We start from the raw sequence: 51,782 nt of genomic DNA, 5'->3' as shown, positions 1-51,782 counted from the left end.
TAACTCATGCGTTTGCCCTGAATTCTTAAGCATATTAATAAAATGTTACGTTATATAGGGGATGTCAGAACACAATTGCAATCTAACACCCCCTATATTATATACATCTCTAGTTGAACAAAGTTTTTACTAATTTTCCATCACTTATAGATATTATTCCATCAGTATACATTTGTATAAAATTACCCGTATAAGCATATTCTTTTCCAGTAGCAACTTCTCTAACAACTCCCTTAAGATTATCATTTATATAAATCTTACCCTGCAAACTTACAAATATTGAATCTCTATCAACAGTTCCTTTTAAATCAATTGCTTGAAGAGTATTGCTACCTTCCTTTACAGTTCCATAATAAATCTTGGTAACTTTTTTATCTTGTGTTTCTCCAATGTATACATTATCATTATCATCTACAGCTATTAAAGATGGATTATTTACTCCATTTATCTTAAGTGGTTCGTCCTGACCTGTCATATATATTCCTTGATGATCCAAATCTTCATAAACGAGCTTATCTTCATGTGGAAGTACTTTTATTTTTCCCACCCTGTAAGCCATCGTATCTACCTTTTTTGCTTCTTTCATTATATTGATCCAATATAGGCGGCTCATTCCTCCACTGCCTGCTATTTTTACATATATAATATTAGTTAACGGTGAAGCCTGAATATCTTCTACCTCTGACTTTTTATTTTCATAACCTAATTCCTTACTATTCAATTCTTTAATATCCTCTTTAACATTTTTATCAACATCATAATATGCCAATTTAAAACTTGAACTTTGCTTTCCTGTTTCTTTTTCTGCTATAAGCATTCTATTTCTATCTGAAAGCCATTTATAATAAGAAACCTTTACTCCATCATCAAAATCTATTTTCTTTTCTTCTCCCGTTTTTGTATCAATAACTTTTAGCACATCTCCATCATAATAGGCTAAGTATCTCCCATTAAAGGATGCATTAATATTAGTTGCGTTATCAGGTACCTTGACCTCTACTTCTTGCTTCTTAGCTTCACTTTTTACTATTTTCTTTGTCTTTATAGATGTATCCGAAGTTAACACATATTTATCTATATAAAAAAGGCCTGCAAATTGTATTGTCAAAGATACAAGAATCCATAGAAAAATCCTTCTAAAAATCTTCATTCCTTACTCTCCTTATAAATAGTTATCTTGTGTGCCTCAACAATTATTTAACATAAATAGCTGATGGAACTGATCTTTCTCCTAAAGGATCACAAGGATTATTTATTACATCACCTTCATAATACATTGTTGAAGAAGAACCTCCATCTAGATTTGATGCATTCACCGCTCCATATTGAAGCATTATATTCTGAACATCTTTTAATGTTGCTCCTACACTTTTAGTTTGTCTTCCATCAATAACCAATAAAAGTATAGCCCCATCCTTTCTTTGACCAATAGCAGTTCTAGGGGCTATTCCCCAACCTCCATCTCCTGATTTTATAGTTCCTCTACCATTTACTACCAATGCAGGTCCAAATGAAATAGCTTCTGTAACTCCAAGTTCTTTAAGATCATCTAAAGTATGTGTTCCTACTAAAAGTGCACCACCTTTAGTTATAGCCACTGTTTCTCTTTCTTCATTTTCTTTTAAATCATTATATAGTATTTTACTATCACTCATAAGTATTCCGACAGGTTTTCCACCTGTTCCTGTCCATTTGCTATCACCAGATGAAGCATCTACGAATCCTCCACCATTAACTGCAGCTATTGCTCCATTATCTCTAGCTATTTGACTCGTTAATTCTCCCTCTACACCTAATTTTTTACTAGCACCAACTTTAATTCTAGTTGGATCATGTATTATTAACATATAACCTTTAAATTTTCTTTCATCGCTAATATCTTCTCTTTCAATACTATCGTCATGAGTATTTTGAAATTTTATAGGTGTATTGTCCTGTTGAACAGTTTCAACAACATTCTCACCTAAAATCTTATCTATTTCTTCCTGTGACAAAAATATTTTAGCTATATATTGATGGCTAAGAGTTGTCATAGCAGCTCCTACTATTGTCTTTTTTACATTTTGAAATGGTCCATGAAATACTATGAGAGGTGCAGTTATACCAGTAAAAACTATTTCAAATATCAAAAAACCCAAGATTAATTTCCAAATTGAACTTTTCTTTTTTACTTCGGTTTTTCTCTTTTTCATTCGTAAAACCTATCCTTTCTAAATTTAATACCTTACAACATTGTACAATAAATGATATATTTTTTAAATAGAAATAATTATAAATATGTCAAAAACTTTCTTCTAAAAAACAAAACATCCATAGAACCATAAATATGTATAGAATTATATCTATGGTTTTACGATGTTTCATTTAAGATTTTTGTTAGTCTAATTAAAGTTATTGGAATAAAATCGACATATAGTTTACTCATGGATTATTTTACAGCCGCTTAGAAGCTTCATACGCTAAAGGTGATCTTTCACATTCATCATATTTTAATGTTACTTGATAACATAGCGGACTGCCTTTCATTTTCTCAGATGCATAACAAAGTCCATTTGACCTTGAATCTAAGAAAGGATGATCTATTTGTTCTGGATCTCCTATCAATATGAGTTTTGTGCCAGTTCCAACTCTAGTTACTATAGATTTAACTTGTTTTGGGGTAAGATTTTGTGCCTCATCTATAATAACCCAGTTTTTAATAATAGATCTTCCTCTTAAATATGCTACTGCTTCTGTAGTTATAATTCTTCTGTCAAATAGCTCTTTTATTTTATCTGATAATTCTTTCTCATTTTTATATCTTTCCTTTTCATCGGAATCTACTAGTATTTCTAAGTTATCTAACACTGGTCTCATGAAAGGCGATATTTTCTCTTGTTCTGTTCCTGGTAGAAAACCTATATCTTCATCCATAGTGATATTAGGTCTGCAAACTAAAATTCTTCTAAACATTTCTTTTCCTTGATCTATAATTTTATCTAATCCTACTGCTAAAGAAAAAAGAGTTTTAGCTGTTCCCGCTGGTCCCTTTATTATTACCAATGGTGCTTTTTCTGCATCTGTATACAAAGCTTCAAGTATAAACCTTTGTCCAACATTTCTAGCATTGACTCCTAGCGGCACTTTATCTTTATAGTGTAATTGAACTATTTTATTTCCATCAAACTTTCCTAGTGCAGTTTGCTTTGGATTTTGAAGACAATGTATTATCATAAATTCATTACTGTATAAATTAGGTTTTAAATATTTATTAAGCTCTGATGAGTAATATAACAAATCACCTATATCCATAGACTTATTACGATAGAACTCCGATATATTCTCAGATGATGTATATACTTCTATCCTTCCTGTATACTGACTTTCATGCTCTGGAACAACTTTTTCATGAAAATCTTCTACTGATATATCAACCGTATCAGCTTTAATTCTCTCAAATATGTCTTTTGTTATTAAACAAACATTCTCACCCTGTTCCTTTAGACCTTTACATACCTGTATTATTCTGTTATCTGGTTTACTCTTATCCCAAGTTGGTGGAATTTGTACATCATGATGGTTCATCTCAACTCTAAGATTGCCACCACCGGGAAGTTCCACCCCCTTATTAAGTTTACCTTTCTTTCTTAAGCCATCTATCAATCTTGCTGAATGTCTTGCATTGGCTCCCAGGTCATTTTTATCTTTCTTAAAACTATCTAATTCCTCAAGTACGACTTCTGGTATAACCACATCATTATCTCCAAAAGTAAAAATCGCTCCTGGTGAGTACAGAATAACATTGGTATCTAAAACATAGGTCTTTTTCAAAATCATTCCTCCTTCCAGTCGGAAGACTCGGCAATTAAGATTACTAACTCTCTCTCGCTAATTGCTCGTTAAAGCCCATTTAGAGCTTCAGCTTCCTCTCTTCCATTACTACTATTATATTCAGCTAATCTAATAAATGTATTATATTTTATTAATTTAATATTTTTCTATAAAAAATAGCAGGCATCTAACCTGCTATTTTAAACTTTCATAAACCTTTTCCAAGTTTTCTTTCATACTTTGTAAATAATCTTTATTGTCTTCTTTAATAAAAAAGAAAGCTTTTTTGTCACAATACTTCATCACTCCTAACAATTACAATTTCATAAACAATTCCAAGAGTTGTTGCAAATAATTTGCATTTAGATATATAATAATATTGTATGTTTTTTTGTCAATTATATTTAATAGTTCTATTGTTTTGCAAATATATTATGTAATATAATAGTTATTATTTACAAATTTATGAAAAATATAAAATCGGAGGAAAACCCTTTATGCTTGAAATTAGAAACTTAACTTTTTCATATACAGGAAATGAACCATATATACTCAATAATGTAAATCTAAGCATTAGCGAAGGTAGCTATGTTTCTATACTGGGTGAAAACGGAAGCGCAAAAACCACATTATTAAAACTTATACTAAACTTACTTAAGCCTTGCGGCGGAACTATTAATATACATACCAATACAATAGGTTATGTTCCTCAAAGAGTTGAGAGCTTTAATTCTCAATTTCCAATTACTGTTTCTGAGATGCTAAAATGCCATATGAAAGTTTTGAAACTAAAAGAAAAGAATATAATTTCTAAAAGTCTTGACGCTGTTGGAATGGAAAACTTCAAAAATACTTTAATAGGTGACATGTCTGGAGGACAACAACAAAAAATATTTATTGCTCGTGCTTTAATGGGAAATCCTAAATTGTTAATACTTGATGAACCCTCTACTGGCATTGACATACAAAGTCAAAAAGAAATTTATAGTATAATTAAGCACTTGAATATACATTTAGGTATTACAGTTCTAGCCGTAGAACATAATCTTGATGCGGCCTTAAATTGTTCTACAGGTATTTGCATAATGGATAGCGGCTCTGCTAACTTATATACTATAGAAGAATACAAAAAAATTATAAGGGTTTCTTAAAACAACTAAAATAAAAGTTATTCTGGAGGAAAAAAATGCTACAATATGATTTTATGCAGAATGCAATTATTGCAGGAATTTTTATATCTATTTTATGCCCTGCAGTAGGTGCATTTTTAGTTCTTAAAAGGTATTCTATGATGGGTGATGCCTTGTCCCATGCATCACTTGCAGGAGTTGCTTTAGGATTAATTTTAGGATACAATCCCATAATTTGTGCTTTTATATTTACATCTATATGCGGACTACTAATTGAATATCTAAGAAACTACTATAAAAAATATGCTGAGCTAATACTAGTAATTATAATGACTTTAGCAATAGGTATAGCAATAACATTAATAAGTACTGGTAGGACTAATGCAAATGTTAACTCCTATCTATTTGGAAGTATATTAACTGTATCGCAAAACGAGCTTTTTACTGTTTTTGCTTTGAGTATAATATCTGTTATAACGCTTTCTGTACTTTACAATCAACTTCTATATATAACCTTTGATGAAAATGGAGCAAAAATTGCTGGTGTCAAGGTCAAACTTATAAACTATCTTTTTGCTTTATTAGTTGGCGCAACTGTTTCTGTTTCCATAAGAATAATGGGCATTCTTGTTATTTCATCTATGATAGCAATGCCTGTGGCTGCAGCACTGCAATTGCATAAAGGCTTTAAGGCAACGTTAGTATTTTCAATAATTTTTGGATTTATAGATATTATGTTTGGATTGTTCTTATCATATTTTATTAACAGTGCACCTGGAGGAACTATTGCTTTGACATCTGTGGCATTACTGCTTATAGTACTATTGTATAAAAAATCTATAGGATAGTTTTCAGTTTTATGATAATCGCAAAGAAGTCTCAACTTATTATTTAGCTGGGACTTCTCTATATTTTTTTATCTCTACAAAATAAGTATCAATATATAATGTTTAATGCATAATTAATTGTTTTATAGTATTTTTTATTACTAATGATGGTAATTCACCATCTAAAATTGAGTTAATTACCATATTCTTTGATGTATCATATTCAACGAATTTTTTCATAGCAAAATCAATATCATTATAAACTTTCCAGTATCCAGATAATAGACATTTTCTATAAGGGTATTCCATGAAGCAGATTACATCCTTTACTGGAAATCCTAGAAATATTCCCATTTCATGAGGACAAAAATATTTATATTTCTCTCCTAAAATCTCTAACATTTTTTCTATACTCAAGCTCCTATTGTAACCTAATTTCTCTAAAAATCTTATATTTTCCTCTTGATGAATAATTTCTGAAATAATCTTTTCATCATAAATAAATAAGGTCTTACTCCCAAATTGTTCTCTCATTTCATATATGCTCAATTCACATATGTCTATAAAATCCTTCCTATATCTTTTCCATAATAGATTTAAATTCCGCTCATAGTCATTTAGAGTTATTATACAAGCTGGTTTTCCACTTATCAATGTAGGTGCTATATGATATAATATAGCACCAAATAAATATTCTTTATCATCCATAGACCATATTTTATCTATATATTTTTCTAACAGTGACTTTTCCATTATTATCATCTACCTTCTAACATTGTTCTTTAGCTTTCCCTTTGTTAAAAGAAATTATTAATAACAATATACAAGAAATAAAATTTTAGTAAATAAGCTCTCTTTCTGTAATCTAGAAAGAGAGCTTTTCTTACGATTATTTATAGCTTTTTAATATACTTCTTTAACATTTCCTTAACGAATATATAGAGCGTTGGAACAGCATACATGAGTTCTCCTAATTTTTCAACTGACTCTCCCATATTAGGCATCAACTCAGACAGCCCTTCTCCAAACATTAGAGCACCTAATAATATTAATATAACTGTTAGTGCATTAAATATTATTTCTATACTAAATTTCAATGTACCCTTATATACAAAATACATTATGGCAATGGAAGCTGCAGCGCCTACTACTATACCTAGAGCAATATTTATAGCTGCTTCATTTATAAATGGCAGAGTAAAAATAGTTATTTCTAAACTTTCTCTAAATATTGTTAGAAATGATAGTATGAATAAACTTGCAGCTGTAATTTTCACATTTATATTACTATCAGCTTTAATCAGCAACGACTTGTTTTGTTTCCTAAGAAGAATTATACTGTACAGTATTAAAGCAGATAAAAATAGCATCATACAACCTTGAAACACATGTTGTGATGTTGTTTGAAGAGATTTAGCTTGATTAAATATAATTACCCCTGTTAAAATACTTGTAAGAACCCCTATTCCTGAACCTAAATATATATATTTCTTCAAGTCTCCTCTATCTATTTTAGCTAGATATACTAAAAGTGGCACAATAATCAACAGCATTTCAAAGCTTTCTCTAAAAGCAATAATCATAGTTGTAACCATTCTCTCACCCCCTAGTTTATCTATTTTTAAATAGTCTTTGATACATAATAAGCAGAAATAGTAAAATTGTTACCCAAAAACAAACTTATTTTTAAGCTAAAATCGTCCAATAATAAACTTTTTTAAAAATCAAAAATTTCTATATCTTTGCATACGTTATCATCAATTTCGTATTATTTAAAATTTCAGTATATTATGATATAATCTACTTTAAAACTTTAAGTTAATTTATACTCAAAATATTTAGGGGGTGAAAGCTATGCCGATAAAAATACAAGATAACTTGCCGGCAGTTGAAACTTTAAACAATGAAAATATATTTGTAATGACAGAAGATAGGGCCTTTCATCAGGATATACGTCCTTTGAGAATCGCTATATTAAATCTCATGCCTACTAAAATTACTACAGAAACCCAATTATTAAGACTTCTTGGAAATACTCCTCTTCAGGTTGAAATTGATTTGTTAAATCCTAAAACTCATGAATCGAAAAATACTTCTGAAGAGCATTTAATGACATTCTACAAAAACTTTGACGAAGTAAAGAGTCAAAAATTTGATGGATTAGTTATTACGGGTGCTCCTGTGGAAAATATGAAATTTGAAGAAGTTGATTATTGGGATGAGCTTAAAGAAATAATGAATTGGAGTACACATAACGTATATTCAACTTTGCACATATGTTGGGGCGCACAGGCTGGTTTATATTACCACTATAACATACCTAAATATGATCTAAGTGAGAAAATGTTTGGTGTATTTCCTCATAGAGCTACTAAAAAAAATATAAAATTATTAAGAGGCTTTGATGATGAATTTTATGTACCTCATTCAAGGCATACAGAAGTTCGAAAAGAGGATATAGAAAATAATAAAGACCTAACTTTATTAGCTGAATCAAACGAATCAGGCATATATATAGTTTCTGCAAAAGGCGGAAGACAAATCTTTGTCAGCGGACATTCGGAATATGATCCTCTAACCCTAAAATCAGAATATGATCGTGATGTAGCTAAGGGTCTCGATATTAAAGTTCCTAAAAACTATTATCCACAGGATGATCCTACAAAAGACCCAATGGTAAAATGGCGTTCCCATGCCAATCTATTGTTCTGCAATTGGCTCAACTACTATGTATACCAAGAAACACCATTTAACCTACATGAGATAGAATAGTGTAGCACTCTAATATTGATGTCGAATACCTATAAACACGGCCGAAAGTTGATCCACACTCCGGGATATGTTTCCAATCTTCGGCACTATAAAAACTTTTTATCAATCTAAAGCTTAGCATTTTGAAAATCTAAGAACCTTTGATTGTTTGAGCATAGCGAGTTATCAAAGGTTCTTAGTTTTTTCCAATATATTAGCTTTAGACTTATTAAAAGTATTTATCGTGCCGAAAGAACGTCAGTATACCCCGCAGGATAAATCGACTTTCGGCGGTTAAACTCTACACTAATCTTCTATTCCTTTTCTTGCTGGAACTCCCTGAGTGTAATAGTGTTTGATTTCTTTCATCTCTGTAACTAAGTCTGCTCTTTCTATAATTCTCTCATTAGCATATCTGCCTGTAAGAATTACCTCTGTTTTTTCAGCTTTTTTATCTAAAATTGCTAGAACTTCATCTACTGTAAAAAGTTCGTAAAATAAAGCAATATTTATTTCATCTAAAACTACAACATCATATTCTCCAGAAGTTAAAACTTCTTCTGCTCTTTTTAAACCTTCCGCAGCAACTTTTTTGTCTGCTTTTGTTGGGTTTCCTAATATGAAAACATCTCTACCAAACTGCTCCAAAGTGAAATTTGGTAAATATTTAGGCGCATCTAATTCGCTATATTTCATTCCCTTAGTAAATTGTCCAAAAAAGACCTTCTTGCCAGAACAAACTGCTCTAAGAGATAACCCTAATGCACAGGTGGTTTTTCCTTTTCCATTACCAGTATAAACTTGAATATATCCCTTTTCCATTATGATACCTTCTTTCCACATAATAATAAATATTTACTATATTTCAATAGAATTTAAAGTCTTCACTGAGTATACCTTACACTCTACTGCATTCTGAAAAAACTCTTTTGCATAATTAAGCTTTTCTTCATCTTCATATATAATTCCTAAAACATTACCACTATGAGCTCCCATTACACCAAGACCCTTTGTTCTATTCTTTATGTCTATTACTCTATCTAAGAAATCATAATAAAGCCTTTTTTGATTTCTCATAATGCTTTCAGTAGAAACATACGCTATCTTTTCTATGTTACTTTCACTTATGCCTTCTTCCAAGACAGGAATAAGATCATCTACATCGCTTAAAGGAACTAAATTCTTACTATTAAACTCTACTGTATCTACAACTCCATTTCCTTCAAAGGCTAGTATGTTATATTCGATATATTTTCCCATTTTCCTTCTATACAAACCTTTTTTGTAATCAAACAAAGTCATATCTTTAAATATTATGCTATCTGTAGGTTCTATTTTTATACATTGTTCCATAAGTTCTGTTTCATTAAATTCTTTGTTAAACATCTTTAGCAAACAATAATACACTCCACATAAGTCTGCGGTACTACTAGCCATTCCTTTCCCATAAGGTATTTTAGAATCTATTTCTATATCAATTGTATTATTATACTGATTGTAGCCCCATAGTTCTAAAATATTACTAAGAAAAGCAGAAGATTTTTTAATATTATGCCTTTTGTACACATTGTTGCTCTCAAAAATTTTTACTTTTGTATACACATCTACAGGACAGGATAATAATAAATCCTTATCACAAACCTTTCCCTGTAGTATTTCTCCAAAACTTCCTGGGTAATTTACTGTAAACTCCATAAATACAACACCCTTTTTACAACTTCATATTTTCTATTAAAGTATAAAGTTATCCGAAATATATTTAACCAAATCATCAGGGGTATAAAAAACATTTTTATACTCAACTGACTTTCTTCCTATTACAAATCCATATATATTGTTATCTATACAAGCCTTAAGTTTTCCTTCTGTACCACCTTCAACTCCACTGTCTTTAAGAAGCATTGCCTGTGCTTTATATTCATTAATAAAGGTACAGTTTAACTCATAACTTATTGGACCTTTAATTGCAATTATGTCTCCTGCGTCTAATCCTTTGTCAATGCATTCCTGCATGACCTTTACTGATGGTAATACTCTATGAATGATTCTATTATTTATCTTCATAGAAAGAATCTTATCTAGATTTCTACTTCCTGTAGTATTTAATATGTTTCCTTCAATATTTTTAAGTTTATCATAAAGATCATCATAATCTTTCACTTCTACAATTTTCTCTTCATTTTTAAACCTATCCACAGAAGATAATCTTTCATATCTAACATATTCTATATTAAGCTCTTCGCAAGCTTTAATAGCATTTTTACTTATTTCAACAGCATAGGGATGTGAAGCGTCCACTAACAAGTTCACACCCTTTTCTTTAAATAAGTTTACTAATCCTTTAAAATCTAAAGGATTAGTATTTAAGTACTCATACTTATAATTTTTCAAAATTTCTCCACCATATTCTGTTGCTGTAGACACCAAAATATCACTTGTATAATTATTTAAAAGTGAGAGAATTTTTCTTCCCTCTGAGGTTCCTAGAATTAATCCAATCATATTTTAATCACCAGCTTATATTATTCAGTCATTAAAGGATTGCCATCTATGCAGTCCTGAACATGCTGTACGTATATATCTTGATATGCTCTATTTTCACCTAAACCATGAAGATATACATTTGCTTTAATATCTTGTTCTTCTAACTGACTTTTCCAAGAATCTTCTTCATCTCCTGCCATATCATTTATAGCGTGATCTCCTGCTACAAGCATATAAGGCATCAAGGTAACTTCTCTTATATTTTTTTCTTTTAACTTTGGAATTATGTTATCTAGTGTCGGATATCCCTCAACTGTTCCAACATATACATTCTCTAATCCGTTATCAATTAACATGCATTGAAGTTGAGCATAGCACGCATTAGCATGATGTGTGGAACCGTGGCCCATTAATACTATCGCAGTATCTTCTCCTACATCTTTAATTTGATCTTTTAACGCTTCTATAGCTATATCATAGTCTTTTTCTCTATAAAGTATAGGTCTTCCTAATACTAACTTATCAAAGGAACCTACATACTTGTTGACTTGACGACCTATCTTATCATATTCATCTCCAGGCATGATGTGTAATGGTTGAACATATACTTCTGTAAATCCATCACTCTTCATCTTTTCTAACGCTTCCTCAACGTTATCGATGTGAATACCCATTTCATTTTTTAATTTCTTCATAATCATTCCAGAAGTAAAAGCTCTTCTTATTTCATAATCTGGAAAATACTCTTCTATTCTATTTTCTGTAGCTTCGATACAATTTTTAAAGGTTTCCATAATACTTGTTCCAAAACTTGCTACTAATATACCTTTTTTTGTTTCACTCATATATTTCACCTCATAGTTAAGCATTGATTTATCTATACATTATATCCTCTAGGTGTTATAAATTTTTCGTCCTTTATAAAGCTTCTACTATTTCCTATTATTACTATTGAGAACATATCAACTATACTGTCATCAAAAGTTTCTATAGTAAACAAAGTAGTTTCCTGACCTTCTCTTAGTGCATTCTTAACTACTGCTACAGGTGTATTTCCTGGCCTATGATTCTTTATAATGCTCATACATTCCTGTAAATATAAAGGTCTTCCATGGCTTTTAGGATTATAAAGAGAGATTATAAAATCTCCTTCTGCTGCTAACTCTACTCTCTTCTTTATAAGCTCATAAGGTGTCATAAGGTCACTTAGACTTATATTACAGTTATCGTGCATAAGAGGTGCTCCAACTACTGAAGCTGCCGCTGAAGAAGCTGTAACTCCTGGTATTACTTCTACATCTTCATCTTCTCTCATTTCTAAAATTAATCCTGCCATTCCATAAATACCAGCATCACCAGTACTTACTATGGATACTATTTTATCTTTAGCTAATTCTAAAGCCTGCTTGCATCTTTCTACCTCTCCACGCATACCTGTGGAAACTACAGGCTTATCCTTAATTAAAGGTTTTATAAATTCTATATACTTAGTATAGCCTACTATTATATCACTTTCCTCAATAGCTTTTATTGCTTTTAAAGTCATATGATCGAGTCCACCTGGACCGATACCTATAACATAAAGTTTACCCAAATTAACACATCCTTCTCTACATACATTTTAAAAGTTATTTAACTCCCCTATGCACAGTGTCATTCCATCAGCCTTTAGTTTTTCGGTTATTAAGTTTCCTTCTAATAACTCCACGCAAGGTTCACAGACAGCACGCACACCTATGGTTTTTTCTACAAAATCACTGCCTTTAAATTTTTCTTGAATCTTCTTTATTTCCTCTATGGAAAATATTTTTACTTCACAACCTAAATATTTACCCAGATTTAATATAGCTTCTTCATCTTTTTTTACTTCAACAGTACCAATGAATTTTACTGATCTTTTATCTATATTATATTCTCTTAGTATATTTTCTACTGTTTCCTTCATTTTTTCAGAATTGAAATCTTTTCTACATCCAATTCCAAGTACGACATCTTTTCTTATAAGCTTTAAAACATCTATTTGCTTATTATTAACGTTTAATTCACAAATATCAAAATTTAAGTTATGTGTAACATAAACTAATCCTTTTACATCATTATTACATTCTATATATCCTTTTGGCAAAGAAATTTTTGATTTTAAATCTATAAACCCTACTTTTTCTTTATCCACAAGTAACGCAGCAATTTTTTTTGCATCTTTTAGATTATCTATTACTAAGTCATTATTCTTAGCAACCATATCTGGTGCTTCAACACCTAAATTATCTGTAGCAGTAGTAATAACCGGTATACTATTTAAAATTTTTGATATTTGCATAGTTAATTCATTTGCACCACCTAAATGTCCACTTAAAAGACTTATTGCAAAATTGGCAGAACTATCTATTACCACTACTGCTGGGTCTTTATCCTTCGATTTTATATACTCTGCTATTGCTCTTACAGCTATTCCTGTTGAACTTATAAATATTATAGCTTTATAAGTTTCCATAAGTTGTTTAGCGATTTGTTTAAGATTAAACTCTTTTATTGTTTCTTTTGAATACAATTCTATATCGAAAATATTTCTAAGTTTTTCTGCAATAGCATCCCCAGACTTTGTAACGCTAATTACCGCTATCCTCATCTTTTCCCTTTCTAAACATATGAGTGAAGCTTTCATCATACAATAAACTCTTGTCATAATCGCAGTTTATGAAATCTCCAACTAATATTTGTGCAGTTTTGGTTATATTTTCTGCCTTAACCTTTTCTGCAATATCATCAAGAGTTCCTATAACATACTTTTGATCTCCCCAAGTTGCTCTCTGTATAACTGCTACAGGCACATTTCTTCCATATCCTTTTCTTAATTTAGCTACAACTTTATCTATCATACCAACGGATAAAAACAATGCCATAGAAGCTCCTATTCCTGCTAATCTTTCTAAATCTTCTTTTTCAGGTACAGGAGTTCTTCCTTCCATTCTTGTAAGTATAATTGTTTGACTTACATTTGGAAGGGTAAATTCTCTCTTTATTGCAGCAGCTGCTGCTGTAAATGAGCTTACACCTGGAACTACCTCATAAGGTATATCAAACTTTTCAAGCTCATCCATTTGCTCTTTTATTGCTCCGTATATAGCTGGATCTCCTGTATGAAGTCTTACTATCTTTTTGTTTTCTTTATAAGATTTTACTATTACATCAATAACCTGCTGTAATGTCATTGATGCAGAATCATGTATTTCTACATTTTCCTTGCAATATTCAAAGTGTTCTTTGCTTACCAATGAACCTGCAAATATTATAACATCTGCTTCCGATATTATTTTTCTACCTTTAACTGTTATTAAATCTGGATCTCCTGGGCCTGCTCCTATGAAATATACTACATTCTTCATATAAGTCTCTCCTTTTTATAATTTAATGCTTAATCTCTTTGTGCTAATATAAGTGACATATAATCTCTATTCTTTAATATTTCTTCTCTTTCTCTAATCACTGCTTGGCCTTCCCTATATGCTCTTTTTACATATACATATCTAAAGCCCTTTTCTTCAAGAGTATTTAGTACTTTTTCTTCAAGCTTATATAATTTCATTATAACAACAAACTTTTCATCCTTTATTTCATCAACCTGTGTTGCTGGCATTATTAATACTCTTTCATCGCCTATAACAATATTCTCTCCTGCTAAGCTTGCACTTGCACAGAAGGATGTAATTCCTGGCACTGTCTCTGTATTGTATCCCTGTTCCTTTATGTATTTTAAAAGATATATGTATGTACTATACACAAATGGATCTCCTATAGTTAAAAAAGCTACATCTTTTCCAGCCTTAAGCTTTTCTTCTATAGCCTGAAATGCTTTATATATTTTCTCTTCTTGCTCTGCTCCTCCCATTGGAAAGTGCTTTACAACAACCTCTTTATCTTCACTTATAAAATTCTTAGCTGTTTCTAGAGCTATACTGCTTCCACCTTCCTTAGCAGATGGAGCAACTACCACATCACACTTCTTTATAACATTCACAGCCTTTAAGGTCATAAGCTCTTCGTCTCCTGGACCAACTCCTATGCCATACAAAGTTCCTAATTTAACTGAATTGTTTTCCAAATGTTTCACATCCTTTTATGTATTTTTATTACTAAAGTTAACGTGTATAAAGTTTCAAATCAGAAAGTTAACTTATGCGCAGAGATGTATTTATATTCTTGAAGGCACATTTAAATACTTTTGTTATAATTCTTAGCGAAGTATTTTAGAAAATCTTAGGACTATTGATATATCTGAGGTACGAGTTTATCGATGGTTCTTAGATTTTCAAAATACTGAGCTTTAGAATTATCAAAAGGAGTTATGGTGCCGAAAGAATATAAATACATCTCGGAGTATGAGTTAACTTTCGGCCGTTGACCTTTATACCTTTTTCCCGGTTAAAATAAATATACTATTATTCGCTACCATCATATAGCTTTTTCCCTTGATTTTGTTTACTGAAACCTGAATACATTCAACTTCATACTTTAATTCTTTCAATGTATTCATAGCCTTATATAAGTTATCTAACGTGATGAAATTTAAAACCATATTACATCCATTCTTTAGTTTTAAATGATATTGTTTAATTATATCTTCTATATTACCGCCGCTTCCTCCAATGAATATAGCGTCAAACATTCCATCTATATTCTCTTGAACAGCTAGTGCTTCTCCTTCAACTACTTTTAGATTATTTATGTTAAACTTATTTTTATTTTTTTCTATAATCTCTAATGCTTCTTCTTCTTTTTCTATGGCAATCACTTCACCATTTGAACATATATTAGCTACTTGTATGCTCACAGAACCAGTTCCTGCTCCTATATCCAAAACCCTGTAATAATCTTCAAGTTGAAGTTTTGCTGTACTTAGCACCCTTACTTCTTCTTTAGTCATAGGACAGTTTCCTCTTATAAATTCTTCATCCTTTATATAGTTCATAAACTTCTTCTCCTCTATATTCCAAATACAGATTTTTAGCTTATATTTTACTACTTAGTTAGGTTTTCAACAACAACTACACACAAACCATCAAATTCTATTTTCTCTACCTCATCTGTAGTTCCACCTATGATCTTCTCATCTTCATAAGAAAGATTTTGACCAACATATATATTTGCCTCAATGTCTTTTTCCTTTAGGAGACTGCACATATATGAAGGTGAGTGTTTGCTGTCTGTTAACCATATTGAAATCCTATTTTCTCGCACTAATTCATAAAAGTTTTGCTCTCTTCCATGAAGACTTCCTAAAAAACTTCCCTGCCAACTCTTACCAAGCTTAGCCATCATATACTGAAAAGAACTTAACCCCGGAATTACTTCAATATCTCCACCATAATTTTTTTTCAAATAATCTGTTATTCCATAAAAAAGTGGATCTCCCGAAGCTGCAATACTTATACTTTCGTATTTGTCTGAATTAATAATATCAATAACTTCAGCAATCTTATTTACAACAATTTTATTTCCATCTATAAAATCCAGACTCTCCATTGCTCTCTTAAATCCTACAACCACATCACAGATTCTCATAGTATCCACAGCTTTAGGCATTATATAATCCTTACTACCCGGGCCTATTCCAACAATATAAACTTTCTTATCCATAGTAACTCTCAACTCCTTGCTTATAGCTGTAATTCGTAATGTAAAAATTTTGCGGCACAAAATTTTTATGAGAGGACAATTGACAGAGGACAGAGGACAGTGAAGGTAAGTTTTCTTCCTTACGTCTGAAAACTAATTTATTTCTTGTGGATTCGTTTCACTAAGGCGAAACATCATCGGTTTAATTAAGCATAGCTTAATTAAACCTTATTTACCGAAGGTAAAACTAAATTAAAGATTTTTCGTAGTGTAGCGGAGAAAAATCATCCTTCACTGTCCTCTGTCCATTGTCCTCTAAAAAATAACACATCGTATTATTTTCACTTTACAAATTAAAGTTGCTTATATGAATACACTTTATAAACTACTGTAAAGCACTCCCTTTTCCATAGAGTACATAATAACATCTGCTTCTATAGTGTTATAAGTAAACTGTTCTATCTTCTGCTTAACCTTAACTCCTATATTTTTATATAAATCCTCATATCCATTCCCAAGAAGCTTTACAGCTCCTTCAGTAGTTTCTTCATTATATACTTTTTGCACGAGTTCTTTACTTTCACCCATTAATGCCAGTTCTAAAGCTAAGGTTTCTAACCTCACATCACAAACTCTACTGTGAGTATTAAAACATCCTGAGGCAATCTTGCAAAGCTTTCCTATGTGACCAACTATTAATATCTTATTGATCTTCTTATCCATGCAGCAATTTAGAGCAAATCCAACATAGTTAGACATTATAACCATTTTGTTTTTATCTAATCCTAACTTATTTGCCATGTTTTCTCCCATGTTACCAAATAATAGAATGAGATCTTTACATCCTTGTGCTATCTTCTGGTTCATTTCAAGTTCTACAGATTTAATAAGTGCCTCTTCTGACATTGGCATTACTATTCCCGTAGTTCCAAGAATAGATATTCCGCCCTGTATATTAAGTCTTGGATTGAAAGTTTTTTTAGCTATCTCTTCGCCCTTTGGTACAAATATAGTTATTTCTATTCCTTTGTCCCCTGGCAATACTTCTTTTACTTCCTTCTCAATCATAGACCTTGGCACCGGATTTATAGCTGGCTCTCCTTTTTTTACATAGAGACCTTCGCTGCAAACTACACCTACTCCTTTACCTCCTTTTAAAGAATAACCAGATCCTTTTTTTTCAGCTCTTGCCCATATTTCTAATCCATGAGTGGCGTCTGGATCATCGCCTCCATCTTTTATAATACAGCACTCTACATAATTAGGCCCTTTTTCTATTTTTTCTACCGGAAGCATAAGTTCTATTCCTTTAGGAGTATCTATCCTTATTTTGCTTAACTCTCCGCCAAAATACAGCATAGAAGTAGCTGCCTTAGCTGCACCTGCCGCACAGGATCCTGTTGTATATCCACATCTTAATCTTTTTCCATCACAATTTACATACATGTCTAGCATATTTTCACCTTCCATCTCAAAGACAGGTTTTATTATCTAGTTATTATCATATACATAAGAGCATTTACAATTGCAGCCGCCATATTGCTTCCGCCTTTTCTTCCTCTTATAGTAATCATAGGAACCTGTAACTTTTCTATTTCTTCCTTTGACTCAGCTGCCCCTACAAATCCAACTGGAGCACCAACTATAAATTTAGGATTTGCTTTTCCTTCTAAAGTTAATTCTTTAAGTTTAAATAATGCTGTAGGTGCATTCCCAAATACGAAAAATTCCACACCTTCTTCTACGGCTTTTTCTACTGCAGCCATGGAACGAGTTATTCCTCTTTCCTTAGCTATTTCTGCTATATCTTCCCTAGACACAAAACATTCTACTTTACAATTGAGTTTTTTTAATGCTGCTTTATTTATTCCAGAAGCGGCCATATTAGTATCTGTATATATAGTTACACCTTTTTTTAACAATTCCAAAGCACTCTTTATAGCGTTCTCTCTAATATAAGTTATATTTTTGAGATCAAAATCTGCTGTAGTATGTATAACTCTCTTAATTATAAGAAGCTCATCCTCTGAAAAGTTATGTTCTCCCATTTCTTCACCGATTATTTCAAAACTCTTTTTTTCTATGTCCATAGGAACCTTAATGTAATCCATAATATCATTCTCCATTCTATCACTACTTCTTTTCTCTAATATCTACATAACACTCTTTATTTAAGGTAGCTTCTTCAAAGGTTGCCATGTTGTTCATAGCACACAATGCCGCTTCAATAATGCTGAAGGCTAAAGGACATCCACTTCCCTCTCCAAGTCTCATCCTTAAATTAAGCATTGGACTTAATCCAAGCTCTTCCATCATATATGCAGCACCTGGTTCTGCTGAAAGATGAGAAGGAAATATAAAGTCTTTAACATTGTTGTTCAACCTATATGCACATAATGCTGCAGCTGAAGATATAAATCCATCAATTACAATCGGAATCCTATTTTTAGCTGCTCCTAGGAAGCATCCACAAAGACCAGCTATATCTAGTCCGCCAACCTTTGCTAAAACATCTATGATATCATCTCTATCAGGACTGTTTATTTCTATAGCCTTCTGTACTACTCTTTTTTTATTTATCAGTTGTTCCTCAGTAAGACCTGAACCTTTCCCTACTACAACATCTGGAGAAATTCCTGATAACACGCTAAACACTGCTGCACTTGTAGTAGTATTACCAACTCCCATTTCTCCTGTACCTAGAAGATCATATCCTTCCTTTACCAAGTTATCTACAATATCTATTCCTACCTCTATAGCTTGAATTGCTTGTTCTCTTGTCATTGCAGGTTCTTTAGCAATATTATTGGTGCCATACATTATTTTTTTGTTTATTATCTTAGGATGATTAAAATCTTCCTTTACCCCAATATCAACAACAGTAATATCCGAATCTACATGTTTAGCTAAAATACATACACCTGTTATACCTTTTGTAAAGTTATTAGTAACTATTACTGTGGTATCTTGTGTATTGTTACTTATACCTTCTTCATAAACACCATTATCAGCACTCATTATTACTACAGTTTTCTTATTTATTTTATTATGAATTTTTCCTGTAATACCAGACACTTTTGCAGCTATTTCTTCTAATTCTCCTAAACTTCCTATTGGCTTAGTTAGATTATCCAGCCTATTCCATGCTTTTTGAATAGCTTCTTCATCTGCTGCTTTTATATGCTTCAATGTTTCTTCGAGTATAGCTCCCATGTTTTTTCCCCCTTTTACTTATCTTAACACCAACTAAATTTTACAATCTATCTAATAAATTCTTAACCATTTGTACATTTCCAAAGAAATGAACATGTCCATATGCTCCTAAGGTATTATTCTTTACATAACCGCAATTCCACATTTTTAAAGAACCATCATAAGTCTCTTTTGTTAAACTGTAAACTTTTTCATTTTCTAAATTGACATAAGATTTATGAAATTCATGACAGTTTACTTCTAATCCAACGGGCAAAATATTATTTTCTTTTTCAACCCTTAATCTTGCATATCCAAAATTCTGAAGTTTTTTTGTCATACATGTATTTCCATTAAAAAAGCCTACTGTTTCAAACATTTTTTTATTATCTACATCTTCTACAAACTTCGTAAGATACATCAATCCACCACATTCAGCATAACATCTTAATCCCTTTTCCAATCTCTCTTTTATACTAATAAGCATGGGTTTATTTAGACTTAGCTCTTCAATAAATACTTCTGGATATCCTCCACCGATATATAAAAAATCTATGTCTTCCGGTAATTCTTTATCTTTCAAAGGACTAAAATATACTACTTGTCCACATTCTTCTAAAAGCTCAATATTTTCTCTATAATAAAAACTAAAAGCTTTATCATACGGTATAGCAATTCTTAGTCCTCTATTTTCTATATGAAAGTTATCTTCATAACTTTCAGTCTCTTTAAAACATCCTATTAATGCTTCCACATCAACATGTTTTAATATTAATTCACTGCATAATTCTATTTTTTCATTTAAATCGCCTATTTCGCTGCTCTGAACAAGCCCTAAGTGTCTACTTTTCAAAGAAAGCTTTTCATTTTTAGGCACATACCCAAATACTTTAGTGTTACAATTTTTCTCGACTGCAGCTTTAAGCAAATTGTAATAACTTTCAGTAATACAATTAAATACAACTCCAATAATATTGTTATTTTCAAAATTTAATATTCCATTAATTTCGGCACATAACGTAGCGCTCTGCGCTTTTGGTGTTATGATAAGCAGTACTGGAAGATTTAAAACCTTAGCTACATGAGCAGTAGAATACATTGTATCTATTCCCTTACCATCATAAAATCCCATAACACCTTCTACTATACCTATATTACCTGTACCTCTGGAGAAAGAAGCTTTTATCCCATTTTCCCCCATAAGATACAAATCCAAGTTTCTTGAAGGTTTTCCTGTTATATGACTATGAAAAGCTGGATCAATGTAATCTGGGCCTACTTTATAGCCTTGAACATCAAAGCCTTTTTTCATAAGAGCTTTCATAATTCCTAGTGTTATCGTAGTTTTTCCTCCACCACTGCTATTTGAGGATATGACTATACTTTTCAAGTACTTCACCCCTTTATAAAAATTTTGCAGTACAAAATTTTTATAGAGGACAATTGACAGAAGACAGAGGACAGTGAAGGAAAGTTTTCTTCCTTACGTCAGAAAACTAATTTGTTTTTTTAGCTTGTTTTGATAATGCAAAACATCGTTAATTTATATAAATCAAAGATTTTTCGTAGTGAAACAGAGAAAAATCCTCCTTCACTGTCCTCTGTCAATTGTCCTCTGTCCTCTAAAAAAATACAAATCAAATGTCATAACCTTGCAATTTTATATTAAAACTTTCTCATCAAATCTACATACTTATCTATATGTTCTTCAGTATGTCTTGTACATAGGAACATAGCTTCAAACTGAGATGGTGCTAAGAACATTCCATTCTTTAACATATGCTTAAAGAATTTTCCGTATAATTCAGTATTAGAAGCTTTAGCTTCCTCATAATTAGTGACTTTGCTGCTTTCATTAAAGAACAATGTCATCATATTTACACGTCTATTTATAACTAATGGCAATCCTTTTTCCTTAGCAACTTCTTCTGCTCCCTTTTGAAGCATTTCACCAAGTTTATCCATTTTATCATAATATCCTGGATTGCTATAAAGCTTTTGAAGTTGTGCATAACCTGCTGCCATAACAATAGGATTTCCTGACATAGTACCTGCCTGATAAACTGGTCCAAGTGGTGTTAGCTGTTCCATTAAATCTCTTCTTCCACCGTATACACCGCATGGAAGTCCGCCACCCATTATTTTCGCATAAGTTTTTAGATCAGGCTTTACACCATAAAGACTTTCTGCTCCTTTATAAGCAACTCTAAAGCCAGTCATAACTTCGTCATATATTAAAATAGTTCCGTATTTTGTGCATATCTCTCTTAAATCTTCTAAGAACTTTTGGTCTGCTGGAATAACTCCCATATTTCCTGCTATAGGCTCTATAATAACTGCTGCTATATCTTCTCCTTGTTTTTCAAAAAGCTCTTTTACGCTATCAATATCGTTGTACTGAGCAATTAATGTATTTTCTATACTTCCTACTGGTACCCCTGGTGAACCTGGGATATTTGAAGTAAGTACTCCTGATCCTGCTGCTACTAGGAAGCCATCAAAATGTCCATGGTAACAACCAGCAAATTTAACTATTTTATCTCTCTTAGTACATCCTCTAGCAAGCTTGATAGCACTCATTGTAGCTTCAGTACCTGAGTTAACCATTCTAAGCATCTCAAAGTTATCTACAGTATTGCAGATAAATTTTGCGACCTTAAGTTCTAAATCTGTTGGAGCTCCAAAAGCTATTGCATTTTCTGCTGTATCTTTTATAGCTTTTACTACATCTTCATCACAGTGACCTAGTATCATCGGTCCCCAAGCACCTACGAAATCTATGTACTCATTGTCATCTTCATCGTAGATGTATGCTCCAGAACCTTTCTTGATTACAGGTGGATCTATATCTAATCCTACATAAGCTCTTACTGGGCTATTAACTCCACCAGGCATATATTTTTGTGATTCTTTAAATATATCTGAACTTCTCATTTTTCTCTCCTGTATTCCTTATTTATTCTTCTCTTAACCATCTACATGCATCCAAAGCATGATAAGTTATAATCATCTTTGCTCCAGCTCTCTTGATTGATGTAAGTAATTCTAAAACTATAGCCTTTTCATTTATAAGACCAGCTTGTGCAGCCGCTTTAACCATAGCATATTCACCACTTACGTTATAAGCAGCCATAGGTACATCATATCTATCTCTAGCAGCTCTTATTACATCAAGATAAGGAAGCGCTGGTTTAACCATTATTATATCTGCACCTTCATCTATATCATCTTCAATTTCAAGCATAGCTTCTCTAACATTTGAAGGATCCATTTGATAAGACTTTCTATCTCCAGATTTAGGAGCTGAATCAGCTGCTTCTCTAAATGGTCCATAGAATGCTGAGCAATATTTTGCACTGTATGCCATTATTGGTACGTTTTTGAATCCATTTTCATCAAGAGCTTCTCTTATAGCTAGTATTCTTCCATCCATCATATCAGATGGTGCTACCATATCAGCCCCTGCTTGTGCATGTGATAATGCTATTTTAGCTATGTACTCTAATGTTTCATCATTATCAACACCATGATCATGTAGTATTCCGCAATGACCATGGCTTGTATATTCACACATACAAACATCAGTTATTATATACATATCTGGGCATATCTTTTTTATTTTTTTTATAGCTTTTTGAACTATACCATTTTCTTCAAAAGCTGAAGTTGCACATTCATCTTTATAGCCTGGTAAACCAAATATTAATACACTTTTTACTCCAGCTTCTTTTATTTCAGCTATTGCACCTTCAAGCATATCTACTGAATAGTGATAATTATTTGGTAGTGATGATATTTCTTTTTTTATATTTTCTCCTTCAACTACAAAAATCGGGTAAATAAAATCTGATGGGTGAAGAAATGTTTCTCTAACCATTTCTCTTATAACTGGATTTTCTCTTAATCTTCTATGTCTTCTAAACATTTGTCATTACTCCTTTATGATTTATTTATTTTGAATTTATTATTCTTCAAGTAACTTATTAATAACTCCTTCTGTTGTATATTCATCAGAAACTGAATACTTTATTCCATTTTTGTCTAATTCTTTGCCAGTTATAGGTCCTATTGAAATAACATCCTTCTCTTTTATTGAATCTAACCCTACTAACTCAATCATATTTCTTACAGTAGAAGGACTTGTAAATATTACAGTGTCTGTATCCTCAAAACAGCTTTTATCAATTAATTTACCAGTTACTGTTTCATATGTATAACATTCATCTACCAAGCATCCTACTTCCTTTAATACCTCTGCAAGATAAGGTCTTGCTTGTTTTGATCTTGGCAAGAATATCTTATCTCCAGGTTTAACAAAATTCTTCATTTTATCAAACAAGCTCTCTGCTACAAATTTTTCTGCTACTATTTTAGGAATAATTCCCCTCTCCTTAAGTGCTTTTTCTGTAGCAGGTCCTATAGCTGCAAAAACTCCCTTTATATTTCTCACATCGTAGTTGTTATCAACTAACATATTAAAGAAGCTAGTTACTCCATTAACACTTGTAAAAATTATGTAATCATATTCTGGAAGCTTATCTAGGTATCCACACATGTTTTCTGATGTGAATTCTATTTTAATTGAGTTTATTTCTGTAACTTGAGCTCCTAAATCTATTAACTTTTCTCTCATCTCAGCAGACTGTTCTTTTGAGCGCGTGATACATATATTTCTTCCAAATAGAGGCTTTTTCTCATACCAATTTAATTCATCATTAAATTTAACTACATCGCCTACTACTATAATACATGGTGAATATAGACCTGCTTCTACTGCCTTTTCTTTTATGTCACTTAAAGTAGCTATTACTTTTCTCTGTTTGGCAGTAGTTCCTCTCATCACTACTCCACAAGGAGTATCCTTACTCATGCCATTCTTTATTAAATTTTCTGCTATCACTCCTAGGCTTTCGAAACCCATTAAGAATATAAGGGTTCCTCCAACATGTGCTGCAGCATTCCAATCTATGTTTAACTTTTCAGCACTTTTTCCTGTAAACACATGAAAACTTTGTGCTATTTTTCTATGAGTTACAGGTATTCCACCGTAATTTAAAACAGATATTGGAGAAGTGATTCCTGGTATAACTTCAAACTCTATATCATCTTCTATAAGTCTTAGTGCTTCTTCTCCACCTCTTCCAAATATGTAAGGGTCTCCACCTTTAATTCTACCTACTGTATGGCCTTCTTTAGCTAACTTGGCTAACATCTCATTTATTTCATCTTGTGTTTTATAATGACAACCTGGTTCTTTTCCACAATAATATATTTTACAATCATCATTTAAATATTTTAGTACACCTGTTCCTGATAATCTGTCGTACATTACTGCTGTACACTCTTTTAGTTTTCTAACAGCCTTTAAAGTTATTAATTCCTCATCTCCAGGACCTGCTCCAATAAGATAAACTTTACCCAATTCTAGTTCCCCCTATGCATTTAGTATTTTTTTAGCTAATTGTTCACCAAGTTCTTTGTAATTTTCTTTGTTACCACTTATATCTTTTTTAACTAATTTATCTCCTACTTGATATATTCCAATAATATTCATTAAACTTCCTGCAAGCTCTGCATAGGCTCCTATGGTCGAATGGCAATCTCCATTTAATGTTCTCATAAAGCTTCTTTCTGCTTCGACACATATTCTAGTTTCTTCACAGTCAAGCTTTTTAAATACATCTCCATTTATTCCATTCTTCTTTACTTCAATTCCTAAAGCCCCCTGACCTACTGCAGGGATTATACCATCAACAGCAAAGTAATCTGTAATTATATTTTCCATATCCAATCTTTTAAGGCCTGCAGCGGCAAGTATTATACCATCAAGATTTTCTCTTTCTATTTTATCTATTCTAGTTTGTACATTGCCCCTTATAGGTACTATTTCAAGATCTGGCCTTAACAATTTTACTTGTGCTGCTCTTCTATTGCTGCTTGTGCCAACCCTTGCTCCCTTTCTAAGTTCTGTGAAATGTATTCCATTCATGGCTACAAAAACATCTCTGACGTCTTCCCTTGCAGGAATTGCTGCTATCTCGAACATTTCTGGTACTTCAAAAGGTACATCTTTCATACTGTGAACAGCAGCATCTGCTTCATCTTCAAAAAGAGCCATTTCAATTTCCTTAACAAAAAGCCCTTTTCCTCCTATTTTATTTAATGCTACATCAAGTCTTTTGTCTCCAATTGTCTCTATTAAAAGTTTTTCACTTTCTACGTTGTATTCTTCCTTCAAAATTTTCATTATACTCTCTGTTTGAACTTGAGCTAATTTACTTCTACGTGTTGCAATTTTAAGCTTCAATATTTACCCCACCTTTTTATTTTGTTATTCCTTAAACAGTTCTACATCTGGATAAAACATTTTTAATATAAGTTCTCCTAACCCTATTTCATAAAAAAACAAGAAGTCATCAGAACATATAAATCCCATTATTTCATTCTTATTTTTTAGTTCTTTAGCCTTATTTCTAATTAAGGCTGTAAATGATATAAAATTATCATATTTTTCTAGTTTATCTTTTATTTTATTAGCTAAAAAAACTGAAGTTTTAGGGCTTATATCATTTGTATTGATTCCAAAGCTTGTGCTTTTAGTACTTCTTTGGCATGCCATGATACATAAACCTTCTTTTGGATTGGTGCAATCTATATATAACTTACTAAGCTCATCACAATCTTTTCTAACCTTTTTATTTACCTCTTCACAGTTAGTAGCAATCGCTATGATATGTTTGTCTTTTATATAAAGTTTTTTATATTCTTCCTTTATAAGCTTTAAATTAGAATAATGCTCTAGTTCCTCAAATTCTGGTAAAAATTCTTTTGAAACTACTGATACGCTGCTGCACCCTCTTTGAATAAAGGTTTTAGCTTTAATTAAAGCAGCTCTACCTCCACCTACTATAAGAAGATTAATTTTGTGAGATATTAGAGAAATCATTGTATGATCTATTCCACTACATAAAATATCCTCTTTATTATCTTCATACAATCATCTACACGCCCCTTCAATTGTTCCTCTTTTAATACATCTATAGCTCTGTTTACAAAAGCATCTGATGTACTTTTCAAAAGTGTTTCTGCTAACTTATCTGCATCCTTTGTATTCATTTTATTTTTAAAGGTTTTAAATCTATTTCTGTAAACTCTTTCTCCACATTTTTTTAATTCAACTATTTCTGAGGAAATATCCTGTATTTTTTGCCATTCAGTAAATTCACCAATATATTTATTTACGATAAACCTATTACCGTCCATTATTTCCTTTCTTCTTTTTCTATTTTCATCATCAATAGAACTCACTTTATCAATATCATATACCGACACATTGTTCATATCACTAACTTCTTCTTCAACATCCCTTGGTACTGCTAAATCAAATATAAGAAGAGATTTATTTTTAGGTAAATTACTCTTTCTTATCACGCAGTGGGGTGCCGATGTACATGATATTATGGAATGGACATCATCATAATAATTAATTCTATCGTCAAAGGATATAACTTTAACTCTTTTGTCTTCTATATCTACAACCTTAGGATTTCTAACCGCTATGTAAAGTGTTTCAAAGGAGCCTGATAAAATATATTTAGCTGTTAACTTACCAACTTCTCCAAATCCTAAAAGCATAAACCTACTAGCTCCATGCTTTCTACTTTCACTAACTGCTATCGATGAAGATGAGACAGGTATTTTATAAAGACTTGATTTTGTTCTAAATTCTTTTCCACAAGTTATAGCTGACTGAAAAAGTCTTTGCAAGTCTTTATTAATAGACTTAACTTTAAGTGCTGTTTCATAGGCATCCTTCACCTGACCTAAAATTTGATCTTCGCCTAGAATTAGAGATTGAAAACCACATACTACATCCATAATATGTCTTACAACTTTTTCTCCTTTATAATGAAAAGTATATCCGACTAAATCCTTACTCCAATTTAATGTCTCAAATATATTCATTATCATGCTTTCATCATAATTTTTAGAGTTGAAATATATTTCAGTTCTATTACAGGTGCTTATTATAACTACTTCATCACAAATTTTTTTCAAGTTTTCCAAATTATTTTCACATCGTTTTTGTATTATAGAAAACTTTTCTCTTATCTCTAATTTAACGTCACTTTTCAAACCTATAAGTTGTATCATTTTACCATCTCCATAAAATCTATCTTAATTAAATATTTACTAAATTTAAAATTTCTAAACATACGTTAACTTTTAATGCTGTTCTAGATTATGTGTTTCTTATTCTCCCATTAAAATACTTTCGCCTATCAATTCTCATAACATCTCTTTAAAGATTCAAGTCTTTCAAAGTTTCTATAAATATCTCGTTATGTCTTCGATTTTTAATTGCAAACCTTGTATAATTTTTATCTAAACCTTTAAAGTTATCACATTTTCTTATTACTATTCCTTGTTTTAAGCATAATTTGTATAATTCATCACAGTTTGTTTTTTTAAGCTTACATAGAACAAAATTGCCATATGTATCATACACCTTTTCAATAAAATCTATCTTCTTTAATTCAGAAAGCATAAATTCTCTTTCTGTTTCAATCCAATTTAAAGAGTTATTTATATATTCCTCATCTTTTAATGAATATTTTGCTGCCACCTCTGCAAAACAATTTACATTCCATGGATTTTGTTTTTCTTCTATTTTCTTTATTAGGTCTTTATCTGAGGTTACTCCATATCCAAATCTTATACCTGGCATAGCATAAAACTTAGTTAAGGCCTTTATTATAAATAAACATTTATATTTTTCTGTTTCTTTTAGCAAACTGCAGCCTCTTTTTCCTGTAAACTCGATAAAAGCTTCATCAATAATAATCTTCTTATTACTTTTTTCACAATAATCCATGATTTCTTTAAATTTATCTTTGTCTATTATAGTTCCATTAGGATTATTAGGATTTGCTATAATTAATGCATCTGATTCCTTTATCTTCAAAAATATGTCATCGTAATTATAACTCATATTTTCGTCTAAAAGTGAATAATTTATATCACACTTCCACTTTAAAGCACTTTTTTCATATTCGATAAAAGAAGGCACTATCAAAGAAACTCTCTTGAAGCAACTTACTGCCAAATCTATAACTTCTGCCGCCCCATTTCCTAAAACTATATTCTCTTCACTCATTTTTTGTTCTTCAAAATTCAAATCGCTTTCTCTGCTGCTTCTAAAATAATTCTTGCTAAATTCTATGTACTCTATAATATAATTCTTAAGGGTTCTATACTTTATATCCGGATACATTTCCATGTTCTCTAAGGCTTCACCTATGTGATTTTTAAAGCTTTCCGGAACACCAAGTGGATTTATATTAGAACTAAAATCAATTAGTTTCTTTCCCTTAAGAAGTCCCTCCGTATAAATGTCTCCTCCATGCTCCAACATCATCACTTCCTACAAATTTATTTTCACATTTACTAAATTAATTAAATTTTAGTTATTAAAACACTTAAGGCTAAGGCATATAAAATAATCATAAGGGCTTCTGCGCCATACATAAGCTTTATACATTCATCTATATGCTTAAAGCTTAACTCCACATTCTTATCTCCAATAGTAGGCTTGTATACAACTTCTCCAAAATAAACATTTGTACCTCCTAGCTGTATTCTCATAGCCCCTGCTGCAGCCCCTTCTGGATAAGCACAGTTAGGACTTTTGTGATTTTTTCTGTCTCTTATCATTATTCTAAAGCTTTCAACCGGACTTCCTTTTACTACAAAAGCAACTATGCAAATAAGTATTCCTGCAACTCTTGCTGGTATAAAGTTAAAAACATCGTCAACTTTTGCTGGAAAAAAACCAATATATCTATATTTCTCATTCATATATCCAAGCATTGAGTCCATTGTATTTATTCCTTTATACATCATAGCTAGAGGAGCTCCTCCAATAATTGCATAGAATAAAGGAGCTATTACTCCATCCGCAGCATTCTCTGCTACAGTCTCTACGTCTGCTCTTATTATTTCTTTATCGCTTAAACTTTTAGTATCCCTTCCAACTATATAAGAAAGTTTAACTCTAGCATCTTCCAAGTCATTATTTTTTAATGCATAATATACCTTTTTAGCTTCTCCACTCAAACATTTAGCCGCAAGTGTTGTCCATATTATGATTATATTCAGACAATGATACAGCCATATAACATGCTTAGCTGCAGTCAGTATTAGAAAAGGGATAGTAAAACTTATTAATGCAACTGTTATTACAATAAACCCACCAAACATCTTAATGCCAGCATTAGTTCTACATAACTTTCTTCCCTTTTTTTCTAAAAAGGATATAAACTTACCTATGTAAATAACTGGATGAGGAAACCAGTAAGGATCACCAATTATCCAATCTATCATTATAGCTATGACTATATCTATAAGGTTTGTCATAAGGAAAGATGTTAACAAAATAGCTCACCTCAAATTTTTTATTTCTTTAGACCCATTATTTCATAGATTTTATTAATATCTAGGTTTTGTCTAACAATATCTGCAAGTTTATCTAATTCTTTTTCTCTAAGACTTTCATAAGTATTTGATTTTTTAGTAGTCATTCCTTTTTGTTCTCTTATTTTATTTAGAATGTACTCTCTAAAATCTACTCCATCAAAAATTCCATGTATATAAGTTCCCATAATATTACCCTTTTTGTTTATGGCACCATCATCTATTAAAACCTTTTCACCATTTTTGTCGGTAATTCTAAATAGAGGTTTTGCATTTTCTCCATATTTACATATTCCCATATGGATTTCATATCCATAAACATTTAATTTTCTATTTTCCTTATCACTTTCATTTGTATGTATGCCAAAGCATTCTATACTTTCAGCATTTATTCTAGTAGTTATTTTTTCTTGTTCAAAGACAGTTTCTATGTCTAAAAGTCCCATACCTTCTGTTTCTTTTACATCTGTTTCTACTTCATAAGGATCTTGCAGCATTTTTCCAAGAATTTGATATCCTCCGCATATTCCAATAACTAGTCCAGTTTCACTATACTCTCTTATAACATTTTCCAAACCAGATTCTCTTATTCTGATTAAATCCTCAATAGTATTTTTGCTTCCTGGAATAATAACAAGGTCAGGATTTCCAAATTCCTCCGTACAAGTTACAAATCTTACTGAAACGTCCTCTTCACTTTTCAATGCATCCAAATCTGTAAAGTTTGATATATGAGGCAATTTGATTACGGCAATATCAATTGGTGCTGTAACTTTAGTATTAAATTCAACAGCTCCATCTTCATCCTCTAATGCCAAAGTGAAATGAGGAACTACACCAATGCACGGAACCTTTATAATATCTTCAAGCATAGTAAGTCCTGGTTTTAATATATCAACATCTCCTCTAAACTTATTTATTATTGTTCCTTTAACTCTGTTTTTCTCTTCTTCTGTAAATAAAAGCATAGTACCTGCAAGAGATGCAAAAACCCCTCCTTTATCTATATCTCCAGCTATGATTACAGGAGCATCTACTATTTCAGCCATTCCCATATTCACTATATCTCTATCTCTCAAGTTTATTTCCGCTGGACTTCCTGCACCCTCCATAACTATTATGTCAAAGCTTTTTTCCATATTTTCGAATTGCTCTTTCAACATATCCCTAAATTCTAATTTCATATTATGATATTCCATGGCTGTACTGTTGCCATAAACCTTGCCATTAACTATAATTTGACATTTTTTATCTGAGGTTGGTTTTAAAAGTATCGGATTCATATATGCTTCTGGTTGAAGTCCTGCGGCATAAGCTTGAAGTACTTGTGCTCTCCCCATTTCTTTACCATCCAAAGTTATATATGAATTTAAAGACATATTTTGAGATTTAAAAGGACAAACTGAGTATCCATCCTGCTTAAAAATTCTACATAAAGCTGTTACCAGTATGCTTTTTCCAACTGATGAACCAGTTCCTTGAATCATTATTTTTGCCATAACAATATATCCCCCTTCATATGTTACCAAAATTTAGTCTATAATTATTTGCCTTAAAATTTTTTATTATAAAAATTTAAGCAGTAAACTTGCAAAGTTTACTGCTTTTAACATAAAAAACCGGCTTACGCCGGAAGTAATCATATCAAAAGTACTTTCCCTCCGAAAGTTTATACTACTTATATTTAGGCAGGTCTCCTGGCTCATGAATCATCCTCCCCTTTGCCTTCCCCTCATAGAAAGTGGCATTTCAAAGGTTCGTCATCAATTACAGTAGCGGGGGCTGCTGTGGAATTTAACCACATTCCCTTTTCACCTTCTTTTAAAAAGGCACCTAAAAGTGTAATATTGATTTTAATTCTAGTTTATTATAGCCTCATATATATGTCAACAATATATATTCTTATTAGACAGCCATGTAAAGTTACAAAAATAAGTTGTTCAGCTTCTGATGCGTGTTTTCTTACTCTATTTAGTCTACATTAATGTTGTATTTTCATCATTTTATATTATTTTCTACCAAAAAACTATTATCGTTAATTACGACATCGTAATTATCATCTCGTATAATGATATGATTTTCTGAAAATACTAAAACCCTTTTAAAAATACCTTCTACATATTCAAAATCATGAGTTGAACAAATTATGGTTTTCCCACTAGCATTAAGCTTGATCATAAGTTCCCTTAAAAACTTTTTACCTTTTGGATCTATTGCATTCATTGGCTCGTCCAAAATTAAAACCTCAGGATTTAATGCAAGTACTGCTGCTATGGCAACTCTCTTTTTCTCTCCTCCACTTAAGTTATACGGCTCCCTATCTTTAAGGTCTTCAATATCTAATAGTCTTAAACAGTCACAGACTCTTTTATCTACTTCCTGTTCATCCATTCCCATTTGTCTTGGCCCGAAAGCTATTTCTTCATATACGTTTGAGCAAAACAGCTGTGCATCAGAGTTTTGAAATACGAAGCCAACTTTTTTATGAAACAGTTTACAAAAGCTGCTATTTTCTAGCTTTACTTTGTTAATTTCCTCATTGTTAAAAAAGTACTTTCCTTGGGTGGAAAATATTATTCCATTTAAAAGCTTTAAGAAAGTAGATTTACCACTTCCATTAGGACCTATTAATGCAACCGCTTCTCCCTCTTCAATATTAACATTTACATTTTTTAAAACTTCTACATCTTTGTATTTAAACCCTACATCTTTAATTTGAATCATAAAATCACATCCTAGCAAAATAAAAATATGACAATATAATAGTTAAGTTAGCTATACAGTATATTAAATCTTTAAAACTAAACTTGAATCTTCTATAAGCTGAGTATTCTCCTGTAAATCCTCTACATTCCATAGCAGAGTACATTTCGTCACCCATTTCCTTGGATTTTAAAAAAAGGTTCCCCATTATCTTAGTTATAGACGAGTATTTGTTAGCATTTTTACCAACAGATCTAATTCTTAAAGCATAAAACATTTCTAAGGAAAATTCACCCAGAATATATATATATTTTATTGTAATATCAAAAACCAGTATAAATACATCTGGTATAAAAAAAAGCTTTAATGCTCTGGTTATGTCGTGCCATTTTGTCGTATAAGATAGTATATTAACAATAATTATAGTTCCAATAACTTTTAAAATTAACAACATACTATTTCGTACATTTCCCATCATTATTGAGGGAATAAGCATAACTAAAGTGAAGATAGGAACGATTGCACTTATAGACAGAACCCTTTTTATATCTTCCACATCCAGTAAGCTTAAAATTAATAAAAAATAAACATCTGCTAAAAGTACATAGACAAAATTTTTCGACATGGATAAAAATATTATATTTAAAATTGTAAATATAAGTTTTACTGCACTATTAATACTATACATAAAGCTAGTGTTGATCTTAGAATTTCTTTTTATTAAAGATAAAACATGCAATATAGCAAATATGCTTTTGTCTATAAACCTATCCTTATCCTTTTGTGGTATATAATCATCCTTATTAAAGAGCCATTCTTCCATAATTTACACCTACACATCCTCTTATAATTGTGCCTAGTTTATTTTTAAATTAGTACATTGAAAATTTTTCAAAAATATAATAATTTCATAGAAGTATTTAAAAATAACCTCATGTTAAAAATATATCATAGACCAATATTTATTTCAATTAGTTTGTACTTTTGTTTAATGCATAAGTAGATTTTATGTCAACTTCGTGGATAATTAATACATATATGTAATTAAGTTTTAAAACTATATATTCTAGGAGGATTTTAAAGTTTTTCGTAGAATATATGTAAATAGCTAACAATTTATACTCATACGGGGGTGAGTAAGATGCTTGATTCGTGCCATTCCTCTTTTACTAAAAATAATAACAAAAATTTTTATATGAATTGCAATAGTGATATGTTTGAAAATATTATTGAATCCGTTCCTATTGGAATTGTGATTCTAGATAAAAATTATAAAATTATACTTTGGAACTCTATTCAAGAATCAATGACTGGTATAAAAAATAAGGATGTTATTGAAAAAAACTTTTTTGATGAATTTCCTAGTTTATTTTATAGTATAAATGATAGATTAAAAAATATATTTTTGTCTAATGAAACAATATTTTTAAATTACTTTCCTTTTTATACTGATAGTTCATATTATAAGATAAAATATTTTAATATTAAAATTAATGTTTTAAACAAACCGGATGGATTTCAAGGTATACTTTTTTCAGTAGAGGACTGTACCAAACTAGAAAGTATCGAAAGTAATTTACATGAGAATAAAGAAACACTAAGGGCTGTATTTGACTCTACTATAGAAGGAATTTTGGTTTTGGATAACCATGGGAACGTAATAAATTATAATAAACGTTTGAAAAAAATCATGGGATTTTCTGGTGATCCAATTGACAAGGAAGAGTTACTTGATCTTATTCTAAATGGAATAGAAAAACCAGAACTTACAAAAGATAAAATTAATATCATTCTAAAAGCTAAGAAAAAATTTTTTAATATACTTGAACTTAAAAACGGTAAACTAATTGAATGTTTATCTAATCCTCTAGTAAAAAACAATTTGATAATTGGACGTATATATAGTTTTCGAGATATAACCAAGCAAAAATCAGATGAGAAATTATTAAAAGAAAGTGAAAATTATTACAGAAAACTTATAGAACTACTTCCTGTTAGTATTTTTCTACACTCAGATGATAAAATAATTTTTGCAAATAAAGCTACTGTAAAGTTATTAGGTTTTAGTTCTACATCTGAACTTTTAGGTAAGAATTTATTTGATTTTATTAGTCCTGATTTTCATGAAATAGCCAAAAACAGGGCTAAACTAGTACAAAAATATAAGCAATTTGCTCCTTTAATTGAGGAAAAGCTTGTGAAAAAAGATGGGTCTATTGTAACTGTACAAGTGGTTAGCGGAATTTTCCCTTATAAAGGAATTATGGCTTCGCTTGCAGTGGTTCAGGATATAAGTGAAAGCAAAAGAGCCGCTTTATTGCAGGAAAAAATCAGAGAAAATGATAGACTTCTTAGAGAAGCAAGGGAATTTGATAAACTTAAAACAGAATTTTTTGCAAATATTTCTCACGAACTAAGAACTCCGCTGAATGTGATTTTGAGCGCTCTTCAGCTGCTAAATCCTTCCAGTAATATAGAGTTAACAGAAGAAAAATCGGTAATATATTTGAATACAATGAAGCAAAACTGTTTTAGATTACTAAGGCTTGTTAGTAATCTAATTGATATAACAAAAATGGACTCTGGCTACTTTGAAATACATCCTTCAAATCATAACATAGTAAGAGTAGTAGAGGATATTACTATGTCAGTAGCTGAGTATATTGAGAATAAATCTATAAGTCTTATATTTGACACTGATGTTGAAGAGAGATTTATTTCGTGTGATCCTGATAAAATAGAAAGAATTATGCTAAATCTTATATCAAACTCTGTTAAGTTTACCAATCCTGGTGGACAGATTTTCGTGAATATTAAAGATAGCAAGGATAAGATAAAAATATCTGTAAAAGATACTGGAATTGGTATTCCAGAAAATAAACTTTCTATGATATTTGAAAGATTTAGGCAGGTAGATAAGTCTCTTACACGAAATCATGAAGGGAGCGGCATAGGTCTATCCTTAGTCAAATCTTTAGTCGAGCTTCATGGTGGTAAAATTTCTGTAGAAAGTATCTATGGAAAAGGAACTGAATTTACAATAGAACTGCCAGTAGTTCTTACCGATGATTGCATTACAGATGTTGAAAATATAAGTACACCAGAAGATTATGTTGAAAGAATAAACATAGAGTTTTCTGATATATACTCATAAAGAATGGGAATCCAAATTGGATTCCCTATAAATTTTATTTGAGAATATATATACAAACGTAAGTATAACTACCAAGGTTATCAATATTGAAATTATGCTGCACATTATAATTAACATTTTTACCATCTAAATCATCTCAGGATAAAGGCTAAATATTATTTAATCCACCAAACATATACCAAGGACCTATTCCTAGTGCAGTTCCATTTTTCTGTTCTTCTAGTAAAAAGTCCCTTATGTTTTTCTCTGAAACTAATATTACTTCTATTTCCTCTTCTGATTCTAATTGCTGCACTGGATTTTTATTTCCTTCTAAATTTTCATCTACTTGTATATTTACTAACCGAACAGTATCTGAAATCAATGCTGCATTAGAATATAGCTCGGGGCTAATATTTTTTATAGTCCCTATGTATCCAGTTTCCTCTTTCAGTTCTCTTAAGGCCTCTTCTTCTAAGCTTTCTTCTTCTATTAAACCTGCCGGAAAACCTAATATATAATTATTTATCGCCGGTCTATATTGTTTTATGAATACATATCTATTAGATGGAATAAGTTTAGCTGCAATAACTACAGTTTTACTAGTATTAGTTCTTTCTATACTCTCCCATCTTACTTCCTCTCCATTTTTCGCCTTATATAATGTTTCCTTTAATGATATCCATTTGCCTTTGTATAAAATTCTTTCTTTTATATCTTTCAATTATGTACCTCCATTAATTATAAGAATCCAAAGTTTAAATTTCAAAATTCACTATGTAACTAAAATAACTATTTTATCCTATAATATTTAAAATTTTGTTCAATTAGTATTCACTAAAATTATAGCATAATACTCGACTAAAAAAAGTACTCTCCTATCCTATAAATCAATTTTATAAAATTTAAAGAAGCTGTTACATTTATAGATAAACCAGACACTTAACTTATACTCCGGGCGATGTTTCCAATCTTCAGCATGATAAAAACTTTTTATAGTGATGAATCTTGGAAACATGTCTCGGAGTGTAAATCTACTTTCTGCAGTAGATACATATAAATTCAACAGCCTCTTTAACATTATATAATAAGTATTTATGAGCTTGATGATGCCGCTGCAGCAGAACATGCTGCACATGCTGTGATCACAGCAGCCTGTTCTTGTGCAATTATAATAGCTGTAATACTATTTGCTAAAGCTACTTCAATTACACCTTTTTTCATTTCATCCACATAAAAATCAGAAACTAAATTAGCTGAAAGTATAGTTCTTGTAGACTTCTCCAAACTTAACATTCCATGTCCTTTTTGTTCATAAATGTAATCACTAACTTCTTTTATGTATCTAACCATTTGATCTTCATCTGATGAGATAAGAGTTAAGACTCCCAAGGTTGCCAATCCACTATTTTTAGGCTTACATTTTTCATCTATAAGTTTATTATATAATCTATTTGCCTTTAAGCATTTTTCTTCAACAGCTTCCTCTCCTAAGGCCATAATATGAGATAAATTTTGCAGGTCATTACCTTTCCAAAATCCTTCTTTATTTAAAGCATTATAACACTCTTCCACTTTTTCCATAGTTCCTTGTACATCTAAATCTGTAGTAGCTAACACCGCTGCAAAAACATAATCATCTTTAGAAGTTAACCAAAAATGATTTTCTTTCATCTTATCATAGAATTCATTCATTCTCCGAATTTTGCAATTCCATTGTTCTCTAGGTACAGACTTTACTATTGTATAGCTTGCTAATGGTAAATATGTACTCTTTTTAAAACCTTCTTGTCTCATTTTTTCATGAACTTCTAGCATGTTTTTAAAAAAGCTTTTATAATCTTCTTCAAGACACAAAAGGGTAGCTATGATTAATTCATTAGTTCCCCTACAGTCAGATGTCCATCCTGTTTCTTCTTTTATATATTTCTTTATCTCTTTAATCCTATCTATATCTACTTTTTTACCTCTTGTCGCATGCATCATAGCACAAAAGTGTTTTAACAATCCCATATCCCATATAAAATTCCTTTTAAGTTCATTATAATTTTCAACCATTAAATCAACTTTTAACTTCAATTCTGAATTCATAATATTTTCCTCCACCCTCATAAACTAATTTATTCTTATACTTACTTTTGATATTATTTTATTTTCTTGATATATTTATATTTTAAAATAAAATACACAAAAAAACTAAAGAAAAACTTAAGAAAATCTTAAGTTTTCTATATTGTAGACTAAGTAGTATTGTGAAGACTTCTAAATTACTAAGTCTAAAACATTCTTATTCAACTATTCATTATATCTAACTCTATCTATTACTGATTCTTTTCTCAGGAACCTTTCCCCAATATAAGTTATAATACCCTGAATACATATAAATGCTGCCGAAACTAATATTATAGGTACAAATGGTATTTTATATCCGCTGCTTCTCATAAAATCCATATTTAAATAAAGTATATAGGACACCAGAACTCCTAAAACAACTGATACTATTATACTTATACCACAATAATAAAGCCCTTCTATTTGCAGCAACTTTCTAAGTTGAGTCTTTGATAGTCCTACAGCCTCCATCATTCCAAATTCTTTTTTTCTTGTCATTATGCTTGTAAACATAGTATTTATGGAATTTAAAATTCCTATTAGACCTATGATGGATATTAAACTAACAACTGCAAGACCCATACCCTTATATTCTAAGTCTTGTTTTTGTTTATATTCTTTTCTATCAAAAAAGATAGCATTATCATTCCCCTTTAGTATACTTTCCAAACTCTTTTTTACACTGTTGTAACTGTCATTATTAATGTCAATGCACAGCTTTCCTATTCTATCATCCTTAAGTATCCTAGAATAAGAAGCTTCGTGAGTTATAAATTGGGGTCCTCCAGCAGTATAACCAAGCCATCTGGTATTATAACTAACTATAGCTGCTATAGTAAATTCCCTTTTTATTGACTTATTTTCCAATACAACCTTATCTCCAACTTTCAACGGATTTCCAGAAGTATGATTTTCTCCATTGTAATTTACCATAATAACTTCATCTTTGTTTTTTAAACTTTCTTTAGAAATTTCTCCCTGTAAAAGATTTCTTTTTAGTTCATCCAGCATAGAGTCTTCAAAGCCAAAAAAGTTACAATTTATTTCAGAGAATTCTGGCATATCATCTCTTTTAACTTCATTACATTTCTTTAAAATTCTTATATCTGATGTAAAAAGCTCCTTTTGCTTAAGTATATCTACTTTTTCAATTCCTTTTATTTTTTTCACCTTGCTTAATGTCTCTTTATTTAGAGGGTCGCTTCCATCATCCCTGCCGCGAAGAGTTAACCAAGATGCTGTCAACTCAAAATCGCTGCTTATGTGATTATCTTGCTTATTTTTTATGCTAGAAAACATTGAAAAAAATACTATAAATAATATACCCGTTAGAGACATGGATATAATAGTTACAATAGTCCTTTTTTTACTTCTCCAAAGATTTAAGTAAGCTAACCTTCTTATAGCGGTAGTGCCCTTTGCTTTTCTTTCTTTTTTTCCCCCACTTAACTCTACACTACTATACCTTATTGCTTCAATAGGAGATACCTTAGAAGCAATTTTACTTGGCTTTCTAAGGGATATTGCTACTGTAACTAAACTTACAAAAGCAGATAAAATAACTATATATGGTGAAGTTTCTAGTGTTAACTTTACAGTTAAAGGAATCAAAGGTATTATGAATAAGCTTAAAAGATGTCCTAAAATAATGCCTCCAGGAATTCCTATAAAAGATAATATTAATCCTTCTCTGAATATAACCCTTCTTATCTGTTTCTTAGTTGTTCCTAAAGCTGCCAAGAGTCCAAACTGAGTTATTCTCTCCTTGATGGAAATATAAAAAATATTGTATATCACAAGTACTGTTGCAAGTACTACTATAACTCCTGCAATACCAGCAGGTATAAGAACATCTTTAGATAATCCAAGGGCATTTATATACATTTTATTTACACTTATATTTTTGTCACCAAGCCCTATATTATGTCCTATCTCATAAGCAGTATCTGAAATGTTTCTGCCTTTTACTTTTGCACTTGCTTGAATAAATCTTTGCTCTGGCTTAACATTTTTAAAAATGTAATCCTTAGAAACTATAGCCATTGCTTTATATAGCTCTGTTCTCATAAGCTCGCTATCATCTAAAATGCCACAAACTACAAAATCACCTTTACCTTCATAGGAATATGCCTTCATGTCTTGGCTATAGGAAAGGGTAACTTTTTCTCCTATTTTAGGTTTAACCCCCATTTTTTCCAGCATCCATTTAGGCATAGCTATATCCTGTTCTTTTTCAGGCCACTTTCCTTCCTTCAATCTAAAATAATCAGTGGTGTCTCCTGCTGATTCATCTATATAACACATTTCAATAGAATAAGGCTTATACTGATTATTAAAACCCAGACCTATATATTCATTTACTGAAGTAAGCTTTTTGTTGTTTTTCAGTATCTCAACCTGCTTTTCGCTGACATTCGCATACTCTACGTGTAAATCACCAGTTTGAGCTACAATTTGTTTTATCTCCATTTGCTGAAGACTGTAAGATAAAATACATATTGTGCTTATTAAACAAGTTGACAGCATTATAGCTATAATAACAAGTATATTTTTTAACTTATGTACTTTTAAATTTTTTCTTGAAAGGTTTGATAAACTATTCATTTCTCAAGCCTCCCACTATTTTTCCATCCTCTATTCTTATTACTCTATCAGCCATTTGAGCTATCTTATCATTATGAGTTATCATAACTAAAGTTTGATGATATTTTTTTACAGACAGCTTAAGTAAGTTCATTACCTCCTGTCCAGTTTTAGAATCGAGATTTCCTGTAGGTTCATCTGCTAAAATAATAGAGGGCTTTGTAGATAAGGCTCTTGCTATTGCAACCCTCTGCTGTTGTCCTCCTGATAATGCATTGGTAAGCATATTTCTCTTATCATAAATACCTAAGGTTTCCATTAGTTCTTTTATATAATCTTCGTTTACATCCTTTTCATCTAATCCTATAGGAAACACAACATTCTCCCATATATTTAATACTGGAATCAAATTAAAAGATTGAAAAACAAATCCTATTTTTCTTCTTCTAAATATGGCAAGCTTATCATCCTTCATGGAATAGATATCCTTATCATCAATAAACACCTTACCATCCGTTGGTCTGTCTAATCCCCCAAGCAAATGTAGAAGTGTACTTTTCCCTGAACCAGAAGTTCCCACAATGGCAGTGAACTCTCCTTCTTCAATACTTATGTTAATCCCATCTAAAGCTTTTACTAAATTTTCTTCCTTTCCATAATACTTTTTTAATGAATCTGTTTTTAATATCTCCATAATAACTAATTTTCCTCCTTAAGTGCTATTCAATTCTATAGCTAAAGGATACTATTTTATTCTTTCATTTTGCTTTCAACTTTGATAACAGTTTTGTAAGAAATTAATTATTTGGATACAATTAATCTTATAGCAGCCTATAACTTTACCATTAAGTTATAATTTAAAATAAGTACTAGACTGCTTAAGTATTAACTACAACTATAACTGCTAAAAATGCAACTATACAAATTGTTCCCATTAGTGCAATAACATTAAGAATTTTATTTGTTTTAAAATCTGATTTGAATAATCTACGAATAACAATATAAATTGCGATTCCAATAATTCCTCCAAAAGTATTTCCTATAAGGTCAGTTATATCAGATGCTCCTATTGAAAATATGAACTGCATTACCTCATAGAATAAACTCACACCTGCTATCGGAAGAACTTTTTTTAAGAAAGACCAGTTACTTTTAGACATACTAACATAAAGTCCAAAAGGCACAAATACAAGTATATTTTCATATATCTCAGAAAATTCAATCCTGTTATTTACTATTACCGATTCATGGAATGGAATTAAGTTAATGCTTCGTAAATGATCTAATTTTTGAATTGAAAATTGCATTTTAAATAGTATAATCCAAGTTAATATCCCCAAATACACTATAAGTAAGCCTGTTGTTAATAATTGTTGTTTTGTTTCTTTGTTTTTCATATGTAACCCCCGTATCCTTTTTTATAAAGATTGCTATTTATCTTCTATACAACATTATAAAATAGTTTTCTTAATTTTTTATAAATTAAATATAAAGAAAGTATAAAGGGTATCATTCCATTATTGTAATTTATCTCCAACATTCACAACAATTTTGTAAGAAAAGGCTAAAAGTTGTCCATTGATCTTTTTCAGATTTTACTGTTATACATCCTCCTTGCTCCTCTAATATCTTTCTTGTAAGATACAGTCCTACTCCAGAGCCTTCAGACTCTTGTACTATTTTTGAATTTCCCCTATAAAATCTTTTAAATATATTGTTAACTTCCTCCCCATCTATTCCTATACCATTATCTTCTATATCAAGCCTTACATAAGACTCCATTTTGTTTACGGATATTTTTATATATCCACCTACCTCTGTATACTTAATTGCATTCTCTATAACATTGATAATTGCTTCTTTTGTCCACTTATGATCATAAATAATAAAAATACTATCTTCACTTTCAAAGCTTATATCAATATCTTTTTTTGAAGCCTTTAGATACACCTCATTAACAGCCTCACATATAGTTTCTTTAATATCTCCTTTTTCTTTTTTTAAATTAATCATACCTGCTTCTAATCGTGATAACTTAACTAAAGAGCCTGTTAACCATTCTAACTTATTTATATCCGCTCTGCTTCTATTTAAAAATTCTATTCTTTCATTCTCTTCAATATTTTCTTCTAACAAAAGAGAATTAAACATCTTTATAGATGCTAGTGGAGTTTTTAACTGATGTGATATATCTGTTATTAAAGATTTGATGTTCTCTTTCTCTTTTTCTAAAGCCTCAAAACTGATTTTAAGCCTTCTTATCATCTGTTCAAATTGTATAGAAATTCTTGATAGAATACCTTCTGTATCGCCAAGCATGTTTACTGAATAATCTCCAGCCATTACTTTGTCTATGTTTTTCGAAAAATATTCCAATCTTTCTCCAAGATACTTACTTCCTCTTAAAAACAAAACAATATTTAATAGCATTATTACAAAAGCTCCCACTATCGTACAAGCCATAAACATATAAAAACTGCCTTTAAAAATATCATCTTCAAAGGCTTTTGTATTTATATCATATCCGTATTTTAATAAGGTTTTATTCCCAATTTCTAAATATTTTTCATCATTTTTATTTATTACTGTCTTTACAATTTCTAATTCTCTTTCTGGATAAATGCTTACTAATTTGCCCACTACCTCTTGATTTAATTTAATTTGCTCCCTATGTACTTGCTCCAAAAGGTAGTACTGGGAAATTAATAAAATAGACCACATAAGAAGCAAACTAATTAATAGGAAAGTAAACATCTTTTTAAATAAAGGTTCTTTCTTTATATAATCAATCATTTTACACACCTTTCTGCCCATACATAACCTATGCCTCTTACTGTTCTTATATATTTAGGATTCGATGGATCTTCCTCAATTTTTTCTCTAAGTCTTCTTATGTTAACAGCCACAGTGTTAGAATCCACAAAGTCTCCATCTAAGTCCCACAACTCGCTTAAAAGCTGCTCCCTCTTAATTATTTGACTTCCATTTACCATTAAATATTTCAATAACTGTAATTCCTTCTTGCTTAATATTATCTCTCTCCCATTTTTCAACACCATCATTTCTTGTGGACAAAAGCTTATATCTCCTGAAATAATTTTTTCAGAAGATTTATTTTCACTGCTTCTTCTAAGAAATGCATTTACCTTTGACATCAATATCATAAAACTGAAGGGCTTGGTTATATAATCATCTGCTCCCATATCTAATCCTGTAACTATGTCCACTTCTTCATCACAAGCAGTTAAAAATATGATAAATACATCACTAATCTTTCTTATTTCTCTGCAAAAGTCTAGTCCACTTCCATCTGGGAGTCCTATGTCTAATATAACTAAGTCTATATTCATACTATTAAATATTTCTCTTGCTTCCATTAAGCTTTTAGCTGAAAAAACTGACATTTCTTCCTTTTCTAATTTAAAAGAAATTCCCCTATTTAAAGATTCGTCATTTTCTACTAATAAAATACTTTTCATCAACTGCACCTGCTCACTTATGTTTATTTTAATAATCCAATATATGAATTTATTATCTTTAGCCGCTTTTATAACTTTTCGCTATAAACTTATTTATTTCCTTCATATTTAGATCAAGATTATAATAACAATGAAAAAATCAGAGAATGCTTAAATTTTATAAAATTTAAAGGGCAAATTTAAAACTAATTAAAATTTTAAATTTGCCCTTTTGATACTTAATCTTTTCTTGTAAGCTGATTTTTTTTATTTAAAAGCCTTAAATTAAACTCCAAACACTTTTTATAAGAATAGTAACAAAAGCCCATTCCAAGAAGTTCTGCTGATACTAAAATTGGCATTAATGATATCGTTGAAATTTTTATATTTTGAAATAGGTAATAATAAAGGGATGGAGTGCACGAGATAACTCCAATTATTATAAATACTGACATAAAAGCTAGCTTTACATCTTTTTGTTTTATGGCAAATATATACATAAAAACAAGCCTTGAAATTGTTCCAATAATCGCCCCAAGCACAGAGGAGATAACTAAGGTCGCAATAGTATACCTATTCATATTTACTACTGTTATTTCAGCCATTCCAACAAATAGTCCAATAAACATAGATATTATTAAATTCAATAAAAAGTCCTTCATATGTTCTTTCATATACAAATCACCTCAAAATCTAAAACTTTGCTTTATTTTGTGATCTCCTTCAACTATAATCTAGCTAAAAATTTTCGAATAGTTATACACCAAGAAATTTTTTAAAGTCATTTAAATACTTTCGTGTAACATAAACTTCTTCATCTATATCTATCATTTTTAATATAAGTCTACTATTAAACCATGAAATAATACGATCCACCTTGACTATGTTTACAATGAAACATTTACTTACTCTTATAAAGCCTTTACTTTCCAACTTTTCTTCTAATTCATAAAGCTTTTCTTTTACTTTATATTTTTTGTCTTTTGTTCTGCCAAAAACGTCATTCCCCATAGCTTCAAAATAATAAATATTATCATATGTTAGAACCTTAAGGTTATCTTCTTCGCATCTTCCTGTAATTATATTTTTAAACTCTTCTTTACTAATCGAAATTTGATCCAAATAGTCAATTAAAACATTTATAGTTGTCATATCAAAGTATATACCTATTTTTCCTTCTTCTATATCAAAGCCTTTTTCAACTATACATACCTTAGCATCCTTACTAATTTTTATTTTCCTATTATTCAAAAGTTCCTCTAATACTCTCCTAATGTTTTCACAACAAATTAAATCTATCTCCATTCTAAACCTCATTTTGGTCTCTTGACCCTACTACTTATATTTTAGCCCTTGAAAATTGAAAAATATTTTACTGGAGCTGTCGCATTTAGAAATACGGCCGACACTTAACTTATGCTCCAGGATATCTAAGTTCATCAACTCCATTTTATTAAATTTTAAGAGCTAAAACTACATATTTATTTTAACATGCAATCTTTAATATGTAACATGCATTCAATACCATAATTATAAATAAGCATATTAAGTAACTAGCAATTTATTCCATGATAATGCATCTTACATATTTAAAATTGCATATTAAAGGAAATCTATGGTCTGAATTTACAAATTTTAATAGAATTATATCCATAAGGTCATAGTATTTAAAAAATAACTATCAATTCAATTTACTTATAGGATAAAGAATTACACCAGAAAATTAACATATCCCGGAGTGTAAGTCAATTTTCGGCCGTGCAACCCTATATTAAAAATTTATTTAAGGAGGCAGTCTATATGATAAAAGGCTTTATTCTAGGCCTTTCAAGTGGTGGCTATTGTGTTACTTCTTGTATTCCTGTATTGGTTCCATATATTTTGAGTGAAGGTAAAGCTACAAAGTGGAATTTTATTTATTTATCCAAATTTATGCTTGGAAGGCTTATTGGATATGTGTTGTTTGCTACTCTGGCATGGGTTACAGGAAATTTTATAATAACGCAATCTAGTTATAAAGAAATCATATTTGCAATATCCTATATACTTCTATCTCTAACACTTATTTTTTATACTTTTTCTAATTCTCATAGAGTTTGCAACATTAAATATTTTAACAAATTTTTCAATCCTGCAAACAAAGAAAAAAACTTTACTACTATCTTACTTTTAGGTCTCTTTACTGGTTTAAATGTTTGTCCACCATTTGTTTTAGCTTTCTCTGATGCTGCTTTCTTTACTAACATTTTAAGCAGCATTCTGTACTTTATTGCTTTTTTTGCTGGTACCACCATATACTTTATACCTATTCCATTCATAGGAGCTTTAAAGAGTAACCAAATTAAATTTATAGGTCAAATGTGTTCTGTAATAATTGGTGTATTTTACATGTGTTTAGGAATATTAATGCTTTTAAGGAGATTATATTGAAATGAATAATTTAGAAACCAATAAATCATTAGAACTAAGTAAGTATAAAAAAATCATTAAATCATTGATAGCTTGCATACCAATAATATTGTTGAGTCTTGTTTTACTAACAGGAGGTCAAAAACTTCCAAAAGAGCCTTTAATGAAAATTTCTTTCTTTATAGGGTATATTTTTATAAATGTAATATTTTTCTTGATGATGTACACAAAGAAAACCTATAAGTATAGAAAAATATTTTTTGTAACCTATGCTTTACTCTTTGTAGTAACCTTTATGACTAATTTAGTTGAAGTAAGAGGTAGTATTTTCTATAATCAATCTACTTTTATTTCTGGAGAAACTCCTTTTTGTCATATGGTAATTCCTATGATTATAATACCAGCAGCTTTAACTAAAACCATAATTTTTCCTGGTTCTCTTCTAAATGGCTTTGCCAGTATTGCAAGTATGATAGTAATTTGGCTTGGTGCCACTATAGCCTTTGGACGAGGCTGGTGCAGCTGGGCTTGTTTTTATGGTGGTTTGGATGAAGGTTGTTCTTCTTTATGTAAAAAAACAAAATTAAAAATAAACAAAAAGTGGACTTATTTATCCTTTGCTATTTTAATATCTATTGTTCTACTATCTGCTGCTACTCTTTCCCCTGTTTACTGTGATTGGCTTTGCCCTTTTAAAGCAGTTACAGAATCAGAACAGATAACCTCTTTTGTAACCATTATTAAAACTATAATTTTTTATTCTCTATTTCTGATCTTAGTTATAATATTACCTATACTCACTGGAAAGAGAACTCAGTGCGGACTGTTTTGCCCTTTTGGAGCATTTCAATCCTTTACTAACAAAATAAATATATTTGAAGTAAGAGTTGATAAGAACAAATGCTTAAACTGCAAAAAATGTATAATGGAATGTCCTACTTATTCAATGGATGAAAATAGTCTCTTAAATTCCAAAGCTCTAATGACTTGTACTAAATGTGGAAAGTGTATAGATATATGCCCTGCTTCTGCTATATCTTATCATATAAAAGGTACAAACATAGGGTTAAAAACTACTTTATCAAGATATCTTTTTATATATCCTGTTTATACATTTGCTCTTACAATTGGCGGTAGCATGATAGTTAAGGGAATATACAAAATTTTAAAGCTTATAACCACAGGAAGTTTTTTTTAAAGAAAGGAGTCCTAAATAATGATTAAAATTAAAGCTTTTTTAGGATATATTGCTGCTATTCTAACTTTATTTGTAGTCTTAGCTACTTTTATAGGTAACGACTTTTTCGCTAAAAGGTTTGTTGATATTACCTCATTAAAAGTTTCTCCCATATATACTGGTGGTGAAGTGTCTAAAGTTTTATCTTTCAACGATTATCAGGTAAAAATACACAAACCTGTATTTCAAGGGCTTTTTTCTGATAAATCTAAGGGCTTTGTTCAAATTGATTATGAAGGTAAAAATATACCTGCGATAATTTCGCAAAATATAGACTTTGACAATGATGGCAATGATGATTTTTATATTAAATACGATGTTAAAAATGACAAATCTGAATTTAAAGCTTTAAATAAAAATGTAGTTTCTTTAGAGGGAGTATATAAAGTAAAAGGCAATTATGCTGTGAGAGTATCTTTGAAAAAGTAAAATTAAATAAGAAGTAAAGTTCATATAAAGATAAAGCCTTTGTATGAACTTTACTCTCTAAGATATACAACAATTAGGCAACCTACTTTTAACACAATCTTAATTGACATACCTAAATTATATGTATATACTGAAAGTGTTAAATGGAAGAAGGTGAAAAATTGAATAAGAAATCAAAATTAATAACACCTGATGTTATTGAGGAATGTCTATGTGAATCACTTGATATTATTGAGAAAAGCACTCTAATTCTTGAAAAGAATTCATCATCACATAGAAAAACAAAGATATCATCGAAATAGCCTCTCAATACAAGGCTTTTTTTATTTTTTGATAAAAACATATAATATTACTTAATTGGTATATAAATATATATTTCAGACTAATCATTATCTATCCCTAGAAAACTTTCATCATAATTTTCTATAAGATTGCCTTTTTCCATAAGTCCAGTTTCCTTATTAATATTTACTGTTCCTTTACAGTCACCGTTTAATTTTACATTTGCTTGAAATCCCATGAAATTAGCTGGTTTATCTTTAGTATCTGAAGTAATTGTTGATTGTACATCAACATTTAACAATCCATCTTTTTCTCCTAAAAGCTTTAGTTTATTACTAACTTCCATTGGGAATATTGTCTTTATGCTATATTTATTTTCCCATATATCATTATTCTTAACTTGGCCCTGTGGATAATAGTTCACACTCTGGTTAACCATTGATTTAATAGCATCATCACCAAAGCTCTCAGATAAAGTAGCCTTAAATGTCTTCTTTTGTTCTTCACTGCCTGGAAGCTTAGAAACTACTGAGTTTAATAATTCATCTACACACTTTACCTCTAATACTTGCCCTTTATTACTTACTTTTACTGTAAAGCCCTTTCCTACAATAGCTCCATAAATAGAAGCTAAAGGATTATTGGAACCTGGATTTTTGGAATCATACTCCATTTTTTGTCCAGCAGAATCTGCTGATATTTTTATAGAATCATAAATTTAATATTCAGCCATCCTAAAAATGCAATAAAAAAACCGTTTACAAGTTATAAATATAATCCTATGACTTTACTCCCTATATCGAATGACTATAGGACTCTATTAATCTAAGCTAATGCTAGCCGTGATTATCTATATAGGAGTGGGTGATTAAACAAAATTTTGCATTAAGTAAATTCTTAAATATCATCCGTGGATATCTATAATTATATTGACACAACCGTTATATCTGTATATACTGTTTATATACACTATATTAAATATATACACTCTTTAACAAGGAGCATTTTTAATTATGAATATAATTATTTCAAATTCATCCGGAGATCCAATATATGAACAAATTACGAAGCAGATAAAAAATCTTATTTTTAACGAAACCCTTGGTAAAGGTGATTCCCTACCATCTATAAGAAACCTAGCCCAAGAATTAAAAATAAGTGTAATCACCACGAAACGAGCTTATGAGGAACTTGAGCGAGAAGGCTTCATTGAGACTATCCCTGGAAAAGGATCTTATGTTGCTGGACAAAATAAGGAACTTCTGAGAGAAAAAAGAATGAAACTTATTGAAGACAAACTACTAGAAGCTATCGAAGAAAGTAAACTTATAGGACTATCATTAGATGATCTAAAAGATATGTTGGATATATTATCTGACAATTCCCGTGATTAATAATGCAATAATAAATAATTATGGAGGTTTACCATGAGTAATATTTTAGAAATAACCAACTTAACAAAAGAATATAAGGATTTTAAATTAGATAATATAAGTTTTAAATTGGAAAGAGGATTTATTATGGGTTTTATAGGTCCAAATGGAGCAGGTAAAAGCACTACAATAAAGCTTATAATGAACCTTGTTAGAAAAAATTCTGGTGAAATAAAAGTCTTTGGACTTGATAATATTGAAAACGAAAAAGAAATAAAGCAAAAGATAGGTTTTGTTTATGATGAAAATTATTTCTATGAAGAATTAAATTTAATAGAAATGAAAAATATACTAGCACCTTTTTATAAAAGTTGGGACAATAAAGCTTTTAATAACTATATGTCAAATTTCAATTTACCTTTAAAGAAAAAAATAAAACAATTGTCTAAAGGCATGAAAATGAAGTATTCTCTTGCCATTGCCCTTTCTCATGGTGCAGAGTTTATTATTATGGATGAACCAACTTCTGGCCTTGATCCTATTTTTAGAAGTGAAATCCTAGATATCCTCTACTCAGTAATACAGGACGAAAACAAAGGAATTCTTTTTTCAACACATATTACTACTGATTTAGAAAAAATCGCAGACTACATCACATTTTTAAATAAAGGAAAAGTAATATTTTCCGATGCTAAAGATAATATCCTTGAAAACTATAGCATTATTAAAGGCGACAAATCTCTTTTGGATGAAGATACAAAAAAAAGATTTGTTGGCATAAGAGAAAATTCTTTTGGGTTTGAAGCTTTAACAAATAACACTGAAAGAATCAAAAGATTATTTAAGAATAATGCCTTAATTGAAAAAGCTAATTTAGAAGATATTATGCTTTATACTGTAAGGGGGATGCAAAATGTTTAATCTAGTTTTAAAAGATATTCTTATTCAAAAAAAATATTTATTTTTTTCCATCATATACTTTTTTTTCTTTACTTTTATGTTTAAAGATCATCCTTCTATATTGTTTGGTACAGTTCCAATAATGATTTCATATATGCTTTTAATAGGCGCCTGCGGTTTTGATGATAAAAACAAATCTGAAATAATGCTGAATAGTTTACCTATAAATAGAGTTACCTTGGTTATATCAAAATATATATCTGTATGCGTCTTTATATCTATAGGAATATTTTTAACATTTGCGTTTACAAATATATTAAGTTTTTCTGGAATTATTCATTTCGATAGATTAATAACTTCAGAAGATATTTTGGTTGATATAGTTGGAACCATGTTCTTTAGTGCCTTATACTTTCCAATTCATTTTAAATTTGGATATCAAAAGACAAGATATTTTCTTATAATCATATTTTGTTTTGTATTTGCTGCTCCATCTATTTTAGTTAAAACTATATTTAAAAGTAGTCCAACTCCAAATTTTATAGTTTATCTCGACAACCAACCCGATTGGATAGTAACCTCGCTTATTATCATAATAACCTTTGTAGTGTTTTTTATATCCTTGCTTATATCCATTAAATCCTATGTTAATAAAGATTTATAGATACGAATTATAATTGTAAAGACTACAAGTAAGATTTCTCTATTATTCATGTAAAAAAATATATAGATACTCACACCAGACATTTAACTTATACGCAGGGATATATTGACATTCTGGAAGACACATTTAAATACTTTTGCTACAAGTCTTAGCTCATATTTTTGAAAAAGCTTAGAAGATTTGATTGGTTAAAAGTCTAAATGACTTTTAACGAGC

General features: G+C 30.4%; 51 protein-coding genes and 1 riboswitch. Of the genes, 11 read left to right on the top strand and 40 right to left on the bottom strand.

Translation table 11 applies throughout. The features are described 5' to 3' along the window. Window positions 1-109 precede the first annotated feature (109 nt). From I6U48_RS20400 to I6U48_RS20390, 3 genes are all read right to left on the bottom strand, one after another. Window positions 110-1,150, bottom strand: coding sequence for an NHL repeat-containing protein (locus I6U48_RS20400; protein ID WP_218322320.1), 1,041 nt, complete (start codon window positions 1,148-1,150; stop codon window positions 110-112). 43 nt (window positions 1,151-1,193) lie between these two features. Then, window positions 1,194-2,192 (bottom strand): phosphodiester glycosidase family protein, encoded by a 999-nt coding sequence (locus tag I6U48_RS20395; RefSeq protein WP_218322319.1) that lies wholly within the window; start codon window positions 2,190-2,192, stop codon window positions 1,194-1,196. 241 nt (window positions 2,193-2,433) lie between these two features. Then, the gene (locus tag I6U48_RS20390; protein ID WP_218322318.1) at window positions 2,434-3,810 is read right to left on the bottom strand and encodes a PhoH family protein; all 1,377 of its coding nucleotides are present in this window, start codon (window positions 3,808-3,810) and stop codon (window positions 2,434-2,436) included. A gap of 497 nt (window positions 3,811-4,307) precedes the next feature. Here I6U48_RS20390 and I6U48_RS20385 point away from each other — a divergent pair, with 497 nt between their 5' ends. Together I6U48_RS20385 and I6U48_RS20380 are read left to right on the top strand one after the other, a co-directional pair. Then, entirely contained in the window at window positions 4,308-4,961 is a 654-nt protein-coding gene (locus tag I6U48_RS20385; protein WP_218322317.1) for a metal ABC transporter ATP-binding protein, read from the top strand. A 35-nt stretch (window positions 4,962-4,996) separates the two neighbouring features. After that, window positions 4,997-5,788, top strand: a complete 792-nt coding sequence (locus I6U48_RS20380; protein WP_218322316.1) for a metal ABC transporter permease — start codon at window positions 4,997-4,999, stop codon at window positions 5,786-5,788. A 102-nt stretch (window positions 5,789-5,890) separates the two neighbouring features. Here the strand turns inward: I6U48_RS20380 and I6U48_RS20375 are convergent, their stop codons facing one another. Further along, complete coding sequence (locus I6U48_RS20375) at window positions 5,891-6,520, bottom strand: DUF3793 family protein (protein WP_218322315.1); 630 nt, start codon at window positions 6,518-6,520, stop codon at window positions 5,891-5,893. 140 nt (window positions 6,521-6,660) lie between these two features. Beyond that, the gene (locus I6U48_RS20370; protein ID WP_218322314.1) at window positions 6,661-7,362 is read right to left on the bottom strand and encodes an FTR1 family protein; all 702 of its coding nucleotides are present in this window, start codon (window positions 7,360-7,362) and stop codon (window positions 6,661-6,663) included. 259 nt (window positions 7,363-7,621) lie between these two features. Here I6U48_RS20370 and metA point away from each other — a divergent pair, with 259 nt between their 5' ends. Then, window positions 7,622-8,539 (top strand): homoserine O-acetyltransferase MetA, encoded by a 918-nt coding sequence (gene metA, locus I6U48_RS20365; protein ID WP_218322313.1) that lies wholly within the window; start codon window positions 7,622-7,624, stop codon window positions 8,537-8,539. Window positions 8,540-8,824: 285 nt separating this feature from the next. Here the strand turns inward: metA and I6U48_RS20360 are convergent, their stop codons facing one another. The 25 genes from I6U48_RS20360 to I6U48_RS20240 form a co-directional block, all read right to left on the bottom strand. After that, complete coding sequence (locus I6U48_RS20360) at window positions 8,825-9,340, bottom strand: cob(I)yrinic acid a,c-diamide adenosyltransferase (protein ID WP_246615471.1); 516 nt, start codon at window positions 9,338-9,340, stop codon at window positions 8,825-8,827. A gap of 36 nt (window positions 9,341-9,376) precedes the next feature. Continuing rightward, entirely contained in the window at window positions 9,377-10,213 is an 837-nt protein-coding gene (locus I6U48_RS20355; RefSeq protein WP_218322312.1) for a GHMP family kinase ATP-binding protein, read from the bottom strand. A gap of 36 nt (window positions 10,214-10,249) precedes the next feature. Beyond that, on the bottom strand, window positions 10,250-11,020 hold the full coding sequence (locus I6U48_RS20350) for a cobalt-precorrin-6A reductase (RefSeq protein WP_218322311.1): 771 nt from the start codon (window positions 11,018-11,020) through the stop codon (window positions 10,250-10,252). Between the two features lie 20 nt (window positions 11,021-11,040). Continuing rightward, window positions 11,041-11,847 carry a sirohydrochlorin cobaltochelatase gene (locus I6U48_RS20345; protein WP_218322310.1) on the bottom strand — a complete coding sequence of 269 codons (807 nt, stop codon included), beginning with the start codon at window positions 11,845-11,847 and terminating at the stop codon, window positions 11,041-11,043. Window positions 11,848-11,879: 32 nt separating this feature from the next. Beyond that, a complete protein-coding gene (cobJ, locus tag I6U48_RS20340; RefSeq protein WP_218322309.1) occupies window positions 11,880-12,596 on the bottom strand; it encodes a precorrin-3B C(17)-methyltransferase in 717 nt (238 codons plus the stop codon). Window positions 12,597-12,623: 27 nt separating this feature from the next. Next, on the bottom strand, window positions 12,624-13,670 hold the full coding sequence (gene cbiG, locus I6U48_RS20335) for a cobalt-precorrin 5A hydrolase (RefSeq protein WP_246615470.1): 1,047 nt from the start codon (window positions 13,668-13,670) through the stop codon (window positions 12,624-12,626). Continuing rightward, window positions 13,612-14,388 carry a precorrin-4 C(11)-methyltransferase gene (gene cobM / locus I6U48_RS20330; protein WP_218322308.1) on the bottom strand — a complete coding sequence of 259 codons (777 nt, stop codon included), beginning with the start codon at window positions 14,386-14,388 and terminating at the stop codon, window positions 13,612-13,614. Before cobM ends, cbiG begins: the two co-directional genes overlap by 59 nt. 29 nt (window positions 14,389-14,417) lie before the next feature. Then, window positions 14,418-15,104: a cobalt-factor II C(20)-methyltransferase gene (locus I6U48_RS20325; protein ID WP_218322307.1), complete on the bottom strand. Its 687-nt coding sequence runs from the start codon at window positions 15,102-15,104 to the stop codon at window positions 14,418-14,420. Window positions 15,105-15,407: 303 nt separating this feature from the next. Beyond that, the gene (cbiT, locus tag I6U48_RS20320; protein WP_218322306.1) at window positions 15,408-15,971 is read right to left on the bottom strand and encodes a precorrin-6Y C5,15-methyltransferase (decarboxylating) subunit CbiT; all 564 of its coding nucleotides are present in this window, start codon (window positions 15,969-15,971) and stop codon (window positions 15,408-15,410) included. Window positions 15,972-16,021: 50 nt separating this feature from the next. Beyond that, on the bottom strand, window positions 16,022-16,639 hold the full coding sequence (gene cbiE / locus I6U48_RS20315; protein ID WP_218322305.1) for a precorrin-6y C5,15-methyltransferase (decarboxylating) subunit CbiE: 618 nt from the start codon (window positions 16,637-16,639) through the stop codon (window positions 16,022-16,024). A gap of 357 nt (window positions 16,640-16,996) precedes the next feature. Beyond that, window positions 16,997-18,073: a cobalt-precorrin-5B (C(1))-methyltransferase CbiD gene (cbiD, locus tag I6U48_RS20310; RefSeq protein ID WP_218322304.1), complete on the bottom strand. Its 1,077-nt coding sequence runs from the start codon at window positions 18,071-18,073 to the stop codon at window positions 16,997-16,999. A 32-nt stretch (window positions 18,074-18,105) separates the two neighbouring features. Further along, complete coding sequence (locus I6U48_RS20305) at window positions 18,106-18,732, bottom strand: precorrin-8X methylmutase (protein ID WP_218322322.1); 627 nt, start codon at window positions 18,730-18,732, stop codon at window positions 18,106-18,108. 19 nt (window positions 18,733-18,751) lie between these two features. Continuing rightward, window positions 18,752-19,831: a nicotinate-nucleotide--dimethylbenzimidazole phosphoribosyltransferase gene (cobT, locus tag I6U48_RS20300; protein WP_218322303.1), complete on the bottom strand. Its 1,080-nt coding sequence runs from the start codon at window positions 19,829-19,831 to the stop codon at window positions 18,752-18,754. 40 nt (window positions 19,832-19,871) lie between these two features. Next, window positions 19,872-21,200, bottom strand: a complete 1,329-nt coding sequence (locus I6U48_RS20295; RefSeq protein ID WP_218322302.1) for a cobyrinic acid a,c-diamide synthase CobB — start codon at window positions 21,198-21,200, stop codon at window positions 19,872-19,874. Window positions 21,201-21,475: 275 nt separating this feature from the next. Then, complete coding sequence (gene hemL / locus I6U48_RS20290; protein WP_218322301.1) at window positions 21,476-22,744, bottom strand: glutamate-1-semialdehyde 2,1-aminomutase; 1,269 nt, start codon at window positions 22,742-22,744, stop codon at window positions 21,476-21,478. Between the two features lie 22 nt (window positions 22,745-22,766). Next, window positions 22,767-23,735, bottom strand: coding sequence for a porphobilinogen synthase (gene hemB / locus I6U48_RS20285; protein ID WP_218322300.1), 969 nt, complete (start codon window positions 23,733-23,735; stop codon window positions 22,767-22,769). 39 nt (window positions 23,736-23,774) lie between these two features. Beyond that, on the bottom strand, window positions 23,775-25,232 hold the full coding sequence (cobA, locus tag I6U48_RS20280) for a uroporphyrinogen-III C-methyltransferase (protein ID WP_218322299.1): 1,458 nt from the start codon (window positions 25,230-25,232) through the stop codon (window positions 23,775-23,777). 12 nt (window positions 25,233-25,244) lie between these two features. After that, window positions 25,245-26,117, bottom strand: coding sequence for a hydroxymethylbilane synthase (gene hemC / locus I6U48_RS20275; RefSeq protein WP_218322298.1), 873 nt, complete (start codon window positions 26,115-26,117; stop codon window positions 25,245-25,247). 24 nt (window positions 26,118-26,141) lie between these two features. Further along, window positions 26,142-26,807: an NAD(P)-dependent oxidoreductase gene (locus tag I6U48_RS20270; RefSeq protein ID WP_218322297.1), complete on the bottom strand. Its 666-nt coding sequence runs from the start codon at window positions 26,805-26,807 to the stop codon at window positions 26,142-26,144. Continuing rightward, the gene (hemA, locus tag I6U48_RS20265; RefSeq protein ID WP_218322296.1) at window positions 26,765-27,964 is read right to left on the bottom strand and encodes a glutamyl-tRNA reductase; all 1,200 of its coding nucleotides are present in this window, start codon (window positions 27,962-27,964) and stop codon (window positions 26,765-26,767) included. Before hemA ends, I6U48_RS20270 begins: the two co-directional genes overlap by 43 nt. Window positions 27,965-28,112: 148 nt before the next feature. Continuing rightward, a complete protein-coding gene (locus tag I6U48_RS20260) occupies window positions 28,113-29,225 on the bottom strand; it encodes a pyridoxal phosphate-dependent aminotransferase (RefSeq protein ID WP_218322295.1) in 1,113 nt (370 codons plus the stop codon). 41 nt (window positions 29,226-29,266) lie between these two features. Continuing rightward, window positions 29,267-30,226 carry an adenosylcobinamide-phosphate synthase CbiB gene (gene cbiB, locus I6U48_RS20255; RefSeq protein ID WP_218322321.1) on the bottom strand — a complete coding sequence of 320 codons (960 nt, stop codon included), beginning with the start codon at window positions 30,224-30,226 and terminating at the stop codon, window positions 29,267-29,269. 38 nt (window positions 30,227-30,264) lie between these two features. Further along, entirely contained in the window at window positions 30,265-31,782 is a 1,518-nt protein-coding gene (locus I6U48_RS20250; RefSeq protein ID WP_218322294.1) for a cobyric acid synthase, read from the bottom strand. Window positions 31,783-31,953: 171 nt separating this feature from the next. Continuing rightward, a riboswitch (cobalamin riboswitch) is annotated at window positions 31,954-32,135 on the bottom strand. 146 nt (window positions 32,136-32,281) lie between these two features. Then, window positions 32,282-33,007, bottom strand: a complete 726-nt coding sequence (locus tag I6U48_RS20245; RefSeq protein ID WP_218322293.1) for an energy-coupling factor ABC transporter ATP-binding protein — start codon at window positions 33,005-33,007, stop codon at window positions 32,282-32,284. A 4-nt stretch (window positions 33,008-33,011) separates the two neighbouring features. After that, window positions 33,012-33,809 (bottom strand): energy-coupling factor transporter transmembrane component T family protein, encoded by a 798-nt coding sequence (locus I6U48_RS20240; RefSeq protein ID WP_218322292.1) that lies wholly within the window; start codon window positions 33,807-33,809, stop codon window positions 33,012-33,014. Between the two features lie 318 nt (window positions 33,810-34,127). Between I6U48_RS20240 and I6U48_RS20235 the strand changes: the two genes are divergently transcribed. Then, window positions 34,128-36,140: a sensor histidine kinase gene (locus tag I6U48_RS20235; protein ID WP_218322291.1), complete on the top strand. Its 2,013-nt coding sequence runs from the start codon at window positions 34,128-34,130 to the stop codon at window positions 36,138-36,140. A 148-nt stretch (window positions 36,141-36,288) separates the two neighbouring features. On the opposite strand, the gene I6U48_RS20230 is transcribed toward I6U48_RS20235, so the two are convergent. From I6U48_RS20230 to I6U48_RS20190, 9 genes are all read right to left on the bottom strand, one after another. Then, window positions 36,289-36,843, bottom strand: a complete 555-nt coding sequence (locus I6U48_RS20230; RefSeq protein ID WP_218322290.1) for an NUDIX domain-containing protein — start codon at window positions 36,841-36,843, stop codon at window positions 36,289-36,291. Between the two features lie 371 nt (window positions 36,844-37,214). Continuing rightward, window positions 37,215-38,210 (bottom strand): DUF4003 domain-containing protein, encoded by a 996-nt coding sequence (locus I6U48_RS20225; RefSeq protein WP_218322289.1) that lies wholly within the window; start codon window positions 38,208-38,210, stop codon window positions 37,215-37,217. Between the two features lie 204 nt (window positions 38,211-38,414). Continuing rightward, on the bottom strand, window positions 38,415-40,835 hold the full coding sequence (locus I6U48_RS20220; protein WP_218322288.1) for an ABC transporter permease: 2,421 nt from the start codon (window positions 40,833-40,835) through the stop codon (window positions 38,415-38,417). Beyond that, on the bottom strand, window positions 40,828-41,508 hold the full coding sequence (locus I6U48_RS20215; RefSeq protein ID WP_218322287.1) for an ABC transporter ATP-binding protein: 681 nt from the start codon (window positions 41,506-41,508) through the stop codon (window positions 40,828-40,830). The genes I6U48_RS20220 and I6U48_RS20215 overlap by 8 nt, the downstream gene beginning before the upstream one ends. A gap of 184 nt (window positions 41,509-41,692) precedes the next feature. After that, window positions 41,693-42,211: a VanZ family protein gene (locus I6U48_RS20210; RefSeq protein ID WP_218322286.1), complete on the bottom strand. Its 519-nt coding sequence runs from the start codon at window positions 42,209-42,211 to the stop codon at window positions 41,693-41,695. Window positions 42,212-42,341: 130 nt separating this feature from the next. Next, window positions 42,342-43,607, bottom strand: a complete 1,266-nt coding sequence (locus I6U48_RS20205) for a sensor histidine kinase (RefSeq protein ID WP_218322285.1) — start codon at window positions 43,605-43,607, stop codon at window positions 42,342-42,344. After that, window positions 43,604-44,293 carry a response regulator transcription factor gene (locus I6U48_RS20200; protein WP_218322284.1) on the bottom strand — a complete coding sequence of 230 codons (690 nt, stop codon included), beginning with the start codon at window positions 44,291-44,293 and terminating at the stop codon, window positions 43,604-43,606. The genes I6U48_RS20205 and I6U48_RS20200 overlap by 4 nt, the downstream gene beginning before the upstream one ends. A gap of 218 nt (window positions 44,294-44,511) precedes the next feature. Beyond that, window positions 44,512-44,946 carry a hypothetical protein gene (locus I6U48_RS20195; RefSeq protein WP_218322283.1) on the bottom strand — a complete coding sequence of 145 codons (435 nt, stop codon included), beginning with the start codon at window positions 44,944-44,946 and terminating at the stop codon, window positions 44,512-44,514. Between the two features lie 82 nt (window positions 44,947-45,028). Further along, window positions 45,029-45,577 carry a LytTR family DNA-binding domain-containing protein gene (locus I6U48_RS20190; RefSeq protein WP_218322282.1) on the bottom strand — a complete coding sequence of 183 codons (549 nt, stop codon included), beginning with the start codon at window positions 45,575-45,577 and terminating at the stop codon, window positions 45,029-45,031. A gap of 495 nt (window positions 45,578-46,072) precedes the next feature. Here I6U48_RS20190 and I6U48_RS20185 point away from each other — a divergent pair, with 495 nt between their 5' ends. The 4 genes from I6U48_RS20185 (at window position 46,073) to I6U48_RS20170 (ending at window position 48,649) form a co-directional block, all read left to right on the top strand. Then, entirely contained in the window at window positions 46,073-46,702 is a 630-nt protein-coding gene (locus I6U48_RS20185; protein WP_218322281.1) for a sulfite exporter TauE/SafE family protein, read from the top strand. 1 nt (window position 46,703) lies between these two features. After that, window positions 46,704-47,879 carry a 4Fe-4S binding protein gene (locus tag I6U48_RS20180; RefSeq protein ID WP_218322280.1) on the top strand — a complete coding sequence of 392 codons (1,176 nt, stop codon included), beginning with the start codon at window positions 46,704-46,706 and terminating at the stop codon, window positions 47,877-47,879. 18 nt (window positions 47,880-47,897) lie between these two features. After that, a complete protein-coding gene (locus I6U48_RS20175; protein WP_218322279.1) occupies window positions 47,898-48,347 on the top strand; it encodes a hypothetical protein in 450 nt (149 codons plus the stop codon). 161 nt (window positions 48,348-48,508) lie between these two features. Beyond that, window positions 48,509-48,649 (top strand): hypothetical protein, encoded by a 141-nt coding sequence (locus tag I6U48_RS20170; RefSeq protein WP_218322325.1) that lies wholly within the window; start codon window positions 48,509-48,511, stop codon window positions 48,647-48,649. 80 nt (window positions 48,650-48,729) lie between these two features. On the opposite strand, the gene I6U48_RS20165 is transcribed toward I6U48_RS20170, so the two are convergent. Continuing rightward, window positions 48,730-49,335 (bottom strand): DUF6263 family protein, encoded by a 606-nt coding sequence (locus I6U48_RS20165; RefSeq protein ID WP_312891101.1) that lies wholly within the window; start codon window positions 49,333-49,335, stop codon window positions 48,730-48,732. 307 nt (window positions 49,336-49,642) lie between these two features. On the opposite strand from I6U48_RS20165, the gene I6U48_RS20160 reads away from it, so the two are divergent. The 3 genes from I6U48_RS20160 to I6U48_RS20150 are packed head-to-tail and all read left to right on the top strand — an operon-like array spanning window position 49,643 to window position 51,566. After that, on the top strand, window positions 49,643-50,023 hold the full coding sequence (locus I6U48_RS20160; RefSeq protein WP_218322277.1) for a GntR family transcriptional regulator: 381 nt from the start codon (window positions 49,643-49,645) through the stop codon (window positions 50,021-50,023). Window positions 50,024-50,056: 33 nt separating this feature from the next. Next, entirely contained in the window at window positions 50,057-50,923 is an 867-nt protein-coding gene (locus I6U48_RS20155; RefSeq protein ID WP_218322276.1) for an ABC transporter ATP-binding protein, read from the top strand. After that, the gene (locus I6U48_RS20150; RefSeq protein ID WP_218322275.1) at window positions 50,916-51,566 is read left to right on the top strand and encodes an ABC-2 transporter permease; all 651 of its coding nucleotides are present in this window, start codon (window positions 50,916-50,918) and stop codon (window positions 51,564-51,566) included. The genes I6U48_RS20155 and I6U48_RS20150 overlap by 8 nt, the downstream gene beginning before the upstream one ends. The last annotated feature ends 216 nt before the right edge of the window (window positions 51,567-51,782 follow it).

This window comes from Clostridium thailandense, from assembly GCF_019207025.1.
Taxonomy (GTDB): Bacteria; Bacillota; Clostridia; order Clostridiales; family Clostridiaceae; genus Clostridium_AM; species Clostridium_AM thailandense.
The sequence above is the reverse complement of the archived record's forward strand: the minus strand, read 5'-3'. Positions and strand labels throughout refer to the sequence as shown.

What these genes read in the sequence shown, in the direction of transcription:
- I6U48_RS20245 (WP_218322293.1), bottom strand. Translation starts at nt 33,007, where the DNA reads ATGATTCAAATTAAAGATGTAGGGTTTAAATACAAAGATGTAGAAGTT.
- I6U48_RS20360 (WP_246615471.1), bottom strand. Translation starts at nt 9,340, where the DNA reads ATGGAAAAGGGATATATTCAAGTTTATACTGGTAATGGAAAAGGAAAA.
- I6U48_RS20225 (WP_218322289.1), bottom strand. Translation starts at nt 38,210, where the DNA reads ATGAATTCAGAATTGAAGTTAAAAGTTGATTTAATGGTTGAAAATTAT.
- cbiD (WP_218322304.1), bottom strand. Translation starts at nt 18,073, where the DNA reads ATGCTAGACATGTATGTAAATTGTGATGGAAAAAGATTAAGATGTGGA.
- I6U48_RS20355 (WP_218322312.1), bottom strand. Translation starts at nt 10,213, where the DNA reads ATGGAGTTTACAGTAAATTACCCAGGAAGTTTTGGAGAAATACTACAG.
- I6U48_RS20205 (WP_218322285.1), bottom strand. Translation starts at nt 43,607, where the DNA reads ATGATTGATTATATAAAGAAAGAACCTTTATTTAAAAAGATGTTTACT.
- I6U48_RS20395 (WP_218322319.1), bottom strand. Translation starts at nt 2,192, where the DNA reads ATGAAAAAGAGAAAAACCGAAGTAAAAAAGAAAAGTTCAATTTGGAAA.
- cbiE (WP_218322305.1), bottom strand. Translation starts at nt 16,639, where the DNA reads ATGGATAAGAAAGTTTATATTGTTGGAATAGGCCCGGGTAGTAAGGAT.
- hemA (WP_218322296.1), bottom strand. Translation starts at nt 27,964, where the DNA reads ATGATACAACTTATAGGTTTGAAAAGTGACGTTAAATTAGAGATAAGA.
- I6U48_RS20380 (WP_218322316.1), top strand. Translation starts at nt 4,997, where the DNA reads ATGCTACAATATGATTTTATGCAGAATGCAATTATTGCAGGAATTTTT.
- I6U48_RS20370 (WP_218322314.1), bottom strand. Translation starts at nt 7,362, where the DNA reads ATGGTTACAACTATGATTATTGCTTTTAGAGAAAGCTTTGAAATGCTG.
- I6U48_RS20180 (WP_218322280.1), top strand. Translation starts at nt 46,704, where the DNA reads ATGAATAATTTAGAAACCAATAAATCATTAGAACTAAGTAAGTATAAA.
- I6U48_RS20210 (WP_218322286.1), bottom strand. Translation starts at nt 42,211, where the DNA reads ATGAAAAACAAAGAAACAAAACAACAATTATTAACAACAGGCTTACTT.
- I6U48_RS20185 (WP_218322281.1), top strand. Translation starts at nt 46,073, where the DNA reads ATGATAAAAGGCTTTATTCTAGGCCTTTCAAGTGGTGGCTATTGTGTT.
- I6U48_RS20250 (WP_218322294.1), bottom strand. Translation starts at nt 31,782, where the DNA reads ATGGCAAAAATAATGATTCAAGGAACTGGTTCATCAGTTGGAAAAAGC.
- metA (WP_218322313.1), top strand. Translation starts at nt 7,622, where the DNA reads ATGCCGATAAAAATACAAGATAACTTGCCGGCAGTTGAAACTTTAAAC.
- cbiG (WP_246615470.1), bottom strand. Translation starts at nt 13,670, where the DNA reads ATGATGAAAGCTTCACTCATATGTTTAGAAAGGGAAAAGATGAGGATA.
- I6U48_RS20260 (WP_218322295.1), bottom strand. Translation starts at nt 29,225, where the DNA reads ATGTTGGAGCATGGAGGAGACATTTATACGGAGGGACTTCTTAAGGGA.
- I6U48_RS20235 (WP_218322291.1), top strand. Translation starts at nt 34,128, where the DNA reads ATGCTTGATTCGTGCCATTCCTCTTTTACTAAAAATAATAACAAAAAT.
- I6U48_RS20195 (WP_218322283.1), bottom strand. Translation starts at nt 44,946, where the DNA reads ATGAAAGAACATATGAAGGACTTTTTATTGAATTTAATAATATCTATG.
- I6U48_RS20375 (WP_218322315.1), bottom strand. Translation starts at nt 6,520, where the DNA reads ATGGAAAAGTCACTGTTAGAAAAATATATAGATAAAATATGGTCTATG.
- I6U48_RS20385 (WP_218322317.1), top strand. Translation starts at nt 4,308, where the DNA reads ATGCTTGAAATTAGAAACTTAACTTTTTCATATACAGGAAATGAACCA.
- I6U48_RS20200 (WP_218322284.1), bottom strand. Translation starts at nt 44,293, where the DNA reads ATGAAAAGTATTTTATTAGTAGAAAATGACGAATCTTTAAATAGGGGA.
- I6U48_RS20150 (WP_218322275.1), top strand. Translation starts at nt 50,916, where the DNA reads ATGTTTAATCTAGTTTTAAAAGATATTCTTATTCAAAAAAAATATTTA.
- I6U48_RS20215 (WP_218322287.1), bottom strand. Translation starts at nt 41,508, where the DNA reads ATGGAGATATTAAAAACAGATTCATTAAAAAAGTATTATGGAAAGGAA.
- I6U48_RS20400 (WP_218322320.1), bottom strand. Translation starts at nt 1,150, where the DNA reads ATGAAGATTTTTAGAAGGATTTTTCTATGGATTCTTGTATCTTTGACA.
- I6U48_RS20220 (WP_218322288.1), bottom strand. Translation starts at nt 40,835, where the DNA reads ATGAATAGTTTATCAAACCTTTCAAGAAAAAATTTAAAAGTACATAAG.
- I6U48_RS20345 (WP_218322310.1), bottom strand. Translation starts at nt 11,847, where the DNA reads ATGAGTGAAACAAAAAAAGGTATATTAGTAGCAAGTTTTGGAACAAGT.
- I6U48_RS20350 (WP_218322311.1), bottom strand. Translation starts at nt 11,020, where the DNA reads ATGATTGGATTAATTCTAGGAACCTCAGAGGGAAGAAAAATTCTCTCA.
- I6U48_RS20190 (WP_218322282.1), bottom strand. Translation starts at nt 45,577, where the DNA reads ATGGAGATAGATTTAATTTGTTGTGAAAACATTAGGAGAGTATTAGAG.
- I6U48_RS20160 (WP_218322277.1), top strand. Translation starts at nt 49,643, where the DNA reads ATGAATATAATTATTTCAAATTCATCCGGAGATCCAATATATGAACAA.
- I6U48_RS20240 (WP_218322292.1), bottom strand. Translation starts at nt 33,809, where the DNA reads ATGGAAGAATGGCTCTTTAATAAGGATGATTATATACCACAAAAGGAT.
- cobT (WP_218322303.1), bottom strand. Translation starts at nt 19,831, where the DNA reads ATGGGAGCTATACTCGAAGAAACATTGAAGCATATAAAAGCAGCAGAT.
- I6U48_RS20175 (WP_218322279.1), top strand. Translation starts at nt 47,898, where the DNA reads ATGATTAAAATTAAAGCTTTTTTAGGATATATTGCTGCTATTCTAACT.
- hemL (WP_218322301.1), bottom strand. Translation starts at nt 22,744, where the DNA reads ATGAGAAGTTCAGATATATTTAAAGAATCACAAAAATATATGCCTGGT.
- I6U48_RS20155 (WP_218322276.1), top strand. Translation starts at nt 50,057, where the DNA reads ATGAGTAATATTTTAGAAATAACCAACTTAACAAAAGAATATAAGGAT.
- hemB (WP_218322300.1), bottom strand. Translation starts at nt 23,735, where the DNA reads ATGTTTAGAAGACATAGAAGATTAAGAGAAAATCCAGTTATAAGAGAA.
- cbiB (WP_218322321.1), bottom strand. Translation starts at nt 30,226, where the DNA reads ATGACAAACCTTATAGATATAGTCATAGCTATAATGATAGATTGGATA.
- cbiT (WP_218322306.1), bottom strand. Translation starts at nt 15,971, where the DNA reads ATGAACTATATAAAGGATGAAGAATTTATAAGAGGAAACTGTCCTATG.
- cobM (WP_218322308.1), bottom strand. Translation starts at nt 14,388, where the DNA reads ATGAAGAATGTAGTATATTTCATAGGAGCAGGCCCAGGAGATCCAGAT.